This is a genomic window from Micromonospora sp. CPCC 205554 (assembly GCF_036902745.1).
Taxonomy (GTDB): domain Bacteria; phylum Actinomycetota; class Actinomycetes; order Mycobacteriales; family Micromonosporaceae; genus Micromonospora; species Micromonospora tulbaghiae.
In genome coordinates this window covers 57672-100375 of the sequence record NZ_JBAKHP010000024.1, presented here as the reverse complement: position 1 = coordinate 100375, position 42704 = coordinate 57672, and the positions used below count along the sequence as shown (strand labels likewise).

49 protein-coding genes (1 of these 49 only partly in view) are annotated in these 42704 nt (G+C 73.3%); 22 read left to right on the top strand and 27 right to left on the bottom strand.

Annotation, left to right across the window (positions count from 1 at the left end):
* Positions 1–2277, bottom strand: a 2277-nt coding sequence (locus tag V6U82_RS24475) for an AAA family ATPase (RefSeq protein ID WP_334464882.1), incomplete at its 3' end; no start/stop codon positions are given.
* A 155-nt stretch (positions 2278–2432) separates the two neighbouring features.
* Between V6U82_RS24475 and V6U82_RS24470 the strand changes: the two genes are divergently transcribed.
* From V6U82_RS24470 to serS, 5 genes are all read left to right on the top strand, one after another.
* Positions 2433–2876 (top strand): hypothetical protein, encoded by a 444-nt coding sequence (locus V6U82_RS24470; RefSeq protein WP_334464880.1) that lies wholly within the window; start codon positions 2433–2435, stop codon positions 2874–2876.
* Positions 2873–4009 carry an alcohol dehydrogenase catalytic domain-containing protein gene (locus V6U82_RS24465; protein ID WP_334464879.1) on the top strand — a complete coding sequence of 379 codons (1137 nt, stop codon included), beginning with the start codon at positions 2873–2875 and terminating at the stop codon, positions 4007–4009. The genes V6U82_RS24470 and V6U82_RS24465 overlap by 4 nt, the downstream gene beginning before the upstream one ends.
* Positions 4010–4040: 31 nt before the next feature.
* Positions 4041–5216, top strand: a complete 1176-nt coding sequence (locus V6U82_RS24460; RefSeq protein WP_334464877.1) for a saccharopine dehydrogenase family protein — start codon at positions 4041–4043, stop codon at positions 5214–5216.
* A gap of 31 nt (positions 5217–5247) precedes the next feature.
* Complete coding sequence (locus tag V6U82_RS24455; RefSeq protein WP_334464875.1) at positions 5248–6420, top strand: DNA polymerase III subunit beta family protein; 1173 nt, start codon at positions 5248–5250, stop codon at positions 6418–6420.
* Between the two features lie 442 nt (positions 6421–6862).
* On the top strand, positions 6863–8146 hold the full coding sequence (gene serS, locus V6U82_RS24450; protein WP_120568601.1) for a serine--tRNA ligase: 1284 nt from the start codon (positions 6863–6865) through the stop codon (positions 8144–8146).
* Here the strand turns inward: serS and V6U82_RS24445 are convergent.
* From V6U82_RS24445 to V6U82_RS24430, 4 genes are read right to left on the bottom strand one after another with little or no spacing between them, the layout of a single operon-like run.
* The gene (locus V6U82_RS24445; RefSeq protein WP_334464873.1) at positions 8133–9128 is read right to left on the bottom strand and encodes a cytochrome c biogenesis CcdA family protein; all 996 of its coding nucleotides are present in this window, start codon (positions 9126–9128) and stop codon (positions 8133–8135) included. The genes serS and V6U82_RS24445 overlap by 14 nt on opposite strands.
* On the bottom strand, positions 9125–9712 hold the full coding sequence (locus V6U82_RS24440; protein WP_334464871.1) for a TlpA family protein disulfide reductase: 588 nt from the start codon (positions 9710–9712) through the stop codon (positions 9125–9127). Before V6U82_RS24440 ends, V6U82_RS24445 begins: the two co-directional genes overlap by 4 nt.
* A gap of 16 nt (positions 9713–9728) precedes the next feature.
* Positions 9729–11195: an NADH-quinone oxidoreductase subunit NuoF family protein gene (locus V6U82_RS24435; protein WP_128138956.1), complete on the bottom strand. Its 1467-nt coding sequence runs from the start codon at positions 11193–11195 to the stop codon at positions 9729–9731.
* The gene (locus V6U82_RS24430) at positions 11192–12946 is read right to left on the bottom strand and encodes a hypothetical protein (RefSeq protein ID WP_334464869.1); all 1755 of its coding nucleotides are present in this window, start codon (positions 12944–12946) and stop codon (positions 11192–11194) included. The genes V6U82_RS24435 and V6U82_RS24430 overlap by 4 nt, the downstream gene beginning before the upstream one ends.
* A gap of 237 nt (positions 12947–13183) precedes the next feature.
* On the opposite strand from V6U82_RS24430, the gene V6U82_RS24425 reads away from it, so the two are divergent.
* Both V6U82_RS24425 and V6U82_RS24420 read left to right on the top strand, forming a co-directional pair.
* A complete protein-coding gene (locus tag V6U82_RS24425; RefSeq protein WP_334464868.1) occupies positions 13184–14626 on the top strand; it encodes an alpha-amylase in 1443 nt (480 codons plus the stop codon).
* Between the two features lie 73 nt (positions 14627–14699).
* The gene (locus V6U82_RS24420) at positions 14700–15590 is read left to right on the top strand and encodes a L,D-transpeptidase (protein ID WP_334464866.1); all 891 of its coding nucleotides are present in this window, start codon (positions 14700–14702) and stop codon (positions 15588–15590) included.
* A gap of 41 nt (positions 15591–15631) precedes the next feature.
* Here the strand turns inward: V6U82_RS24420 and V6U82_RS24415 are convergent, their stop codons facing one another.
* Complete coding sequence (locus V6U82_RS24415) at positions 15632–16375, bottom strand: SDR family NAD(P)-dependent oxidoreductase (RefSeq protein WP_128136657.1); 744 nt, start codon at positions 16373–16375, stop codon at positions 15632–15634.
* Positions 16376–16514: 139 nt separating this feature from the next.
* Between V6U82_RS24415 and V6U82_RS24410 the strand changes: the two genes are divergently transcribed.
* Complete coding sequence (locus tag V6U82_RS24410; RefSeq protein WP_334464863.1) at positions 16515–17366, top strand: alpha/beta hydrolase; 852 nt, start codon at positions 16515–16517, stop codon at positions 17364–17366.
* 13 nt (positions 17367–17379) lie between these two features.
* Here the strand turns inward: V6U82_RS24410 and V6U82_RS24405 are convergent, their stop codons facing one another.
* Both V6U82_RS24405 and V6U82_RS24400 read right to left on the bottom strand, forming a co-directional pair.
* A complete protein-coding gene (locus V6U82_RS24405; RefSeq protein ID WP_013287870.1) occupies positions 17380–17634 on the bottom strand; it encodes a hypothetical protein in 255 nt (84 codons plus the stop codon).
* Complete coding sequence (locus tag V6U82_RS24400) at positions 17631–17945, bottom strand: DivIVA domain-containing protein (RefSeq protein ID WP_334464860.1); 315 nt, start codon at positions 17943–17945, stop codon at positions 17631–17633. Before V6U82_RS24400 ends, V6U82_RS24405 begins: the two co-directional genes overlap by 4 nt.
* A 270-nt stretch (positions 17946–18215) precedes the next feature.
* On the opposite strand from V6U82_RS24400, the gene V6U82_RS24395 reads away from it, so the two are divergent.
* The 3 genes from V6U82_RS24395 (at position 18216) to V6U82_RS24385 (ending at position 20495) form a co-directional block, all read left to right on the top strand.
* Complete coding sequence (locus V6U82_RS24395; protein WP_334464858.1) at positions 18216–19052, top strand: helix-turn-helix domain-containing protein; 837 nt, start codon at positions 18216–18218, stop codon at positions 19050–19052.
* Positions 19053–19065: 13 nt separating this feature from the next.
* Positions 19066–19272, top strand: a complete 207-nt coding sequence (locus tag V6U82_RS24390) for a DUF397 domain-containing protein (RefSeq protein WP_334464856.1) — start codon at positions 19066–19068, stop codon at positions 19270–19272.
* A gap of 83 nt (positions 19273–19355) precedes the next feature.
* Positions 19356–20495: a site-2 protease family protein gene (locus tag V6U82_RS24385; protein WP_128138764.1), complete on the top strand. Its 1140-nt coding sequence runs from the start codon at positions 19356–19358 to the stop codon at positions 20493–20495.
* Between the two features lies 1 nt (position 20496).
* On the opposite strand, the gene V6U82_RS24380 is transcribed toward V6U82_RS24385, so the two are convergent.
* Complete coding sequence (locus V6U82_RS24380) at positions 20497–21723, bottom strand: FAD-binding protein (protein WP_334464853.1); 1227 nt, start codon at positions 21721–21723, stop codon at positions 20497–20499.
* A 67-nt stretch (positions 21724–21790) separates the two neighbouring features.
* On the opposite strand from V6U82_RS24380, the gene V6U82_RS24375 reads away from it, so the two are divergent.
* A complete protein-coding gene (locus V6U82_RS24375; RefSeq protein ID WP_334464851.1) occupies positions 21791–22225 on the top strand; it encodes a hypothetical protein in 435 nt (144 codons plus the stop codon).
* 258 nt (positions 22226–22483) lie between these two features.
* On the opposite strand, the gene V6U82_RS24370 is transcribed toward V6U82_RS24375, so the two are convergent.
* On the bottom strand, positions 22484–23413 hold the full coding sequence (locus tag V6U82_RS24370; protein WP_334464849.1) for an LLM class F420-dependent oxidoreductase: 930 nt from the start codon (positions 23411–23413) through the stop codon (positions 22484–22486).
* 87 nt (positions 23414–23500) lie between these two features.
* Here V6U82_RS24370 and V6U82_RS24365 point away from each other — a divergent pair, with 87 nt between their 5' ends.
* Positions 23501–23809: an ArsR/SmtB family transcription factor gene (locus tag V6U82_RS24365; RefSeq protein WP_334464847.1), complete on the top strand. Its 309-nt coding sequence runs from the start codon at positions 23501–23503 to the stop codon at positions 23807–23809.
* A 3-nt stretch (positions 23810–23812) separates the two neighbouring features.
* Positions 23813–24334 carry an SRPBCC family protein gene (locus V6U82_RS24360; protein WP_334464846.1) on the top strand — a complete coding sequence of 174 codons (522 nt, stop codon included), beginning with the start codon at positions 23813–23815 and terminating at the stop codon, positions 24332–24334.
* 9 nt (positions 24335–24343) lie between these two features.
* Here V6U82_RS24360 and V6U82_RS24355 read toward each other — a convergent pair whose 3' ends face one another.
* Positions 24344–24727, bottom strand: a complete 384-nt coding sequence (locus tag V6U82_RS24355; protein ID WP_128136967.1) for a hypothetical protein — start codon at positions 24725–24727, stop codon at positions 24344–24346.
* A gap of 83 nt (positions 24728–24810) precedes the next feature.
* On the opposite strand from V6U82_RS24355, the gene V6U82_RS24350 reads away from it, so the two are divergent.
* A complete protein-coding gene (locus V6U82_RS24350) occupies positions 24811–25503 on the top strand; it encodes a hypothetical protein (RefSeq protein ID WP_334464845.1) in 693 nt (230 codons plus the stop codon).
* 22 nt (positions 25504–25525) lie between these two features.
* Here the strand turns inward: V6U82_RS24350 and V6U82_RS24345 are convergent, their stop codons facing one another.
* On the bottom strand, positions 25526–26287 hold the full coding sequence (locus tag V6U82_RS24345) for a GNAT family N-acetyltransferase (RefSeq protein ID WP_334464843.1): 762 nt from the start codon (positions 26285–26287) through the stop codon (positions 25526–25528).
* 158 nt (positions 26288–26445) lie between these two features.
* Here V6U82_RS24345 and V6U82_RS24340 point away from each other — a divergent pair, with 158 nt between their 5' ends.
* Positions 26446–26913 carry an SRPBCC family protein gene (locus V6U82_RS24340; protein ID WP_334464841.1) on the top strand — a complete coding sequence of 156 codons (468 nt, stop codon included), beginning with the start codon at positions 26446–26448 and terminating at the stop codon, positions 26911–26913.
* Between the two features lie 50 nt (positions 26914–26963).
* A complete protein-coding gene (locus V6U82_RS24335; RefSeq protein WP_334464839.1) occupies positions 26964–28151 on the top strand; it encodes an FUSC family protein in 1188 nt (395 codons plus the stop codon).
* A gap of 6 nt (positions 28152–28157) precedes the next feature.
* Here V6U82_RS24335 and V6U82_RS24330 read toward each other — a convergent pair whose 3' ends face one another.
* Positions 28158–28742 (bottom strand): GNAT family N-acetyltransferase, encoded by a 585-nt coding sequence (locus V6U82_RS24330; RefSeq protein WP_334464837.1) that lies wholly within the window; start codon positions 28740–28742, stop codon positions 28158–28160.
* Between the two features lie 100 nt (positions 28743–28842).
* Here V6U82_RS24330 and V6U82_RS24325 point away from each other — a divergent pair, with 100 nt between their 5' ends.
* A complete protein-coding gene (locus tag V6U82_RS24325) occupies positions 28843–29277 on the top strand; it encodes a hypothetical protein (RefSeq protein ID WP_334464835.1) in 435 nt (144 codons plus the stop codon).
* Between the two features lie 96 nt (positions 29278–29373).
* Here V6U82_RS24325 and V6U82_RS24320 read toward each other — a convergent pair whose 3' ends face one another.
* The gene (locus V6U82_RS24320; protein WP_258544780.1) at positions 29374–29874 is read right to left on the bottom strand and encodes a hypothetical protein; all 501 of its coding nucleotides are present in this window, start codon (positions 29872–29874) and stop codon (positions 29374–29376) included.
* Positions 29871–30377 (bottom strand): SigE family RNA polymerase sigma factor, encoded by a 507-nt coding sequence (locus tag V6U82_RS24315; RefSeq protein ID WP_128136973.1) that lies wholly within the window; start codon positions 30375–30377, stop codon positions 29871–29873. Before V6U82_RS24315 ends, V6U82_RS24320 begins: the two co-directional genes overlap by 4 nt.
* Before the next feature lie 109 nt (positions 30378–30486).
* Here V6U82_RS24315 and V6U82_RS24310 point away from each other — a divergent pair, with 109 nt between their 5' ends.
* Positions 30487–31278, top strand: coding sequence for an aminoglycoside N(3)-acetyltransferase (locus V6U82_RS24310; protein ID WP_334464834.1), 792 nt, complete (start codon positions 30487–30489; stop codon positions 31276–31278).
* A 47-nt stretch (positions 31279–31325) separates the two neighbouring features.
* Here the strand turns inward: V6U82_RS24310 and V6U82_RS24305 are convergent, their stop codons facing one another.
* A complete protein-coding gene (locus tag V6U82_RS24305) occupies positions 31326–31766 on the bottom strand; it encodes a hypothetical protein (protein ID WP_334464832.1) in 441 nt (146 codons plus the stop codon).
* Positions 31767–31839: 73 nt separating this feature from the next.
* Between V6U82_RS24305 and V6U82_RS24300 the strand changes: the two genes are divergently transcribed.
* Entirely contained in the window at positions 31840–32310 is a 471-nt protein-coding gene (locus V6U82_RS24300; protein ID WP_258544777.1) for a hypothetical protein, read from the top strand.
* Between the two features lie 409 nt (positions 32311–32719).
* Here V6U82_RS24300 and V6U82_RS24295 read toward each other — a convergent pair whose 3' ends face one another.
* On the bottom strand, positions 32720–32974 hold the full coding sequence (locus V6U82_RS24295) for a hypothetical protein (RefSeq protein ID WP_258544778.1): 255 nt from the start codon (positions 32972–32974) through the stop codon (positions 32720–32722).
* 4 nt (positions 32975–32978) lie between these two features.
* On the opposite strand from V6U82_RS24295, the gene V6U82_RS24290 reads away from it, so the two are divergent.
* A complete protein-coding gene (locus V6U82_RS24290; RefSeq protein ID WP_258544779.1) occupies positions 32979–33359 on the top strand; it encodes a hypothetical protein in 381 nt (126 codons plus the stop codon).
* 640 nt (positions 33360–33999) lie between these two features.
* Here V6U82_RS24290 and V6U82_RS24285 read toward each other — a convergent pair.
* From V6U82_RS24285 to V6U82_RS24275, 3 genes are all read right to left on the bottom strand, one after another.
* Complete coding sequence (locus tag V6U82_RS24285; RefSeq protein WP_128136976.1) at positions 34000–34254, bottom strand: hypothetical protein; 255 nt, start codon at positions 34252–34254, stop codon at positions 34000–34002.
* A 105-nt stretch (positions 34255–34359) separates the two neighbouring features.
* Positions 34360–34947, bottom strand: coding sequence for a hypothetical protein (locus tag V6U82_RS24280; RefSeq protein ID WP_334464829.1), 588 nt, complete (start codon positions 34945–34947; stop codon positions 34360–34362).
* 419 nt (positions 34948–35366) lie between these two features.
* On the bottom strand, positions 35367–35888 hold the full coding sequence (locus tag V6U82_RS24275) for a SigE family RNA polymerase sigma factor (protein WP_334464827.1): 522 nt from the start codon (positions 35886–35888) through the stop codon (positions 35367–35369).
* Between the two features lie 498 nt (positions 35889–36386).
* Between V6U82_RS24275 and V6U82_RS24270 the strand changes: the two genes are divergently transcribed.
* Positions 36387–36593, top strand: coding sequence for a hypothetical protein (locus V6U82_RS24270; RefSeq protein WP_334464825.1), 207 nt, complete (start codon positions 36387–36389; stop codon positions 36591–36593).
* Between the two features lie 80 nt (positions 36594–36673).
* Here the strand turns inward: V6U82_RS24270 and V6U82_RS24265 are convergent, their stop codons facing one another.
* The 7 genes from V6U82_RS24265 to V6U82_RS24235 all read right to left on the bottom strand — a co-directional run.
* Entirely contained in the window at positions 36674–38629 is a 1956-nt protein-coding gene (locus V6U82_RS24265; protein ID WP_334464823.1) for a DUF3987 domain-containing protein, read from the bottom strand.
* 36 nt (positions 38630–38665) lie between these two features.
* Positions 38666–38968 carry a hypothetical protein gene (locus tag V6U82_RS24260; RefSeq protein ID WP_334464821.1) on the bottom strand — a complete coding sequence of 101 codons (303 nt, stop codon included), beginning with the start codon at positions 38966–38968 and terminating at the stop codon, positions 38666–38668.
* Entirely contained in the window at positions 38965–39204 is a 240-nt protein-coding gene (locus V6U82_RS24255) for a hypothetical protein (RefSeq protein WP_334464819.1), read from the bottom strand. Before V6U82_RS24255 ends, V6U82_RS24260 begins: the two co-directional genes overlap by 4 nt.
* 147 nt (positions 39205–39351) lie before the next feature.
* Complete coding sequence (locus V6U82_RS24250) at positions 39352–41529, bottom strand: cell division protein FtsK (RefSeq protein ID WP_334464817.1); 2178 nt, start codon at positions 41527–41529, stop codon at positions 39352–39354.
* 92 nt (positions 41530–41621) lie between these two features.
* Complete coding sequence (locus tag V6U82_RS24245; RefSeq protein WP_334464815.1) at positions 41622–42413, bottom strand: ABC transporter permease; 792 nt, start codon at positions 42411–42413, stop codon at positions 41622–41624.
* Entirely contained in the window at positions 42410–42619 is a 210-nt protein-coding gene (locus tag V6U82_RS24240; protein ID WP_334464814.1) for a hypothetical protein, read from the bottom strand. The genes V6U82_RS24245 and V6U82_RS24240 overlap by 4 nt, the downstream gene beginning before the upstream one ends.
* 12 nt (positions 42620–42631) lie before the next feature.
* Positions 42632–42704, bottom strand: the 3' end of a protein-coding gene (locus V6U82_RS24235) for a DUF6284 family protein (RefSeq protein ID WP_334464813.1). Its footprint extends 158 nt past the window's final position; only the last 73 of its 231 coding nucleotides appear in the window; the start codon falls outside the window, past its right edge; the stop codon is at positions 42632–42634.

The following is a 42704-nucleotide window of genomic DNA, read 5'->3' as shown; positions in this document are numbered from 1 at the left end:
CCTCCGCCCGGCGGCCCGGGCGCCACGGGCGCGCAGCCGCGGCCGCGCGGCCGCCAGCGCCGGCGCCGGGCCGTCGCCCGCCGCGTCGAGCAGTGCCCGGGCGCCGTCGACGTCACCGACGACGGCGCGTAGCTGCGCCTCCTCGGCGGCGAGCCACTCGGCCAGCTCCGGGCCGGGCGCGGCGGTCCGCGCCTCGGCGAGCATGCGCAGCGCACCGCCCGGGTCGCCGCCGTCGGCGAGCAGCCCGGCCCGGCACAGCGCGGTGAGCGCGGCGCCGCCCGGCTCCGCGGCGGCCGGCCCGGCGAGCGCCAGGTGGGCCGCGGCCTCCGCCGGCCGGTCCCGCTGCCAGTCCACGAACGCCAGCGCCAGGTACGCGTAGCCGCAGTCGGACCGGGACGACCAGCCCTGGCAGGGCGGCATCGCCAGCGCCTCCCGGGCCAGCTCCTCGGCGGCCCGCAGCGCGCCCCGGGCCGCCTCCAGCAGGGCCGAGCGGCTGACGCAGAGCAGCTCGGTACGCGGCCGCCCGGCCCGCCGCGCCGCCTCCCGCGCGGCGGCGAAGTGGTCCCGGGCGGTGGACAGCTCCCCCTCGGCGAGCGCGGCCAGCCCGTGCGCGGCACCGGCCACCGCGCGCACGTCGTCCCGCTCGGCCGTCCCGGCGCGCGGATCACCGGCGACGGCACTGCCGGCGTCCGGGCCGCTCGGGGACTCCTCCGCCGTGATCGTGGCCAGCAGGCGGTCGGCGGTCCGGCGTACCTCCTCGTGGTCGCCGCCGAGCCGGGCGAGGCTCAGTTCCACGGCGACGGCCAGCCGGCCGAACCGGTCACGGCGCGGCGCGGGCAGGTCCGCGGCGTCGGCCGGCGCGCGCCGCAGCTGCGCGTCGGCGGCGGCCCGATCCCCGGCGTACGCCCGCTCGGCGGCCGCGGCCAGCGCCAGCTCCGGATCCCGGCGGACCGCCTCGGCGGGCGGCTCGGGTGGGGCCGGAACGGCGGCCGGTTCGTCCGGCGCCAGCTCGGGCCAGCGGGTGACGAGCAGCTCGGTGGCGCCGGCCCACTCACCGGCGAGAAGCGCGTGCCGCAGCGCGTCGGCCGGACGGTCGTGGCCGGCGTACCAGCCGGCGGCCCGCCGGTGCAGCTCGCGCACCTCGTCGGCGGGCAGCCGGTCCAGTTCGTCGCGCAGCACGTCGGCCAGGAGCGGGTGCGGCCGGTACCACTGCGGGCTGCCGCCGTCCTGGTGGAGGAAACCGCCCTCCCGGGCCGCCTCGGCGAGCAGGTGCCCGGCGTCGGGCCGCCCGGTCAGCGCGGCCGCCAGGTCGGCGTGGACCGCGACGGCCACCGCCACCCGGCGCAGGACGTCGCGGGTCGCCGGTTCCAGCGGGGCGAGCACCTCGTCCCGCAGGTACGCGGCGACGTCCGGCTGGTCACCGGCGAACCGTTCCACGGCGCGCGCCGGGTCGGCGCCGTCGCCGAGCGCGAGCGCGGCGAAGCGCAGCCCGGCGGGCCAGCCGGTGGTGCGCTCGGCCAGCCGGGCCACCGCCGGGGCGGGCACCGACACGCCGTGCGCGACGAGCAGGTCGGCCACCTCGTCGGCGGTGAACGCCAGGTCGTCGGCGCCGATCACAGTCAGCTCGCCGGCCAGCCGCCAGCGGTGCAGCGCCAGCGGTGGTTCGCTGCGCGCGCCGGCCACCAGCCGCAGCCGGCCGTCGGAGTGCCGGAGCAGGAACTCCAGCCCGGTCAGGGCGGCCGGGTCGGTGACCCGGTGCAGGTCGTCCAGGACCAGCAGCACGTGCCGTTCCCGTGCGGCGAGCGCGGCGGCGAGCGTTTCGAGCTGCTCGGGCCGGGGCGGTCCGTCCGGCACCGGTGGCGGGCCGTCGTCCGGGTCGTCGGCGGCGGCGGTACGCAGGGCCGCCGCGAGGTAGCCCCAGAACCGCCGGGTGGTCTCCCCCTCGGCCACCGTCAGCCAGGCCGGCGCCGGCCCGTCCCGCTCCCCCCGCGCCCAGGTCGACAGCAGCGTCGTCTTGCCCCAGCCGGCCGGTGCGCAGACGAGCGTCACCGGCCCCGACGCGCCCTGATCGAGCCGGTCCAGCAGGCGGGGACGCAGCAGGACCGGCTCGGGCGGCACGGGCGGCGTCAACCGGGACGCCAGCAACGGCGGGCCGCCCGGCAGGGCACCACCGGCGACATCGGGTGAATCGAGGCCAGTGGTGAGCAGATCGGGCGTACCGGTGATGTCGCGTGTGCCGCTCGGCGCGGTGACGACCTGGTCGGCCTCCTCCGGCATGCGTCCCTCCCCCCGTCGGTGCGGGCAGCGGTTACCCGGACCGCGCCGGTTCACCCCTTCCGGGCGAACCCCGCTCACCCGGGCGTCGCGCACCCTGTAGGCACGCGGGGCGGCCGGCCGGAGCGCCGGCCGCCCGGGGAACGGCGGGAGGTCGGGTGGCGCGGAGCAGACGGCTGGCGGCCGGCGCGCTGGCGCTGGCGGGGGCACGGGTGCTCGCTCCGGCGGGCGCACGGGTGCTGGCCCGCCGCCGCGCGCGGCGAACCGGCGCCGATCCGCGGCCGGGCCGGTGGCAGGTGGTGACGGTGGCCGCGGCGCCCGAACAGGTGCTCCCGGCGGGGCGGTGGCCCGAGCCGCTGCGGCGCCTCGACGGCGCGGTCGAGGTGTGGGCCCGTCCGGCCCCCGGCGGGCGCGGCACCGAGCTGGCGGTCCGCCCGCTGGGCGGGGAGTGCACGCTCCCGGGGTTCGCCGCGCACCTGGTCGGCGACGACCCGGGCCGGTTCCTGCGCCAGGTGCTACGGCAGACCAAACAACTCCTGGAGACCGGCGAGGTGCTGCGGGCGGACCGTTCACCGCTGGACCGGCCGGGGACGCCGACGTGAGGGCGCTGTGCTGGGCCGGGGCCGGTTTCGTGGAGGTGCGCCGTGTCCCGGACCCCGAGCTGCGCAACGCCCAGGACATGATCGTCCGGGTCCGGCGCAGCACGACCTGCGGCGCGGACCTGCCGCTGCTGGCCGGGCAGGTGCCCGAGGCGTCCGCCGGGGAGGTGCTCGGACGCGAGTTCCTCGGCGACGTGGTCGAGGTCGGTCCGGAGGTACGCCGGCACCGGGTCGCGGACCGGGTGGTGGTGGGCGCGACGGTCGCGTGCGGGGCGTGCTGGTTCTGCCGGCAAGGGCTGCCGGCCTGCTGCGACAACGGCACGAGCGGCGTGGCGGCCGAGCCGGAGTGGGGGCAGCCGCCCGCCGGTGGTTACGGCCGTCCGGCCCGGCTGGGCGGCTTCGCCGGTGGTCACGCCGAGTACGTGCGGGTGCCGTACGCCGACGTGGGCGCGTTCGCCGTACCGGAGTCGGTGAGCGACGAGCGGGCGGTGTTCGCGGCCGACGCCGCGCCGGTCGGCTGGTACGGCGCCGAGCTGGGCGAGGTCGCCCCCGGGGACGTGGTGGCGGTGTGGGGCGCGGGCGCGGTCGGTCAGCTCACCGCCGGCGCGGCGGTGGCCCGGGGCGCGGACCGGGTGGTGGTGGTCGACGACCGGGACGACCGGCTGCGGATGGTCACCGGACACGACGGCGTGGAGGCGCTCAACCACAGGTACGTCGACGTGCTCGCCGAACTGCGCGAACGCAGCGGCGGCCGGGGGCCGGACGTGTGCGTCGACGCCTCCGGGGTGCCGGCCGCGCCGGTGCGGTGGCCGGCGGCCGAGCCGGACGGCGGGGCGGCGCTGCGCGAGGCGGTGCACGCCTGCCGCAAGGGCGGCGTGGTGGTGGTGCTCGACGCCCGGCCCGGATTCGTGGACCGGTTCCCGCTCGGCGCGCTCGCGGACAAGGGGCTCGCGGTCCGCGCCGCCCGGCGCCGGGGCGGTGCCGCGATCCCGGCGCTGCTGGAGCGGATGGCCCGCGACGAGCTGGTCACCGAGCATCTGGCCACGCACCGGATGCCGCTGGAGCACGGCGCCGAGGGGTACGCGTTGTTCCGGGACCGGGCCGACGGCTGCGTCCGGGTGGTCTTCACACCGTGAAGGTGAGCGCCGTGGATGGCACACTCGGCGGATGCGCGCAGACCGTCCGTACGACCTCGTCCTGTTCGGCGCCACCGGCTTCACCGGCGGGCTGACCGCCGAGTACCTGGCCCGGCACGCGCCGGACCGGCTGCGCTGGGCACTCGCCGGGCGCAACCCGGACAAGCTGGCCGCGGTGCGGGACCGGCTGGCCGCGATCGACCCGGCCCTGGCCGACCTCCCGCTGCTCACCGCCGACGTGACCGACCCGGCGTCGCTGCGCGCGGTGGCGGAGTGCGCCCGGGTGGTGGCGACCACGGTCGGCCCGTACGTGCACCACGGCGAGCCGCTGGTGGCCGCCTGCGCCGCGGCCGGCACCGACTACCTCGACATCACCGGCGAGCCGGAGTTCGTCGACCGGATGTACGTGCGGCACCACGCCGAGGCGGTGCGCACCGGGGCACGCCTGGTGCACGCCTGCGGCTTCGACTCGATCCCGCACGACCTGGGCGTCTGGTACACGGTCAAGCAACTGCCGGCCGACGGGCCGATCGCCGTGGACGGGTACGTCCGGGCCGGTGGCCGGTTCTCCGCCGGGACGTACCACTCGGCGCTCACCGCGTTCTCCCGTACCGGTGAGACGAGCCGCGCGGCGCGGGCCCGCCGGGCGATGGAGCCCGGCCCGGACGGACGCCGGGTCCGCGCGGTGCCGGGCAAGGTCGGCCGGGTACGCGAGTTCGGCCAGTGGGCGGTGCCGCTGCCCACCATCGACCCGCAGGTGGTCCGCCGGTCCGCGGCGGCCCGCCCGGAGTACGGCCCGGACTTCCGCTACCGGCACTTCGCGGCGATGAAGCGGCTGCCCACGGTGCTCGTCGCCGGGGTGGGGCTGGCCGGTGTGGTGGGGCTGGTGAAGGTGGCGCCGACGCGGCGCTGGCTGCTCGGGCGGCTCGCCTCCGGCCAGGGCCCGACGGCCGAGCAGCGGGCCAGGTCGTGGTTCCGGGTGCGGTTCGTGGGCACCGGCGGCGGGCGGCGGGTGGTGACCGAGGTGGCCGGTGGCGACCCGGGCTACGACGAGACGGCCAAGATGCTCGCCGAGTCGGCGCTCTGCCTGGCCTTCGACGACCTGCCGGAGACCGCCGGGCAGGTCACGCCCGTCGCGGCGATGGGTGACGCGCTGCTGGACCGGCTGGTACGCGCCGGCATCACGTTCCGCACCCTGCCGGCGTGAGGTTGACCCTCGACCCGCTTGAGGTCACAGGATGACGGCCGTGGAGAGCGAGCTTCGCAGCATCGGCGAACTGGCCCGGGCCAGCGGGTTGACGGTCAGCGCACTGCGGTTCTACGACCGTTCCGGGGTGCTGGCCCCGGCCCGGGTGGACCCGGTGACCGGCTACCGCTGGTACACCGAGGAGCAGGTGGACCCGGCCCGGCTGGTGGCCGGGCTGCGCCGGGTGGGGATGCCGCTGGCCGGCATCGCCGAGGCGCTGCGGCACCGGCACCGGCCGGCCGAGGTGCACCGGCTGCTGGACGCGCACCTGCGCCGCCTGGAGGACGGCCTGGCCGACGCCCGTCGCGAACTTTCCCGGATCCGCAGCCTGATCGACCCGGAGGAGACCGTCGTGACCACCCGCCTCGTGCTGTCCCGCACCGACCTCGCCGCCGCCGTGGACGCCGTACGCTTCGCCGTCGGCGCCGACCCCGACCTGCCGGTCCTGTCCGGCGTGCTGGTGGAGGTCGAGCCGGACGGTGTCCGGCTGGTCGCCACCGACCGGCACCGGCTGGCGGTGGCCCGGGTCGCCGGGACCGTCGGCGGCCCGCCGGTGAGCGCGCTGCTGCCGGTGGCATCGGTGGACGAACTCCGCGCGCTGCTGGGCGCCGAAAGTGCGGGGACCGCCGAGGTGGTCGTCGCCGCCGACCGGGTGACGGTCACGGTGGCGGGCCGCCCGGTGACCGCCGACCCGCTGCCGTACGACTTCCCTGACTACCGGCGGCTGCTGCGGGCGCAACTCGGCGACGTGCCCGCGTACCGGATCCCGTTCGACGGCGCGGCGCTGCGCGCGGCGCTCACCGCCGACGGCGTCCCGGTCTGCCACCGCGCGCACGAGGGCGTCGAGCACGAGGTGGTGGCGCTCGGCCTGGACGGCCGGGGCGAGCTGCGCCTGGTCGACCCGAACGCTGTGACCGACGGCGACGGCGTGGGCGGCGCGGCGGGCGTGGGCGGCGGGGCGGGCGTGGGCGGCGGGGCGGGCGTGGGCGGCCCGGGTGGCCCGGATGCGCTTCGGGTGGCGGTGAACCGGGAGTACCTGCTGGACGCGCTGGGGACCGGCGACGGCCAGCTCGTGCTGGAACTGGACGGCCCGATCGCCCCGCTGGCCGTGCGACGGGCCGACGACGCGCACGCCTTCTCGGTCCTGATGCCGGTACGCCTCTGACGCTCCGGTCTTGGGCCCGCGTTCGCAGGTCCCGGCCCCGCACCACACGCGACAGGAATCAGTGACCGTGCGTGACCACGCCGCCGCCCCCACCCTTCACCCCTCGCGCACTTTGCTCTGCAGCCATCCGCGCAACGCTGACGCTCCGTCGAACGCCGCGTCGGTGGCTGCAGAGCAAAGTCGCCGAAGGGCCATGTCGGCCGGAGAGCGGATCCGCGAGATTGACCAGGTCAACGGGCCGGCAAGCGGAAGGGGGCCAGCGCGGGCATCAGCGCACCATCACAGAGTGTGAGCACACCCTGTCAACGGCTCAACCACCACGCACCGTCATCGGGAAGGGCACCGCGGCGGCGGGCTGCGCGGGCCGGGCCGGGGCGGCGGGGGCGCGACGGTAGCATCTGGAGGTCCCACCTGACTGCCTGGACGGAGGCGTACGAGCAGCATGCTCGACATGGAGTTGATCCGGAAGGATCGCGAGGCGGTGGCGACCGCGCTGGCGAAGCGACTGGATCCCGCCGAGGTCACCCGGGCGCTGGACGACATCCAGCGGCTCGACCAGGAGCGGCGCGCCCTGATCACGGAGATCGACGCCGAGCGGCAGCGCCGCAAGGCCGAGGCGCGCGCGTACGCGGAGGCGAAACGGTCCGGCGGCACGCCGCAGCCGGTCGCCCCGGAGGCCGAGCGCAAGCAGCTCGCGGAGCTGGAGTCCCAGCTCGACGAGGTGCAGTCCCGGCTGCGCTCGGCGATGAGCGAGCTGCCGAACCTGCCCGCCGACGACGTGGTCGCCGGGGGCAAGGAGGCCAACCGGGTGGTGCGCACGTTCGGCGAGGCGCCGGCCATCGAGAAGGTACGCGACCACGTGGAGCTGAGCCGTGCGCTCGGCCTGGTCGACCACGAGCGGGGCGTCAAGCTCGGCGGCTCGGGCTTCTGGATGTACACCGGTCTCGGCGCCCGGCTGGAGTGGGCGCTGGTGAACTGGCTGATCGAGCAGAACATCCAGGCCGGCTACGAGTTCCTGCTCCCGCCGCACCTGCTGCTGGAGAGCGCCGGTTTCGCCGCCGGGCAGTTCCCGAAGTTCCACGACGACGTCTACCACATCGACAAGCAGTCGTCCTCACGCGGCCAGTTCCTGCTGCCCACCGCGGAGACGGCGATTCTCGGCGCGTACCAGGACGAGATCCTGGAGACGCCGAAGCTGCCGTTGAAGGCGTTCGCGTACACGCCGTGCTACCGGCGCGAGGCGGCCGGTTCGCACTCCGACGAGCGCGGCACCGTGCGCGGCCACCAGTTCAACAAGGTGGAGATCTTCCAGTTCACGCTGCCGGAGCAGGCGGGCGAGGCGCTGGAGGCGATGGTCGGGCACGTCGAGGGTCTGGTCGGCAAGCTCGGTCTGCACTTCCAGACCAGCCTGCTCGCCGCCGGCGACGCGAGCGCCTCGATGAAGAAGACGCTCGACGTCGAGGTGTGGATGCCGAGCACCGGCAAGTACAAGGAGGTGTCGTCGGTCTCCTGGGCCGGTGACTACCAGGCCCGCCGGGCGGCGATCCGCTACCGCGAGCCGGGCGCGAAGCAGACCCGTTTCGTGCACACGCTCAACGGCTCGGCGCTCGCCACCAGCCGCCTGTTCCCGGCCATCCTGGAGCAGCACCAGCAGCCCGACGGCTCGGTGGTGGTCCCGGAGGTCCTCCGCGACAAGCTGGGCACCGACCGCCTCACCCCGCGCTGACCCACTCCTCCGCCTCCGTCCCCGCCGCACCCGCCACACCCGCCACTCCCCCGCGATCTTGCACTTCCGGCCCGCGAGAAGTCCGCTTCACCCCTTCCGCCCGGGCACCAACTGCAAGATGGCGGGAGAGGGAGCGGGGGCGGGGGCGGGTGCGGGGGCGGGGGCGGGTGAGGGTGAGGGCGGCTAGGAGGAGCGCGGCCAGGAGGGCCGCCAGGGCGGCGGGGCCCACCGTGTCGACGGCGTTCACCACGGTCTGCTGGACGGCGGTGGCGGTGCGGACGACCGGGTCGGTGAAGGCGTCGTAGCGGCCCTGGGCGAGGCGTACCTCGTACCAGCCGTACCAGGCGACGTAGCCGCCCGCGACCAGCAGCACCAGGCCGCTCAGTCGCGGCACCCACGCGCCGGCACCGCGCAACCGGGCCACGACCCGCCCGCGCAGCAGCGCCACGGCGAGCGCGGCCACCCCGACCACGAGCGCCATCCCGAGCGCGTACGCCCCGAACAGCGCCAGCCCGCGCAGCGGCGACCCGGCCCGCAGGCTGGTCACCACGATCGCCAGGAACGGCGCGATCGCGCAGGTCAGCGACGTGAGCGCGTACGCCGCGCCGAACAGCGCCATGGACGGCCAGGTGCGGGTGAGCCGGGGCGCGACGCGCAACGGGCGCGGCGCGGGCAGCCGCTTGCCGGCGAGCAGCCAGCACCCGGCCAGCGCCAGCAGCACGCCGAGCGTCACTGTGAGCCACGGCAGCCGGGGCCGCAGCCAGTCCGCCGCCGGTGCCAGGGCCAGCCCGAACGCGCCGAACACCAGCACGTACCCGAGGGTCAGCCCGGCCGTCGCGGTGAGCGCGCGGCCGACCGCGCCGCGCCCGCCGTCGGGGCCGGCGACGAGCAACGAGAGGTACGCGGGCAGCATCGCGAAGCCGCACGGGTTGACCGCGCCGAGCATGCCGGCGGTCAGGGCGAGCAGCAGCGCGCCGGTCATCCCCGGGCCAGCGTCTCGACCTGCCGGGTCAGCGCCTCGCCGTCCAGGAATCCCTGGTGGACGACCCGGCCGGTGCGGTCCAGGACGACGAACGTGCTCTGTTCGGCCACCTTGAACCGGCGCCACAGCGCGCCCGCCCGGTCGTCGATCTGTGTCGTGCCGCCCAGGTCGAACTCGGTGACGAACGACTTCATCGCCTTCTGCTCGCCGAGCCCGGCGACGCCGACGATCGGGACCGTGTCGCGGTAGGCGGGGGCGATCTCGGCCACCGTCCACGCCTGGCTGGCGCAGGTGGCGCACCAGGGCGCCCAGAACCACAGCACGACCGGCCGCCCGGCCAGGGCGGCGGCGTCGAACGCCGTACCGTCGAGGGTCTTGCCGGTGAACGACAGCGTGGCCGGCACCGGGGCGGGTGACGCGGACGCCGGCGCGGCGGCCGGAGACACGGCGGCCGGAGACGCAGGAGCCGGGGACGCGGTGGCCACCGCGCCCGCCGGTGCACCGCCCTCGGGCCCGGCCGCGCAGGCGGTCGCGGCGAAGAGGGCCAGCAGGGCGGCGACGGTGACACGAACGGCGGTACGCATCGGCGGCTCCTGGGATCTACTCGGCCCGGACCAGGCGGAGCGCGAGTTCGGGACAGACCTTGACCGCCTTGAGCGCGCCCTCGCGCAGCCACGTCGGCACCGGTGTGGGCGGGAACGCCGGGTAGCCGTTGCCGTCGAGCCGGATGAAGTCGGGCACCACGTGCGCGCACAGCCCGTGCCCGTCGCAGCGCGACCAGTCCAGAGTGAGCTTCTGCGGGTTGGCGTCCGGCGCGCCGGGCAGGCCCATCATGCCCTTGACCCGCTTGCCGCAGCCCTCGCCGGTGGCGTGCAGCCGCAGGTCGTCGGCGAACACCTCCATGGCGGACAGTGCGAACCGGGCGGTGCCGTCCGGGTGGCTGCACGCGCCGCGTCCCTTGACGTCGCCGGCCGCGGCCCGGACCAGCTCGACCGGTGCGCTGCCGGAGACCGCGAGGTCGACCGAGCGGGCCAGGTCGGGCAGGCCCATCTTGCACGGGCCGCACTGCCCGGCGGACTCGCCCGCCAGGTACCGCACCACCTGCGCGGCCTCTCCGAGCGGGCAGGTGTCGGCGCCGAGCGGCACGATGATGCCGGCGCCGAGCGTGCCGCCCACGGCGGTGAGCCCCTTGCGGGACACCTCGGCCCGCTCGGCGGCAGCCGCGGTGATCCACTTGCCGTGGTAGCCGCCCATCAGGATGCCCGGCCCGGGCGGCACCTCGCACAGGTCGAGGATCTCGCGCAGCGGGGTGCCGGCGGCGCACTCCACCACGGCGGGGCGCTTGGCGGACCCGGTGACGGTGAGCAGCACGGTGCCCGGCTCGTCGTCGGTGCCGAGCGCGGCGTACTCGTACGGGCCGATCCGGGCGGCGACGGCGAGCTGGGCGTACGTCTCGGCGTTGGACAGCAGCGTGGGCAGCCCGCCCACGCCGGAGTCGCTGGAGCGCTTCTTCGTGCCGGGCGGGATGTGCGGCAGGCCGTTGATGCCGTTGACGAGCGCGCCGCCCTCACCGGAGATGAACCGGTGCGGCACCGTGACGATGGTGGTGGGCACCGGCATCCGCCGTTCCTGCAACGCCTCGGTCAGCGAGGGCCGGCCCACGTCGTCGTCGGCCACCCCGATCACGATCTCCTCGGCGTCGAGCGCGAACGCGGCGAGCGCGGCACCGTCCAGGATGAGGTGCGGGGCGCGGGTGAGCAGCACCTTGTCCTTCCAGCTCGCCGGCTCCCCCTCGGTGGCGTTGACCACCACCACGGCGGCCAGGTCCTGCCGCTCGCAGGACTCCAGCACCGCACGCAGCTTGCGGGCGAACGGGAAACCCGCGCCGCCCTTGCCCTTGAGGTCGATCGCCTCGGCGAGCCGCAGCAGCGCCGCCGGTTCCATCGGGCCGATCGGGCCGTGCACCTCCTCGTGGGCCAGCAGGTCGAGCCGGCCGAACTCGGCGAACCCGGCGGTCAGGCGGGGCTCGCCGACGCAGGCGACCGGCGGGACCGTCGTGCGTTTCACCGGGCCTCACCCCGCAGACCGGCCCAGTACGCGCCGTCGACCGCGTCCGCGTCGGCCCGCTTGCGACGGCCGGACCGGCTCTCCTTGCCCGCGCGCATCGCCCGGCGGGAGGCGAGGTCGACGAGCGTCGGGGTGTCGTCGACGAACGCCTCGTCGGCGGCGTAGCGGGCCGGCGGGCGCCAGTAGTCCGGCTCCTCCGGCACGTCCTCCTCGTCCCGGTAGCGGCGGCCGGATCCGCTGAGCGGTTCAGCCGAGAGGGGGGTGCCGGAGATCGGGCCGGCCGAGATCGGCTCACCGGAGATCGGGTTGGTCTCCCAGCGGCGCGGGCTGTCCCACGGCTCCTCCGGCTCGTCGGTCGCGCGCGGCGGCGCGGAGTAGCGGGCCACCTCGGCCGCGGTGGCGTACCGGCCGCTGTCCGGGGGTGCGGAGTGCCGACCACCGGTGTCCGGGGGCGCGGAGTGCCGGCCGCCGCTCTCCGGCGGCGCTGAGTACCGGGCGACCAGGTCCTCGTCGTCGCGGGCCCGGCGGCTCACTCGCTCCTCGGTCCGGGACCGGCGGGTCACGCGATCCTCGTCGTCGCGGCGACGGCGGCGGGACCGCTCGCCGTCGGTCCGGCGTGCGGGCGCCGCCTCCTCGTCCCGGGCGCGGACGACGGGCTCGCGCTCCTCGTCGCGCCGCCGGGCGGGCGCCTCCTGGGTCCGGGCACGCCGGGCGGGCGCGTCCGGCTCGGCGTCGCGCCGCCGGGCGGCGGCGGCGCGGACCGGCTCGCGCAACGATCCGGGTTCCGGCACCACGGGTACGGCGAACCGCTCCGGATCGCGTCGCCGGGCGGTGCCGGCCGGGGCGGTCCAGGTGGCGGTCGCCTCGGCCCAGCGGCCCCGGCCGGCGCCGCTGTCCTCCTTGTCGCCGGCCTTCTTGCGGGTGAGCGCGGCGAACACGCCGGTACGCTCCTCGGCCTTGCCGGCCATCGCCTTGTTGAGCGCGACCGCCTGGTGCTGCTCGCGGCTGCGCTTGCCGAGGTGGACCGAGACGCGCACCATCAGCGCCATCACCACGAGCACCACGCAGGCGAGGTAGCTCAGCACCACCCAGCCGGCCGCCGGGCGGCCGGCGTTGAGGCCGTGCACCAGCGCGAACGGCCAGGACACGTACGCCATCGAGTGCAGTGCGCGCCAGAACCACTTCGGGCCGACGCCGGCGAACCGGACCCGGACGATGCCGGTCCAGAGCACGCCCACCATCAGCAGCGCGGCGACGGTGCCCAGCCCGACGTAGAGGCCGCTGCCGCTGAGGAACGGCACCACCGCGTCGGTCGGCCCGGCCCGGCCGATCGCGACCTTGGTGATGACGTGGAAGACCAGCCCGGCCACGCCGAGCACGCCGGTGGCGCGGTGCGCCGACTGGAGCAGCACGCGGTGCCGGATGAGCAGCACCAGGCGGTCGGTGGCGAGCAGGCCCAGCATCACTGTGATGCTGAGCGAGACCAGGGCGACCACCCCGGCGAAGAACTCGGTGAAGAAGAATCCGTACGAGTACATGACGCCGCCGGCGCCGGCCAGCTCCACACCCGCCCACGCGAGGCCGAGTGCGGAGGCGGTCAGCGCCACCATCGCGGACTTCGACATCGTCCGGGCACCACGGCTGGTGGTGGTGGTCCGGACGGTCGTCGCCTTCTCGTTCTGCTGTGCCCGGGCCATCTGCTCCTCGATCGTCTCGCGGCGGCGCCCCCACCGGCCGACCCTGCTCCCCACTCAGGTACGGAGGGACGGCGCGGACGGATCACCTTCGGTGGCGAATTTCTCGGCCGGATTCTCGAACCGTCCGGACCGGACGCGCGTGTAGCGCCTGACGCAACGACGGATGCCCATACGTTGACAGACTTTGCAACAGGCTCGTAACCTTGCCGCAAAATTTCAGTCTGGCTTGCAAGAAGCCAGCACTGATCCAGGCTCCACTCCCCCGCATCCCCGCACCCCGCAGGAGTCCTGATGCATCGACGCCGATGCCGCGCCGCCGCGCTCGCCCTGAGTCTGGCCGCGAGCCTGCTCGTCCCCGTCACCGCGGCGGCACCCCCGGCCGCCGCCGCCCCCGGCACCAAGAAGGTGATCGTCCAGCTCTTCGAGTGGAACTGGACCTCGGTGGCCGCCGAGTGCACCAGCACGCTGGGCCCGAAGGGCTACGGCTACGTGCAGGTGTCCCCGCCGCAGGAGCACGTCAACAGCAGCCCATGGTGGGTGTCGTACCAGCCGGTCAGCTACCGGATCGAGTCCCGCAAGGGCACCCGCGCGCAGTTCCAGTCCATGGTGAACACGTGCCACGCCGCGGGCGTCAAGGTGATCGTCGACGCCGTGGTCAACCACATGTCCGGCCAGGACAACGGCGGCACCGGCTGGGCCGGGTCGTCGTACGGCCACTACAACTACCCGGGCGTCTACTCCGCACAGGACTTCCACTACTGCGGCCGCAACGGCAACAACGACATCGCCAACTACAACGACCGGTACGAGGTGCAGAACTGCGAGCTGGTCAACCTCGCCGACCTCAAGACCGAGTCGGAGTACGTGCGCGGCCGGCTGGCCGCCTACCTCAACGACCTGCTCTCGCTCGGCGTCGACGGTTTCCGGCTGGACGGCAGCAAGCACATGCCGGCCGCCGACATCGCCGCGATCAAGGCGAAACTGTCCCGCAGCGCGTACCTGGTGCAGGAGGTCATCTACGGCGCGGGCGAGCCGGTCCAGCCGACCGAGTACACCGGCAACGGTGACGTGCACGAGTTCCGGTACGGCAAGGACCTGGCCCGGATGTTCAACAACGAGCGGCTCGCGTACCTGAAGAACTTCGGCGAGTCCTGGGGCTACCTGTCGAGCGCGAAGGCGGTGGTCTTCACCGACAACCACGACACGCAGCGCGAGGGCGGAGTGCTGACCTACCGCAACCGGGGCACGTACGCGCTCGCCAACGCGTTCATGCTCGCCTGGCCGTACGGCACCCCGGCGGTCATGTCGAGCTTCACGTACAGCGGCCGGGACCAGGGCCCGCCCGCCGACGGCAGCAACCGGATCACCAACGTCACCTGCTACTCGGGCTGGGAGTGCGAGCACCGCTGGCCGGTCATCGCCAACATGGTCGGCTTCCGCAACGCCACCGAGGGCGCCGGGGTCTCCAACTGGTACGACAACGGCTACCAGCACATCGCGTTCAGCCGTACCGGCAAGGGCTACCTGACGCTCAACGACGAGGACACCGCCGTGAACGGCCGGTCGTACTACACCGGGCTGCCGGCGGGCCGCTACTGCGACGTCGTCCACGGCACGTTCAGCAACGGCTCGTGCAGTGGCCCGGTGATCACGGTGGACTCGTCCGGCTGGTTCGCCGCGAACGTCCCCGCGCACGACGCGATCGCCATCCACATCGGCGCGAAGCTGAGCTGATCCATCCGGGCCGCGAAGCCCTCGTACCCGCAGTATCGGGTACGGGGGCTTCCGGTCGGTTACAGTCGGTTTCGTGCTGTTCGACCGGTTCGTTACACGTCGGCCTCCCGGCTGGCTGATCGCCGCGCTCGCCGTACCGCTGCTGCTCGTCACCGCGCTGCTGGTCGGCCGCGCGCTCACCGTCACGCCCGCGCGCCCGTCCGCGCCGCCCGCCGCCGCTCCACCGGCCACGACCGCCGCGCCGAGCCCGTCCCCGCAGGAGTCGGTGCCGCCCGCCGCGCCGCCGCCGGACGACCTGCCGGTGGTCACCTACGACCCTGCGCCGCGCGGCTTCCCGCCCGACCCGGACCCGGCCGACACCCGCCCGCTGAGCGAGGGGCTGCGCCCGAACCGGAACGTGGCCGCGTACGACGCGCCGGGCGGCCGTCCGCTGGCGTTCCTCGCGCCGACCATCAGCGGCGTACGGCTCACCGTGCCGATCGTCGACCGCCGCTCCGGCTGGACGGCGGTGCTGCTGCCGTCGGCCAACCGCACCATCGCCTGGCTGCCGTCCGGTGGCTGGACCACGGTGGTGCTGCGCGACCAGATCGTGGTGGAACGGCGCACCCACCGCCTCACCTGGAGCCGGGACGGGCGCGCGATGCGCACCTGGCCGGTCAGCCTCGGCATGTCCGGGCAGCTCACCCCGCTGGGCCGCACGTTCGTGCTGGGCCGCACCCCGCCGCCGGAGGCCGTCTACGGCGGCGTCGACATCTTCGCCCTCGGCGCGATCCCCGACGACCCGGACGCGGTGCCGACCGGGCTGCGTGGCGCCCACATCGGACTGCACAGCTGGTACAACGACGACACGCTCGGCAAGAACGTCACCAACGGCTGCATCCGGCTGACCCGCAGCGCCCAGCGCCTGCTCCTGACCGAGGTGGAGCCGGGCACCGCCTTCGTGGTGGTCGACCGCCTGCCCTGACGGGTCTCAGCCCAGCCGCCCGGCCGTCGGCCTGGATCGGCTCAGGCCGTCGCGCCACCGTCGACCGCGATCGACGCGCCGGTGATGTGCCGTCCGCCGACGCCCACCAGGTGACTGACAGTCGCCGCCACGTCTTCCGGAGCCGCGTACCGGCCGAGGGCGATGTGCGACCGCTGCCCGTCCGCGCCCGCGCTGTCCGCCGGGTTCATGTCGGTGTCGGTCGAGCCGGGCAGGATCAGGTTGACGGTGATCCCACGCGGACCGAGCTCGCGGGCGAGCGCCCGGGTCAGCCCGTTCACGGCGCTCTTGGTCATCGCGTACGCGCTCACCCCCGGAGCCGGGACACGGCTGGCGAAGCTGCTACCGATGTTGACGATCCGCCCGCCGGCACCCATGTGGCGCACCGCCGCCTGGGTGGCGAGGTAGACCCCGCGCACGTTCACCGCGATCGCCCGGTCCAGGGCGTCGAGGCTGACCGACTCGATCGGCCCACCCGCGAACACCCCGGCGTTGTTGACCAGGATGTCCAACCGCCCCAACTCGGCGACGGTCCGCTCCACGGCGCCGACCACGGCCGTCGCGTCGGTGCTGTCCGCATTGATGGCCAGGCCGGTCCGGCCGTACGCCTCGATCTCGGCCACCACGGACTTCGCGCTGTCCTCCGCGGTGCGGTAGGTGAACGCGACGTGGATGCCGTCCTCGGCCAGTCGGCGCGCGACGGCGGCACCGATGCCCCGGCTCCCGCCCGTCACCAGGGCAACCCTGTCGGCAAGTCTGACCGCCATGCCGCCATCCTGACAGTCGACTCAGGACGCTGATCATCCGGGTCACCCGCCCATTTCCTGTCCGGCCGATCAGACAGGATTGCCGGCACCCAGTCCGGGTACGCGCGGGCCGTCCAGCGGCGAAACGGGGAGACCAGACATGAGCGCACCGACCGGACGGGTCGACACGATCGTTCTCATCCACGGCCTCTGGATGACCTCACGAAGCTGGGAGCACTGGGCGCAGCGGTACGCCGCGCGCGGCTTCCAGGTGCTCACGCCCGCCTGGCCCGGCATGGACCGGGAGGTCGAGGAGCTGCGGGCCGACCCGGCGCCGATCGCCGCGCAGCGCATCGCCGACATCGCGGACCACTACGAGGCGATCATCAGGGACCTGCCGCGCCCGCCGATCATCATGGGCCACTCGTTCGGCGGCCTGATCGCCCAGTTGCTGCTGGACCGGCGCCTCGGCGCCGCGGTGGTCGCCGTGCACCCCGCGCCGGTACGGGGCGTGCTCAAGCTGCCGCCCAGCACGCTGCGCTCCGGGTACTCGATCCTGCACAACCCGGCCAACCGGCACCGGGCCGTGCCGTTCACCCCGGAGGACTTCCGGTACGCCTTCGGCAACACGATCAGCCAGGAGCAGTCCGACGCCGCCTGGGAGCGGTACGCCGTACCGGGCGCCGGGCACGTGCTGTTCGAGGCCGCGTTCGCCAACCTGGACCCGAACTCGGCCACCGAGATCGACAAGAAGCGCAGCGACCGCGCCCCGCTGCTGATCACCGCGGGCGGCGAGGACCACGTGGTGCCCGCGTCACTCGCGAGCAGCATCGCGAACCTCTACCGGAGTTCCACGGCGCTCACCGGCTACCGGGAGTTCCCCGGCCGGTCGCACTTCGTCGGCGGCGAACCGGGCTGGGAGGAGGAGGCGGACTACGCGCTGGAGTGGGCGGTCGAGGCGGCGAACGAGTTCTCCCCGACGGTGGTCGCCGAGGCCCCTCGACGGCGCTGACCACGGCGGGCGCTCATCGCGGCCGGAACCGCCGGGAGCACTCACCGTCGTGTCCGGGCCGGAGCAGACACCGCTGCCCACCGGGCAGCAACCGGTCGCAGAACACCCAGTGCCGGACGTTCTGGTCGTCCTCCGCCGAGACCGTGGTGCCGCCGGGCTCGGTCTGTGGCAGGACGTGGGTCCAGTGCGCCACCACCCGGGCCAGCCGCTGAGCAGAGAGCAGGTCGTTGACGACGACCGGCAGGTGGATCACCCAGCGCTCGGTCACCTGTCGTATCCCCGTTCGTTTCGGGCCTGGGCCTGCTCCGACTGCCAGCGACGCAGCGCGTTCTTGATCCGGTCGGTCTCCCGGCGGCTCTGGGCCAGCGCGTCGTAGACCGCGGCCAGGTCACCGGCGACCCGGTCGAGGAACTCCCGCACCTCCTGCGGGTCGAGCCCGCGCCGGCCCAGCGGGGTCGTCCGGAAGTTCCGCTCGCGGACCTGCCAGGGACGCAGCGGGTGGTAGGCCGACGAGCGGTAGCAGGTCGATCCGAGGACCGACCGACCGCGACGCCGGACACGCCGAAGGAAGACGCGCATGAGACCTGCCCCTCACCGTCGAGATCGAACCGTGGAAGGGGTGGGCCCGTCGGCCCGCCCCGCACCGGCGGACCCACCCCGGCACCTGCCACCGCAGCCTTCGACCAGCAGTACGTCAGCAGGGCACAGCGCGTGGCCCAGGTCGACAAGCTCGCTAACCGAACCGATCCGGCCACTCACTCATCGTGCAGTGAACCGCACCCTTTGCGCAACTCCCGATTCGGGAGTGTGTCATTGCGAAGCTCGTCCGGTTCCGCCACACTGACGGGCATGACTGGAAGCCCGACCGTCCGACGTCGACGCCTGGCCGCTGCCCTCCGTCGCCTCCGCGAGCAGACCGGCATGACCGCCGACCAGGCCGCCAAGGAGGTGGGGATCTCGAAGTCGGCGATCAGCCGCATCGAGAACGCGCAGGTGTCCGTCATGCCGCCGGTCGCACGTGGACTTCTTGAGCTGTACGGCGTGGAAGGCGACGAGGTGGACGCACTCGTCCAGGTCGCCCGCGACGCCCGCAAGCGGGGCTGGTGGCAGGCGTACGACGACGTGCTGCCGGACTGGTTCGAGGTCTACGTCGGGCTGGAAGCCGAGGCGTCCGAGATCCGCGCCTTCGAGCCGCAACTGGTTCCGGGTCTACTCCAGACCGCCGACTACGCCCGCGCGGTCATCCGCGCCGAGCACCCGGACGCCCCGAACGACGAGGTGGACCGGCGGGTGGAGTTGCGCATGCGCCGACAGGACACCGAGACTCCGCCGAAGCTCTGGGTGGTGCTGGACGAAGCCGCACTACGGCGGCCGGTCGGCGGCACGGAGCTGTTCGCAGCGCAGTTGCGGCGACTGGCCGAGGAGGCCGACCGGCCCGGCCGCACCATTCAGATCCTGACCTTCGGCGCGGGCGAGTACGGGTCGATGGGCAGCGCCTTCAGCGTGCTGGCCTTCCCCGAGCCGGCCGATCCGGGGGTCGTCTACGTCGAGACCCGCGCGGGTAGCCTCTATCTCGAAGGCCAACAGGTCAGGGAGTACAGCCGCGTCTTCGAGCACCTGGTCGCCACGGCGGCCGGCGCCCGGGAGTCGCGCGACCTGATCCTGGGGGCGATCGACGAGCTGTGAGAGGACGGCGCGGGTGGAAGAGGTCAACCAGGCGACAGTGACCTGGCGCAAGAGCACCCGCAGCAACGGCTCTGGAAACTGCGTCGAGGTCGCCGACAACCTGCCCGGCGTGGTCGGGCTACGCGACAGCAAGGACCCCGCCGGTCCGGCCCTCGCCTTCGACCAGGCAGCCTGGTCGACCTTCGTCGCGAGCGTGAAACAGCGGTCGTTCCGCCGCTGACGCCCTGATGGCTCTGCCCTGGTGCCCTGTGAGATGCCACCCGGCCCTGGTGTGCGGGTGGGTGCGCCGGGTATGACGGGAACATGAGGGCGAGTTTCCGTCTGGGTCGAATCGCCGGCGTACCGGTCGGCGTCAACTGGAGTGTCCTGGTCATCTTCGTGCTGATCGCGTGGGCGCTGTCGGCGAGCCTGTTCCCCGCCTCGTACCCCGGTCACTCTCCCGTCGCCTACGTCGCGGCCGGCCTGGCCGCCGCTGTGGTCTTCTTCCTCGGCCTGCTCGCCCACGAGGTGGCGCACGCGGTGGTCGCCAAGCGCAACGGCATCGAGGTCGAGGGGATCACGCTCTGGCTGTTCGGCGGCGTCGCCGAGCTGAAGGGCGAGGCGAAGAACCCGGGCGCCGAGCTGCGGATTGCCGGGGTCGGGCCGCTGGTCAGTCTGATCATCGGCGTGTTCTTCGCCGCGATCGCGGTGGCGGTCGCCGTGACGGCCGGGGACGGCCTGCTGCTCGGCGCGCTGTCCTGGTTGGCAGGCATCAACGTGCTGCTGGCGGTCTTCAACGTGCTGCCCGCCGCCCCGCTGGACGGCGGACGGCTGCTGCGCGCGGCGGTCTGGAAGTTCACCGGCGACCGGACCAAGGCGTCGGTGGTGGCGGCGCGCGCGGGCTGGGTGCTCGGCGTGGTGCTGATCGGGCTGGGACTGTGGCGGTTCCTCACCGGTGCCGGGTTCGGCGGACTGTGGCTGGCGCTGATCGGCTGGTTCCTGCTGGGCGCAGCCGCCCAGGAGGAACGCGCCGCCCGGATGGGTGACGCGCTGCGCGGCATCCGGGTGGGCGACGTGATGACGCCGCAGCCGCAGACCGCGTCCGGCGACCTCACGGTGGCCGACTTCGTCGACCACTACCTCTTCGCGTACCGGCACTCCGCGCTGCCACTGACCGACGCCGGCAGGCCGGTCGGTCTGGTCACGCTCGATCGGGTACGCGGCATCGCGGCGGACCGCCGCGCGTCGACCACGCTGGCCGAGGTGTCCTGCCGGGCCGACGAACTGGTGCTCGCCCGCCCGGAGGAGCAGCTCACCGACCTGCTGCCCCGGCTCAACGAGTGCACCGACGGCCGGGCGCTCGTGGTGGTCGGCGACCAGTTGGTCGGCATCGTCTCGCCCAGCGACATCAGCCGTGCGGTGCAGCGTGGCAGCCTGCGCCAGCAGGTGCCGGCCGGACGTTGACTCAATCTCGGGGGAAGTAGCGGTCCATCTCGGCGGTGCGGAACTTCCCCTTCGGGTCGAACTCGCGCAGCAGCGCGGCGAAGTCGCCGTGCCGGGGGTACGCGGCGGCGGGATCACGGTCGAACAGCTTGCCCCAGTGCGGGCGCGGCGCGAACGGGGCGAGCCGCTCCTCCACCTCGGCCAGCACCGGCGCCACCGCCACCGGGTCGCCGATCCAGGTGAAGTGCAGCGCCAGCGAGTCGCGCCGGTGGTTCGGGCTCAGCCACAGCTCGTCGGCGGCGACCGTACGCAGCTCGCAGATCTGGAGCACGGCGGCGATCCGGTCGGCGACCGGGTCGAGCGCGGCGAGCGCCGCCGACGCGTCGCTGCGGGCCACGTGCCACTCCGACTGCAACTCGTCGCCGCTGCTGGGGGTGAAGCCGAGCCGGAAGTGCGGGAGCCGCTCGTGCCACGGCCCCGGCTCGCCGAGCTGGGCGGTGCAGTGCTCCGGCGACATGCCGGGCACCGGATGCCGGGGCGAGTCGGCGGCCACCGTGTCCAGCCAGTCGGCGGGCGGCGGGGCCTCGTCCGCGTACTGCTTCACCCACACCTGGTCGAAGCGCTCCGAGCGCCACGAGGTGAAGACGCTGACGCTGTACGCGGCGTCGAGCGCCTCGTCCAGCGCCGGGCGGGGCAGGCCGAGACGGACGTACTGCCGGATCTCGTACGTGGGCACCACGTCGAGCGTGAGCCGGGTGACCACGCCCAGCGCGCCCAGGTTCACCACCAGCCCGGCGAACCGCGGGTCACTGCGGTCGACGGTGATCAGGTCGCCGTCGGCGGTGACCAGTTCCAGCGCGGCGACGGCGGCGGCGAGGTTGCGGTTCCGCGCGCCGGAGCCGTGGGTGGCGGTGGCGACCGAGCCGGCCACCGAGATGTGCGGCAGCGAGGCGAGGTTCGCCAGCGCGTACCCCTGAGCTTGGAGCGCGGTGGCCAGGTCGCCGTAGCGGACGCCGGCCGCGACGGTGACGGTGCCGCGGTCGGGGTCGAGCGCGACGGCAGGTGGCAGGCCGTCGAGCGCGATCTGGGTGCCTGTGGTGTCGCCGAGCCGGTTGAACGAGTGGCCGGTGCCGACGGCCCGGACCAGGTCGGCCTCCGCGACCAGCCGGCGCAGCTCGTCGGTCGAGGTCGGCCGCGATCGGGTACGCGCCGACCAGCTGACGTTTCCGGCCCAGTTGGTGTCCGTCATGCGCTGCATCATGCGCCATCATGCGCCGGCAGGGTTGCCCCGGCCACTCGGCGGGAATCCTGGCGGGATGAGCAGCTACCGCGACCCGAGCCTCCGCGGCGACGTGTACCCGTCGGAGGAGGAGATCGACCCGACCGGCGTGGACCCTGACGCTGCGGAGATGCCGCCCGCCGCTGCGGAGATGTCGCCCGCCGCTGTGGGGGTGGCGCCCGCCGCTGTGGGGGTGGCGCCCGCCGCGACCGCGCCGGTGCCGGGGCCCACGCCGGAGCCCGAGCCGGACCCGGTGCCCCATCCGGGGCCGCCGCCGCGCCAGGTGTCGGGCCGGTCGATCGTGACCCGGCACCTGGACGGTTCCGTCGAGGTGGTGACGGACCTGGACGGCGACGGCGTGGCCGACGTAGTGCAGGTCGACCTGGACGGCGACGGTGTGCCCGACGTGACGTACCTGGACAGCGACCGCGACGGCCGCCTCGACACCGTCCGCCGCGCAACCCCCCGCTGACCCACCGGGCGCCTCACGCGACCCGCCGACGATCTTGAAGTTCTGCCCCCGAATTGTCGCGTGCGCGAGGCTTGGCTCCACGATCTCCGGGCGCCCACACCGTTGATCATGCAGTTACTGCCCCGACAAGAGCCGTAAATCCGGCACCGGAAGGGCCGCAACTGCAAGATCGCGGGGTTGGTGGGGGTGGTGCGGGAGGGCACCTTCCGTAACGCGAGATTGTTGTTCCGCGAGGTGGGCGGCGGGACGGGAGGCGGGTCAGATCTGGGGCATCACCTCGGCGGCTACCAGCTCCAGGTGGTCCAGGTCGGCCAGGTCGAGCACCTGGAGGTAGACGCGCGAGCTGCCCGCCTCGGCGTACCGGCCGAGCGTCTCGACCACCTCGGCGGGCGTGCCGGCCGCGCCGTTCGCGCGCAGCTCGTCGGGGTCACGGCCGATCGCCTCGGCGCGGCGCTTCACCTCGGCCTCGTTCCGGCCGCAGCAGAGCACGAGCGCGTTGGACCAGGTCATCGTGGACGGGTCGCGGTCGATCTCGGCGCAGGCGTCGCGTACCCGCCCGAACTGCGCGACGGTGTCCTCGACCGAGGCGAACGGCAGGTTGAACTCGTCGGCGTACCGGGCGGCCAGGCGGGGCGTGCGCTTCGGCCCCATGCCGCCGAGCAGGATCGGCGGGCGGGGGCGCTGCACCGGCTTGGGCAGCGCGGGCGAGTCGCTGACCGGGTAGTACGTGCCGGGGAAGTCGAACGTGGAGCCGGCCGGGGTGGACCAGAGCCCGGTGATGACGGCGAGTTGCTCCTCCAGCCGGTCGAACCGCTCCCCCAGCGCCGGGAACGGGATGCCGTACGCGGTGTGCTCCTCGGCGTACCAGCCGGTGCCGATGCCCAGCTCGACCCGGCCGCCGCTCATCTGGTCGACCTGCGCCACGGTGATCGCCAGCGGGCCCGGCAGCCGGAACGTGGCGGCGGTCATCAGCGTGCCGAGCCGGATCCGGGTGGTGTCGCGGGCCAGGCCGGCGAGCGTGGTCCACGCGTCGGTCGGGCCGGGATCGCCGCTCACCGAACCCATCTTCAGGTAGTGGTCGGAGCGGAAGAACGCGGCGAAGCCGGTCTCCTCCGCGCGGCGGGCCACGGCGAGGAGCTGGTCGTACGTGGCGCCCTGCTGGGGCTCGGTGAAGATCCGCAGTTCCATCCCCCGAGCATATGGAGCCCGCCGGGCCGGGGCAGCGCGACCTGTCATTCCTTGCCAGGCATATAACCGATGAGGCATATTGTCTGGGTGACCGTCGACGCCTTCACCGTGCTGGCCGAGCCCTCCCGGCGCCGCATCCTCGACCGGCTCCGCCGGTCAGAGAGCAGCGTCGGTGAGCTGGTGGACGCGCTGGGCATGAGCCAGCCGGCGGTCTCCAAGCACCTGCGGGTGCTCCGCGACGCCGGCCTGGTCACCTGCCGCACGGCCGCGCAGCGGCGGATCTACCGGGTCGACGTGGCACCGCTACGGGCAGTGGACGACTGGCTCGGGCCGTACCGGTCGATGTGGACCGCGCATCTCGACGCCCTGGAACGCCATCTCGACAGTCAGGAGTGACCGATGGACCGCGACACGTTCCGCCCCGGCCCGCTCGCCCGGGTAGAGCTGACACCCGAGAACGAACTGGTGTTCGTCCGCGAGCTGCGGCACCCGCCGGAGACCGTATGGGCCGCGCTCACCGAACCGGATCGGCTCGCCGCGTGGGCGCCGTTCCTGGCCGACCGCGACCTGGGCCGTCCCGGTGACGCCGTGCTCAGCGCCGTCGACGGCGACCAGAGCTACCCGGCGCCGGCCCGGGTGCTGCGCGCGGACCGGCCGCACCTGCTGGAGTACACCTGGGGCGACGACCTGCTCCGCTGGGAGCTGACCGCGAACGGCGACGGGACCACGCTCACGCTGCGGCACCGGGTCGACCGGCCCGGCCTCGCCCCGATGACGGCCGCCGGCTGGCACATCTGCCTCGACGTCGCCGCGCACCTGCTCGACGACGACCCGGTCGGCCCGATCCGGGGCGCGCAGGCGAAGGACTTCGGCTGGGCGGAGCTGCGCGACGCGTACGCCGAACGCCTGAACCGCGACTGACACCGGCCGTCACGCGGTCCGGCGGCGCAGCCAGCCGGCGGCGCCGCCGACCAGCGTCGTCCCGATGGTCGTGCCGATCGCCACCAGCGCCGCACCGACCGCCCACAGGCCGGTGTCGTCGGTCGAGGCGGCGTGAACCGCCCACGGGACGGTGAACGCCACAGTCATCACGGGCGCCACCAGCCAGATGTTCAGCCACCAGCCGCCGACGGCGGCGAGCGCGGCCAGGCTCAGCACCGCGGCGGCGACCTGCCAGACCGCGTACGGCCCGCTCATGTCGCCGGTCTCCGGGTCCACGGTCCAGCCGGACTCCCAGCTCAGCCAGGCCACCCAGGCGCCGGCCGTGGCCAGCGCCAGGAGCAGACCGCCGAGCAGCGTACGTCTCGTCGTCACACCGGAAATCCTTCCCGGCCGCGGCCGGTGGATGCCTGAGCATCCGTACTCGATTTCCGGCCCGGGGTGGCAAGATCGCGGGCGTGACGAGTGTGTCCCGCCCGCTGCCACGGCTCGTACCGGCGGAGGCGTTCGCGGACGTCCCCCCGGACCGGCTCCTGGGGGTGCTGGAGGCGGTCACTATGGTCCTCACGCTCCCCCACCGCGCCGCCGAGCGGGTGGACGCGCTCGTGGTGCCCACCGGCCAGGGTGAGGACTGGCGTCTCACCGAGGCGATCCGCGCCTGGGAGACCGGCCCGGCACTGCGGCACCTGCTGGTGGCGAACACCGACCCGGCCGAGCGGACGTACCGCCCGCTCACGCTCGACCGGCTGCGCGGGCTCGGTCTGCGCCGGACCGACGGGGTCGTGCTCCAGGCCGAGCCGGTCACCGGCACCGGCCGGCAGGCCGCGTGGATCGTGGAGCAGGTGCGGGCGCTGGACGTCGGCAGCGTCGCGCTCGTCGTCTCGCCGTACCACCTGGTCCGGGTCTACCTCACCGTGCTGCGGGCCTGCGACGACGCCGGTCTGCGGATCCCGATGGTCCCGCTACCCGTGGCGGTCGCACCGGACGCCCCGGTGCCGGAGACCGGCGTGGCCGGGTACGACCTGGTGGCCGGTGAGGTCAGCCGGTTGCTCCGCTATCCCGGCCAGGGTTGGATCGCCACCCCGGAACGGCTGCGCGACTACCTGCGCTGGCTCTGGTCCGAGCACCGCCCCCTGCTCACCGGCGCCTGACGGTTCGCCGCCCGGTCCCGGGCTACGCGTCCGGGATGCGGACCGTGAGCACCCGGGTGAGGACGCGGAAGCCTGCCGCGTCGTACATCCGGCGGGCCGGGTTGCCGTCGACCACCGACAGGCCGACGGACGGCAGGCCCGCCTCACGCGCGCCGCGCAGTGCGTGGACGAGCAGCGCCCGGCCGAACCCGCGGCGCTGCGCGCGGGGCGCCACACCCAGATTGAGGATCCAGACGCAGTCGTCGTCGGTCCACGGCACCGGTCCGGCGCACAGCACGTGCCCGGCGCTGCGGCCGTCCGGGTCGATCAGCCGGGCCGAGGCGGGCACCAGGGGCGGCACCGGTTCGCCGGTGTCGAACATCGCCCGCACCTCGTCGGTGTCGCTGCGCTGCCAGCGGCCGTCCGGGTGGTCCGGGCCGTACGCCGCGTCCAGCCCTGCGGCGAGGTCGTCGTCCCAGCCGGGGGCGCCGAGCGACCAGCCGTCCGGCAGAGCCACCGGTTCCGGTACGCCGGTCAGGTCGTGCCGCATGTCGGTGGCGGCCCGGCTCAGCTCCAGCCCGTCGGCCACCAGTGCCGCCGCCAGCGCCTCGTCCGGCGTCTCCAGCCGGTGCCCGGCGAGATCCCGCCGTACCTGCGCGACGAGCCGCGTGAGCGCCACCCCGGGCAGTGGCCGCACGTCGGCCGCGACCGCCGTCCCGTCGTCGTCCCGCAGCCGCATCCGGGCCAGCGGAGTGTCGTCGTCACCGAGCAGCAGCGAGTCGTGGAGGTGCAGTCGTACCGGCATTCGCGGCAGCGTACCGGCCACGCTTCCCTCCCGCTCCCCGTCGATCTTGGAGTTGTGGCGCCTGAATCGCCCAACTCGGTGGCATTTGTCAACCGCCACAACTCCAAGATCGACGAGTGCGCCCACGGGCGGGGTGGGCGCGGGCCTAGGGTTGGGGGGTGAGCAGGGTCGATCGGGGCAGCAGGACGATCGGTGCCACTCCGGCGGCCGTCTATGACGCGCTCGTCGACCGGGGCGCCCTGGAGTCTTGGTTGCCGCCGGACGGGATGCGGGGGCGGATCGAGCGGTGGGATCCCCGGCCCGGGGGCGGGTTCCGGATGGTGCTCACCTATCTCGACCCGGCGGGCAGCCCGGGCAAGACGTCGGACGCCACCGACGTGGTCGACGTCGGGTTCGCCGAACTCGTACCGGCGCTCCGGGTCGTGCAGACCCCCGTGTTCCAGGCCGACGACCCGGCGTACGCGGGCACCATGACCATGATCTGGCACCTCGCGGCGGCCGGCGACGGCACCGAGGTGACAGTCAGCGCCACCGGCGTGCCGCCGGGCATCGACCAGGCGGTGCACGAGGAGGGCATCGCGTCCTCGCTGGCGCACCTGGCCGCGTACCTCGAATCGGACGGCTGACCACGACGGGCGCCGGGATTGGCGGCGGGTTTTGCGGGTAGCCGCCGGCGGTGACCGGGCAGCGGGAGGGTCGCGGCGGCCGGCGGGGGCCGTCGCGGCGCGCCGGCCTGGACGCGGAACGGTTCGACGAGGCGTGGGAACGCGTGAACGAGCGCGGCCGCGCCGCCGGGCGGGACCGGATGCAACAGCTGCGGATCAAGTCCGTACTCGCCGTGCAGGCCGGACTGGCGGCGGCGCTGGCCTGGGCCGTCGCGCGCTGGCTCACCGGCATGCCGAGCCCGATCTTCGCCCCCGCCGCCGCCGTCGCGGTGATCACCTCGTCGTTCGGACGGCGTCTCTCCAACACCGTCGAACTGCTCGCCGGGGTGACACTCGGCATCATCGTGTCGGACCTGCTGATCGGCGCCGTCGGCGCCGGGGTGTGGCAGACCGGCGTCATCGTCGCGGCGTCCGTCCTGGTCGCACTGGCACTGAGTACGCGGGGCGGGATCGTGGGCAACGCCAGCGGTACGGCAGTGCTGCTCGGCGCGCTCTCGTCCTCCCGGCACACGCTGGAGTTCCCCCGCTTCGTCGACGCGCTGATCGGCGGCGGCGTGGGACTGGTGGTGACACTGCTGCTGGTGCCGATCAACCCGCTGCGGGTCGTGCGGCGGGTGGCCGCGCCGACGCTGCGGCAGCTCGCCGGCCAGCTCGCGGCGACCGCCGCCGCGCTGCGGCGACGCGACCACGACCTGGCCGGCCGGGCGTTGAGCCGGTCGCAGGCGATCGGCACGGACCTGGGCCGGTTCTGGGACGTCTTCGGCGGCGCGAAGGAGACCGTCGACCTCGCCCCGGCGCGCTGGCCGAGGCGGCGTTCGGTCCGGCACTACCAGCTCGGCGCGCCGGACGTGGACCAGGCGGTCTGGAACACGCGCGTGCTGGCCCGGCGGGCCGTCGTGCTGATCGAGGACGGGGAGCCGATCCCGGAGAGCCTGCCGGACGCCGTGGAGGCGCTCAGTGCGGCAGTGAACGCCGTACAGGAGGAGGTTCTCGCGGACCAGGGCCCGGAGGACGCCCGCCGTCACGCGCTGCGTGCCGTGGCGGCGGCGACGCGGGCTGAGCTGGCCGGGACCGGGCTGTCCGGAACGGTGATCGTGGGGCAGGTCCGGACCGCCGCGAGCGACATCCTCCAGGCGACCGGGATGGACCGGGATGAGGCGCTGCGGCGCATCCGGGAGGTGGCCGCCGCGCAGTCGTGACCCGGTTCAGTCGTCCCCGCGGACGCGGGCGTGCAGGTGCATGTCGTGCCGCCCGTCGTCGTGCACGGCCGCGCTGCGTTTGGTGCCCTCCAGCCGGAACCCGGCCTTGACCGCCACCCGGCACGACGCGACGTTGCCGGTCGAGTGGTCCAGCCAGAGCCGGTGCAGCCGGCCCTCGCCGAGCGCCCACGCGCTCACCGCCCGCAACGCCCCGGAGGCCACACCCGCGCCGCGGGCGGCCGGAACCACCCAGTACGCGCACCCGGCCTCGCCGTCGTCGAGGTTGAAGCCGCCCAGCGCCATGCGGCCCACCACCGCGCCGTCGCGCGTCACCGCCCAACTCGCGCCCGTCTCCTCCTGCCACGAACAACGGGAGTGGGCGAACCACTGGAGGACCTGCTCCGGCGACGCGGGCCGGCGGGTGTGCCAGCGGCGGATCTCCGGATCCCGGTACGCGGCCAGCACAGCCGGTGCGTCCCCGTCCTCCCAGGGACGCAGGACCAGGCCGTCGGCCGTGGACAGCGTGGGTTGCGGACCGGTGGTGAGCGTGCCGGCGGGAACGGCGGATGGCGTCGACAGCGGAAAGCTCATGCCCGACTCTCCCCCGCGGACCGCCCCGCGTGTCAATCCGGTTCGGATCGGCACGCGCGAGGGTCCACGCGTCACGTGGCCGCTCCGCTAGGGTGCGCCTGTGGCAGTGACGGCAGCGGGTGTCTTCCGGCGTACGCCGCAGGAACGGGCCGACCAGCGACTCGCCTGGGAACGCGCCGACCAGCCGTTCTTCGCCGCCGGGGCCTGCCACATCCTGGCCTGGGTGTGCCGGGACACCTATCCCGAGCGGCCGATCGGGCTCGCGGGGTTGCGGTTCGCGGGTCAGCGCCAGGTCTTCCACGTGTACGCGACCTGGGCGGGCCGGGCGTTCGACCACGCCGGCTGGAACCCGGAGGCGGATCTGCTCGCGGCCAACCGGGAGTTCGAACGGCGTCCCCTGGACCGGATCGCGATCGTCGACGACCTCGCCACGTTCTGCCGGGAGCACTTCTCCCGCATGCCGCACCAGTACTGGGGTGATCCGCTCCCCCGCGCCCGCGGCTACGTGAAGCGGCACGCCCCACCGTGGGAGTGACGCCGTCCTCCCCGGGATCCCGGTCGGTGCGCAGGCAGGCTGGGCTCACCGTCAGGGCGGGCCCAGCCCACGTACCGGGGTGCCGGTGCGCGTCGATCAGCGCCCGACGGGACTCGGCGACGGGCCGACGGGGTCGTTCGACCGTACGTCCGGCGGAGCCGGGACCGGACTGGCCGACATGCTCGGGCCCTCCGGCCCAGCCGGGACGGGCGACGCCACACCCGGCTCCGCCGGCACCGGCGATGCCACGCCCGGCGGTGCCGGGACCGCACTGTCCGGCCTGGTCGGGTCCTCCGGAATGACCGGGACGGGCGACGCCACGCCCGGCGGCGCCGGAACCGGCTCGGTCCGGTCCGGCTGCGGGGCGCTCGTGCCCGGCTGCGGCGAGATCACCGGGTCGTCGCCCCGGCTGGCGTAGGCGAACGGCGCCCCGATCACCAGCACCGCCAGGAGGCCCGCCGCACCTGCCGCCACCTTGTTGCGTCGACGGTTACGCACGCGCCGTTCCGCCCTGGTCAATGAGTCCTGCACAGTCGGTGCCTCCTCGGCGATGTCGGTGAGGGTGGAGCGGAGCAGACCTTCGAACGGATCACTCATCGCCGCATCTCCAGAAGCTCGCTGTCCGGCAGGATCTGACGCAGTCGGGTGACCGCCCGGTGGGTCCGGCTGCGCACCGTTCCGACCGAGCAGCCCAGCATCTCGGCGACCTGGGCCTCCGGCAGGTCCTCGTAGTAACGCAGGACCACGACGGTGCGCTGCGCCGGCGGCAACTGCCACAGCACCGCCCGCAACGCCAGCCGCAGATCCGTACCGCCGGCCGGGTCGGTCACCACCGGCTCGTGCACCCCGACCGGGGACTCCCGGCGACGGCGCAACCGACGCCACCAGCTCACCTGCTCCCGGTACATGACGGCACGGAGGTAGCCCTCCGGGTCGGCGTGCCGGATGCTCCGCCACTTCGGGATGACCTTCGACAGCGCCGACTGGAACAGATCCTCGGCGCTGCTGCGATCACCGGTGAGCAGGTAGGCGACCCGTATCAGCGCCGGGGCACGGCTCGCCACGAACTCGGCCAGCACCGCCCGCTCGTCCTCGTCCACCCGCACCACCCTCGTTTGCTCGTTCACCAGTGACAGACGCCGGTGGGCACCGCCGCTATCCCGGGATCGGCGAGAATGCTGTGCGGCGGTTCCGCCTAGACTGCGCCGCGTGGACCAGGCCGCACCACACACCGTCAGCTCGATCGCGTACGACCTGCGCACGCTCGGTGTGACCCCGGGCGACGTCCTGCTGCTGCACTCGTCGTACCGGAGTCTCGGGTTCGTCGCCGGCGGCACCGAGGCGGTGGTGCGGGCGCTGCTCGACGCGCTCGGACCGGGGGGCACCCTCGTCGTGCCGACGCACACGCCGGACAACACGGACCCGGCCGGGTGGCGGCATCCGCCCGTACCCGAGGTGTGGTGGCCCGTCATCCGCGATCAGACGCCCGGCTTCGACCCCGCCCGCACGCCGAGCCGGTGGATGGGCGTGATCGCCGAGACGGTACGCACCTGGCCGGGCGCCCGCCGCAGCGACCATCCGCAGGTGTCCTTCGCCGCGCTCGGCGCGCACGCCGCCGACATCGTGGCGGGCCACCGGCTCGACGACGCGCTGGGCGAGCACTCCCCGCTGGGCGCGGTGTACCGGCTCGACGGCAAGGTGCTGCTGCTCGGCTGCGACCACAGCTCGAACACCTCGCTGCACCTGGCGGAATGGCGGCAGGCGGCGGCGCCGCGGGCGGTGACGGGCTCGGCGGTACGGCTGCCGGACGGCACGAGCCGGTGGACCGAGTGGACAGACGTCGTCACCGACGAGGACGACTTCGACCGGCTGGGCGCCGACTTCGAGGCGACAGGTGCCGCGACCATCGGCCGGGTCGCCAGCGCGACGGCCCGGCTGATGCGCCAGCGCGCACTGGTCGACTTCGCCACCGCCTGGATGGCCGCGAACCGCGAGCACTGACGCCCACGTTGGGCTTTTCGTGACGCCGGGAACGACGGGCCGCGCGATCAGTCCGGCGGTTTGGGGGCGAAGGGATTGCGGCGGGGCTGGCGTAGTTCCCACTCCGCCGGGCAGAGGTGGGTCCACGCGGCTCCCGTCACCGATCTGCGATCGGGCAGCTCGTCGCCCCAGGCCGGCAAGCGGTTCTCGACCTCCCGGACGTAGCGCTCGTAGACGACCAGCTCGCGGTACTCCGGATCGTGCCGCCACAGCGCGTACGGCTGCTCACGCAACCAGTCGCACGCCGCGTCGCCCTCGGCGACCAGATCCGTGGTCGGCGGCAACGTCGCCAGCGGCCTGTCGTTCTGCCGGTCGCCGTACTGCTTGAGGTGTGCCAGGTATCCGCTCTCGTCCCGCGGGTGGGTCACGTGCACGCCGAGGACCGTCACCGGTACGGCGAGCAGCGCGGTCGCGGCCAGTGCCGACACCGCCCACAGGCGTCTGTTCACGCGGCAACCATAGGCCGCTGTGCATTTCTTCGCAGGCCCCCGGGAGCGGCGAGCCACGCCTACGATCCTGCGCATGAACTCGCCGCGCCTCCGCCTCCTCGGCTGCCTCGCCGTTCCGCTGCTGGCAGCCTGCGGCACCGAACCGTCCGAGGTGGTGCCGGCGCCGCCGCCGACGTACGCCTGCTGCGAGGACCTGGACGTCGACAAGCCGTACCAGCCGGGCCAGGCCCTTACCGTGCGGTGGACTGTCGAGTCCCCGGACGAGCCGGGCTCCACCTCGCCGCAGGTCGAGTTGGCCGCGCGGCTGACGGGTCCGTTCGGCACGGTGGACGACCTCAAGGCCGCTACGGCGGTCCCCGGGCTGGTCACCTTCACGGCCGCACCGGTCCGGCCGACCGGCACACCCGGGGAACGCCCCGTCAGCACGATCGTGATCGGCCCCGACGCCCAGCCGGGCTTCTACGACCTGACGACCTCAGTGATCGGCGAAGGCAACACGACCACCAGTGGCAGCAGCATCGTCGAGGTCGCGCCCAAGCCCTGAGCGCCGGAGAACCACTCGTCTTCTACCACCGCTCGTACGCCAGGTTCGGCACCCACGGCGAACCGGCGACGATGCGCCCGATCGCCGAAGCGGCAAAGCGGTCCGGCGTCGACGGTTTTGACTTCAAGGGTCGGTGCTCCCGAAGGCCGACAAGATGGACATGCAGCGGGGCGGTTCAGCGGCCCGGCTGGCCGAGTTCCACTCGCACCGCAGCCGACTGACCGGGACGGACGGCGTACTGCTACAGCGAAGCGACCTCTCGTAGCGCTCCCCAGCCATTCGTCGGCAAGTGATTGCCTCGGGCGGCCGGTCCAGCCGGTTGATGGTCACCACTGCGTCCGCCATGTATCGTCACGCTTCCGCAAGATCGCGAGACGGGATACGACGTGACGGTACGACGGTTAGGGCTCTATGCAGCGGTGGCTGCGATGCTGCTCACCGCCTCGGCGTGTGGCCGCGCCGACGAGATGCCGGGCACGCCCACCGCCGTGGCGGCGAGCGCTTCCACGGAGTCACCCAGCGCCACGGCATCGCCCGTCCCCACGCCCACGACGCCGACGGCCACACCGACCCGTGCACCCGAAACCTCGCCGACCCCCCGGTCCTCGGGCAGCCCGCGATCCTCGACGGCCCCCGCAGCTCCGACCACGACCAAGAAGGCCACGCAAGTGGCCACCGCCAGCAACAAGGCGGCCTGCACCGCCGTCAAGGGACCGTTGGAGAAGGCCATCGCCGGCCTGATCATCCTGGTCGGGGTCGCCTCCAGTTCGACAGTGGAGGCCGAGCTCGTCAACGCCCGGGCGGAGGCGTCCACCCGATTGGTCAACCTCGAGGCGGTGGCGAACAGGGTGGCCGGCGAGCAGACCGACCGCACGCTGGGGAAGAAGTTCCAGGTGCTCACCATGGCCGCAGGCCGGAAGGACGTCGAGGTCCGCTCGATCAAGCCCAAGCTCGAATATGCGGAAGCGATCGTGAAGGTGGCGAGCGACACGGGCGACCTGGAGAGCGCGGTCGACAAGCTCGAGCCGACCTGCGGCAGGTACTGGTAGCTCGGCTGAGCAGGGTGGGGCGGGCGGGATCACGCTGGTCCGTGACGGCGACGGGCAAGCCAGCCGACGCAACTGCCCTGGTCTAGCAGTGTTGTGGGGCGAGGGTTCGTTCGAGAGCGACGGGGCCGCGGACTTCCTGGACTCGCTTGAGGAGTTGACGCCGCAAGCCCGTCTCGTGGTGGTATCCCGCTTCTCCGATTCGCCGCCTTTCCGCTGTCCAGGTGGCCTCGCGATCTCTGGGACACCGAGGTCATCGCGGCCGCAGCCGTCCTGGCCGTCAACGTCTCCGGCGACGATCCGTCGACGCAGAGCAGGAAGTGACGGAGTGGCTTCCGAAACCGCTGCCGGCAGAGCTACGGAGCCTTGGGCTGCACGCGCTCGATGAAGCGACCGCCCTGGGTGGCTCCTGGGCGCGGAGTTGGACGACTGACCAAAGCCGCGCGGACGCCCTGGTCGCCACCGCGCATCCGCGATGTCCATGCCGGCGCGATACGGAGGCCGGGTAGCCAAGTACCCACCGGGCTGGAGGCTCGCCGGCCCGCTGAACTGGTAGACGGATGGTAGAGGGCGGGGTTCGAACCCGTGACCGAGGGATGACGAGGTCAAGATCGGCGGCCCGGCGACCTGCCCGGATGGACTCCTAGCAGCGGAAATGCTTCTCCGGGTCATCAGCCCAATCCATGCTGGGGTCCTCGTCGTCGGGCGATGTTGCGATCACCTCCTCCCATGCCTTGACGATGGCTGCGGCCTGCCGCTCGCTACAGGCCAGGCCACTGAGTAGGACACTGTTCTGGTAGTCGAGGATCTCGAAGCGCCATCGATCGAGTTCGGGCCGGTGTTCGAGCGTTGCCCAGAAGTGGCCGGAGAGATCGCTGGGGAATACCTCGTCTGGCATGTGCCGCCCCTCCCCCTCAAGCCCATCTCTGTCGAAGATCTCCGCCGGAGGCAATCGGATCCAGTCCGTGCCTCGGTCTGCAATCGGTCGGCGCGACGGGTTCGGTCAATCCTTGGTGGTGGCACGCTCGGTCGCGGCGCGGTCGCTCGCCACAATGAGGTCGAGCAGATCCTTGCCCAGCCCGGCCGGGACCCGGACGCGACCGCCGCCGGTCGAGATCGCCTGCGGGCATGTCGCGTCACCCAGCATCACGGTGACTTCGCCGAGGCTGATTCCAACCGCACCGGGCTTCTGCAGTGTGCACTCCTCGCCGGCGGGCACGGGGTCGCGCAGCTCGGCGAGGGCTGTCCGGATCTGGGTCAGCGTCTTGGCGTCCGTCGCGACGACCATGCCGTTGGTGGGCGGCACGTCGGTGGTGGCGCTGGCGATACGGTCGGGCAACACCAGGCCGCCGGAGGCCGGGGCCGCCGGGCCGGCGGGCCAGGTGACGCGCTTGAGCAGCTGCTCGCGGCCCTTCTCGTCCCCGGAGATGAAGGCCGTCGTCGCCTGAATCTCGTCGGTGAAAGCGCGGTAGGTCCACATGGACGGGATCATGTACTGGTCACGCTGCTCGACTAGGAGCAGCTGCCCGTCCTTGACCACCAGCCGGTTCGGGCTGACGGGCGCGGCGACGCCCTTCTGCACGACAGCCATCCACGCCTGACCATCTGACTTGCACCTGAAGGGTGCGGCCCCGGGCGGGCCAGACGTCGGTCGCGTGGCCCGTGGATCCCACTGCGCGGCGAGGTAGACGGTGTGCGGCTCGGCGGTGCAGGGGTCGAAGGTTGTGACCTCGCTCGTCCGCCAGCCCTCCGGAACGGCGACCGACAGGCCACCCAGACTCACCGTGGTCCCGGCGGCCTCAGACCGGTCCGGGGGCGCACTCACCTGGGGCAGGGCCACGACGGCCGCGACGGCCGCCGCGACGGCGACGGAGCCGGCAGTTCCGAAGGCACGGCGACGGCGCCGCACGCTACGCCGTCCGAGGCTGACCAGCCGGGAGGCGGGATCGGTCTCGGACGGCGTCACGGAGGCGGCCGCACGGTCGAGCAGTTCGCTGACGTGGGTGGGATTCACGGCGTCTCCTTGAAAGATTCGACGAACAGACCGCTGGCGCGCAACGCCGCCAGGGCACGGGACGTGCGGCTCTTGACCGTTCCCACCGCAACGCCGAGGGTCTGCGCCACCTCGGCCTCGGAGGCATCGGCCCAGAACCGCAACACCAGCACCACCCTCTGATCGGCGGGCAACCGCCGCAGACTGGCGAGCACCTGCACGCTGAGATCCGACTGATCCGCGAACCCGCCACGGGACGCATCCGGCAGCTCCCCGGTCGGTACCTCGTCGCGCCAACGCCGACGCCTGGCCCGCATCGCGGTACGGACCATCACCTGCCGCACGTACGCCTCCGGCCGCCCCTCCGGCACGCCCAACCGATGCCACGACCGATAGGCCGCGATCAGACCCTCCTGGGCGAGGTCTTCGCCCAGCCGGCCGTCACCGGTCAGCAGCGCGCCGAAGCGAACGATCTCGCGGTACCGGCTGGCGACGAAGTCCTCGTAGCCGGCGGGTTCCGCTCTGCGAAGCAAGCCCATACCTAATTAAGGGACCTGGACCTGCCCGATGGTTCCCCCTGCCTGGCCGGCGGCGACGGCAGAAGTCCCCTCCAAGGCGGTGCAGCCGCACGTCAGGTCCCGGGTGCCCGGCAGCACTCAGAGCGTCGGACCGGACCTCGACGCGATCGATCCGGGTCGCCGGCAGCATGGTTGACCAGGGAGAACAACTGGTGGGGCGGGCGGGGTTCGAACCCGCGACCGAGGGATTATGAGTGGCACCCACGATTGCGACCCACTCCCCTGGCTGCGACTCTGGTTGCAGTCGCCGTGACTCTGGTTGACCGAATCAACTTCGACTGACCGCACTTCGCACCACACGACGCACCACGAATGGATCGTTGGCAGCTACCACGGCGAGTCGCCCCAGATCGCCCAGCCGGTCACGCTCCGTTGCTTGATCACTATCCGTCGGGCGGGCCGGAGTCGCAGCCAGTACCGAAAGCGACAGCGGCGCTTCGCTTCGTTACCCTCGCGACCATGAACGTAGAGACGTACCTCGCCCTGCGCAACTATGACTGGTTAGTCCGCCACCGGGGACTCGATGACGTGGCACTGGCGTGGGACTCCGACACCCTGGTCCACGGGGACACCGGGGTGTCGATCGATACCTTGTGCGAACCGGGCTTCACCCCTGCGACCGAAGACTACTGGCGCGACCGGATGCAGGCAGAACGCGACGCGTAGTCTGCTGGCCCAAATGGCGAGAATGGCAGAAACCCCGGCTGGTCGGGGTTTCTGCCATTGCGGCCATTTAGGCCAGCGGGTTACGCGGTTCTGCGGCCTGCCGTTGCGGGTAGGGCGTGAACGGTGCCGGTGGTCTCGTGTACGTCGGGGTGGACAAGGAACGCGGGCGACGGTGGGCGTCCGGCACCAGTGCGGGCCGGTGGGTCGAGTTGGCGCAGGTACCCGTGGATTTCCAGTAGGGATAGCACGGGGTCGAGGTCGGCGGCGGTGGGGATCTGGCTGCGGACGGCGCGGTAGAGCTCCTTCTTGGTGAAGGTGGTGGAGCCGGTGCGTTCGATCCAGGCGAGTACGAGCCGGGCGTAGCGGGTGCTCTTGTCGGCGCCCATGTCGTCGAAGGCGGCTAGGGCGTGGGCGGCGAAGTATTCGCCGAGCAGTGCGGCCCGTTCGACCGTCTCGGCGGTGACCGGCTTGCCCCAGCCGTCGCGGAGGTGTTCGGCGAGGTGGATCAGCCCGGCGATGCGGACCACTGCGCCGGTGTATTTGCTGCCCCAGTCCACGACGTGTCCCCACGCCCCGCCGGGTGCGAGACGTGGCTCAACGGCCCGTTCGATGTCCAACACCCGATTGTTGGCTTCGGGGGTGAGCGGCAGCACTGCCGGGTCGGTCCATTCGGCGAGGCTGGCGACGAGGGCACCGAGGTTGGCGGCGTAGGCGGTGGCGATGGGTTCGGGTACCGGGTCGGCACCGATCTTCCGGCGGCCGACGGTGTTTTCGGGCAGGCTGAACAGAATTCGGGCCAGGAGTCCTTTGCCTCGGAAGCCTGGCATGTCGGCGATGTCGCGTAGCACGTCGGGTTGTACGGCCAGGCCGAGGGTGAGCGCGGGGTGTTCGACGTGTTCGGGGGCGCGGGAGCGGCGGTTGACGCGCAGCATGTCTCCGGCGTGGCCTTTGAGGAACACCTCCAGGTTGGGGGTGCCGGAGTAGCGGCCGGCGATGGTGGCGAAGATTCCGCCTTCGGGGGAGAGCACGGCGAGGCGTCCGCCCTGCTCGGCGAGCAGGGATGCGGCTTCCTCGCTGGTGACGTCGTCGGCGACCAACTGGGGTAGGACAGGGACGGTGACGGCGTCGGCGTTCATCGCGGCAGCGGTCGCTTCGGCAAGCAGGGTGTCTCGGCCCGCCGTGTCGGCGTTCGCGGCGGCGATGGCGGCTTTCTCGGCCGTCTTCCCGGCGACGCGGGCGGCAAGTTCGGCTTCTACGATCGCCGGTTTGGTGCGCTCGACAAGGACCTTCTCCGCAGCGAGCAGCGGCCCGGTCATGGCGGCGAACACGGCCGACTTGCGGGAGCCGGGCGGTAGGACGACGACGGTGAACAGGTTCGTCGGTTCGCGCCAGGAACCGCGCACCTCCACTTCGGCGCGGCCTCCGGCGGCGGTCGAGAGGGCGGCCAGGGCGATGCAGCCGGCGAGGTCGACGGGGGTTTGGGTGAACTCGGCGACGGCGTAGACGTGCTCGGCGACCCATTCGGGCAGCACGTAGGCCGGGAATTCGGGGAGGTGTCGGCGGTCGCCGAGCGGGACCAGCGGTGTCCACTGGGTGCCGGTGACGGCGTGGTCGAGCATGGCGCGGCCGGTGGCGAGGATGTCGGTGACGTCTGCACCTTGGTCGGCTTTCTCGGCGAAGTAGGCACCGAGGTCGGCGACCTGGCGGCGGCGGGCGTGATCGGCCACGATTCGGGCGTAGTGGCCGGCGTTCGCGGTGGTGGGGACGGCGGCGATGAGGGTGTGTAGGTAGGGGGCACCGCCGACCTTGGCGAGGTCGCCGGTTGCGGCGAGTCGGGCGGCCAGGGCGATCGGGTCGACGGGTTCGCCGGTGGCGTGCATCGCGCAGAGCGTTTCCCACAGCCGGCCGTGCGCCGGCCGGTGGAAGTCGGCCGGGGCGAGCGTCGGGGCGAGGTCGGCGACGACGGACGGGTTGAGTAGCGCTGCGCCGATGATGGCCTGTTCGGCGGCGTGGTCGTGCGCGGGTGGTCGGGTCACGATGGCGTGCTCCTGTCGTGAGTCGGGGAGGGAAAGTCAGGCGGCGGGGCGGCCGGGTCGCGGCCGGCGGATCGCGGCGGCGCGGGTCATCAGGTCGCGCAGGCCGGCGAGGAGGGTGCCGAGCTGGCGGCGGGCGGCCGGGTCGACGTCGGCCAGGGCGACGCGTACGCGGATCTCGGCGTGCTCGCGGCCGTCGTTGGCGCGGACGCGGACGAGGACGGCCCGTGCGTGGCCGGGCAGGTCGACCATGATCTCTGCCGAGCGGTGCTCGGCGAGGTTGCAGCGGTGATCCTGGGCGCACCACCCGGTGTGCTGAGCGGTGCCGGTGCGGCGGTTCACTGGTTGCCGGCCCGGTACTCGGCGCGGATGTACTCGGCGAGGCGGCGGCCGATACGGACGCGGCGGCCGGTGCCGTCGCAGCGGCGGCAGTCGCGTCGGGTGCCGATGGCGGTGCGGTGGTAGCGGCGGCCGTGGCATCGGCGGCAGCGGCCCCAGGGGGACACCACGCACAGGATCAGGTACCACGCTGCGTAACTGAGAGGAAGAAGGCTAGCGAGCAGGGCGATGGTGGTCACGGAATGCCTCCACAGGCCGTTCTGAGGGCGCAAACAGCCGCCGCCGCTAGTAGCTAGGGCGCTGGCCAGGATTGGGATGGGGTGCTAGCGGGGGTGCTAGGTCTAGCGGGGGCTGCCGCTAGACCTAGCACCCACACGCTGTCCGGGTTAGGCGGCTTTGTCGCCGCGCCGCTTGTTACGCTCCGCTACCGCGTCGGTGATGTCGGCGCGGTCGATGCCGCGCCGGTTGGCGCCCTTGCCGGTGGCCGGGTCGGTGCCCCACACCTGCCCCGTGGTGATCCCGTGGGGCTTGAGCGCGGCCGTGAGCTGATCGCGGGTCAGGTCCCCGTACGCATCGGGGTTCAGCTCGGCCAGGCGCTCGGTCAGCGTCTCGGCCCACACCTTCGCCTCGGTCGCCGGGACGACGGTGAGGATGTCGTCGAGCAGGGTGTCTCGCCGGGCCGCCGGGGTCGGCGTGGCCTGGCCAATGGCGTGGCCGGTCAGGGTGCCGGCGGCTTCCCGCAGGGCGCGCGCCCGGTCGGTGATCTTCTCGGCGGTCGGGCCATCGACGTAGAAGGTGCGAACGATCTGGGCGTCGTCGGCCGCGCCGACGAGGTAGCCGACGCCCTTGTCCTTCTTGGCGAACATCGTCGCCCGGATGCCGTTCTTGTAGGCCGAGGTGCCCAGGATCATGTCGTTCTCGATCTGGCCCATAACCCGCAGACAGAACCGCGTGCCCGCGTTCGCGCTCACGCCCGTGGGCAGGCTCTTGGCGTCCGGCCGCTGCGTGGCCACGACCAGGATGACGCCCAGGGCGCGGCCGAGCTTGATGACCTTCTCGGCCAGCTCGCCGGCTTCCTTGCCGAACTCCGGGTGGCTGAACAGTTCCTGCACCTCGTCCAGGGCGACCACGAGCCAGTGCAGGCCGAGCTTGCGGCGGCGGGCCAGTTCCGGGGTGACCTTGTTGTCCGGGCACACCGCCTTCGGTAGGCCCTTGATGACGGCGGCACGGCGCTGGCACTCCTTGCGCAGCTCCCGCAACGCCAACAGGCCCTCTTCGGCGGTGTCGTCGTCCTGCCCCGACGCGTACCGGGCGGACACCTTCTCCAAGGGGTCGAGTCCGCCGGTGCCCTTGAAGTCGAAGCACCACAACTCCGCGTACGGGTCCAGGGCTGCGGCGAGCATCGGCACCTGCGTTGCGGCGGTCTTGCCGTAGCCGGGAATCGACCCGATCAGCAGGTTCGTGTACGGCAGGTCGAAGGAGATGATCCGGCCGCGCGGGTCGGTGCCGAACGGCACCGGCTTGGCGAGGTCGAAACCGCCCGACGCCTTGAGCAGCGGCCACGCGGCCGGCTTCGCGGCGGCCATGTCCTGATCGCCCACCCACAGCAGCAACCGGCCGGGATGCACCTCCGGCTGTCCCTCCGGCCACACACAGCCCAGCGGGCGGGTGAGGCCGGCGGCGAGCCGGTCCCGGCGCTCGATCACGTCCCCAGCGGTCACACCGGGTGGCAGGTCGATGTCGGCCCGCCATCCCGGCCCGTCGCGGGTGATCGGAGCAGTGAACGCGATAGCGCGGTTGCCCTGCTTGGCGATGGCCTGGCTGATGCCGGAGATGCCGAGCACGGCCAGGGCGCGGACCACCACATCGGAGGTGAGCCGGGCTACGCGGGGCACGACCACAGCGGTGTCGAGTAGCGGCTTGTCGGCCGGCTGACCGACCATCCCGCACAGCGTCACCAGCAGCGCCAGCACGGCCCACCGCGCCCACTCCGGGGCCAGGGCGACCGCCACGCCACCGGCCAGGGCGACGGCCAGGGTGAAGGTGGCGACGATGCCGCGCCACCGCACCCTGCGGTCACGCTGGCGGGACAGCTTGAGGTAGTCCTCGGCGCTCTCCCGCCGCACCGTGGCCTGCCGGACCGGCTCGCCTTCCCAGTCGAACAACCACCGGGTTGCCCCGGACAGCATGCGCCACGCCCCGGCAGGGGACCGGAAGGCGAGCTTGCCGGCGTACTTGGGCAGGCGGGTGGCGTGGTAGGCGGTGGTGTGCAGGAGATGCCCCACCGCCCAGCGCATCGTGTCGCGCAGCTCAGTGCGCGAGCGCAGCCAGGCCGGCAGAATCGGGCGACGCTGACCGGCGCGTACGCCGTCGAGGGTGAACCGCGGCGCGCGCTGCGCGGCCGGCGAGTCGACCAGCACCGGCCCACCGGCGTCGGAGTCGGTGTTGCTGCGGGCGGTGCGGGCGGCGTCCAGGTCGACCACGTTGGTGTCGGGGGCATCCTCGGTGAGGTCGCGCTCGGCGGCCCGCCAGTCGAAACGGTCGCCGTCTTCGGGGGACGTCATGATGGGTGTTCCTCCATGGGTCTACGGATCAGTAGGGGGACCGGCGGCGCGGCACTGGTTCCTAGGCCGAGAGGCCGCGCCGCCGGGCGGGACTAGTCGTGCGTGCGGACGAGGTGTGCGAGGGCGGCGCCCATGCCGAGCACCGCCACCGGCAGGCAGGCGACGGCGGTGGTGATCCACCACGGAGCCGACGTGACTCCGGCCGCGACGAGCAGGTGATAGGCGACCTGGCCGAGTGCGCCGACCAGCAGTGACGCGATGGCGGACCACTTGGCGAAGCGGCGGGCCAGGTCTGGCACCCGGCCGGACAGCCAGACGTAGAGCGCGTACGCGCCGTAGGTCTCGACGCCGATCGGCAGGGTGATGGCCGAGTTGATGGAGAAGCTGTCCCAGATGCCCGGCAGCGGGTGGACCTGGCCGAATCCGGTGAGTCCGCCGAGTCCGACCCACCCGGACCAGATCGCGACGAATGCCGGCAAGGCGAGCAGCACCACCGGCCACGCCACCGCCCGCCGGTTGCCCGTCGAGTCGGTCGAGATCGCCTCGGTGGCGATGTTGGTGCCCAGGTCTGCGACGGGTGCTGCCTGCGCCAACACAACGGGCGGGGTGTCGTCGCCGACCGGCAGCAGGTCCAGCGCCGGGGCGGGATCGGCGATCGGGTCCGGGGTGATGTCGGCCGGGTCGGTGGTGGGCTCGGTGGTCGGTGGGGTGTCGGTGCGGGTGAGGGCGGCGAGGATCGCGTCTGCCTTCGGACCGCCCACCCGCAGTTCCTTCTTGATGCGGTTACGTGACGGGATCTGGCCGAGTTGGTCGGCCAGGTCGCGGGCGGCGGGGATCAGGTCTTCGACCGGCCGAGGGAAGGCCGAGAGCGTGGGGGCGGTCATGACGGGTGTCCCTCCGATACGTCAGTGCCGTAGTTGAGTGAGAACAGGGCTTGTTGCAGGGCCAGCAGGTCCGCGCCGCGCCCGTCGTATGGCTCGGTCATCGACGGGTAGCCGTGCGCGGTGAGCACCTGGGCTACGTCCAGTGCCAGAGCGAAGGTGAAGCGGGGGTCATCAGCGGAGCGGGGGATCGGGAATCGACGGCTCACGGGGGCCACCGACTACGCGGCCCGGCCGGCGGCCGAGCGAACGGCGAGCAGAGCCCGCGCTTCCCGCAGCACCCGGCGCTGCGCC

Coding starts and splice junctions, on each gene's coding strand:
- V6U82_RS24460 (WP_334464877.1), top strand. CDS start 4,041: ATGCGCGCAGACCGTCCGTACGACCTCGTCCTGTTCGGCGCCACCGGC.
- V6U82_RS24455 (WP_334464875.1), top strand. CDS start 5,248: ATGACGGCCGTGGAGAGCGAGCTTCGCAGCATCGGCGAACTGGCCCGG.
- serS (WP_120568601.1), top strand. CDS start 6,863: ATGCTCGACATGGAGTTGATCCGGAAGGATCGCGAGGCGGTGGCGACC.
- V6U82_RS24445 (WP_334464873.1), bottom strand. CDS start 9,128: ATGACCGGCGCGCTGCTGCTCGCCCTGACCGCCGGCATGCTCGGCGCG.
- V6U82_RS24440 (WP_334464871.1), bottom strand. CDS start 9,712: ATGCGTACCGCCGTTCGTGTCACCGTCGCCGCCCTGCTGGCCCTCTTC.
- V6U82_RS24425 (WP_334464868.1), top strand. CDS start 13,184: ATGCATCGACGCCGATGCCGCGCCGCCGCGCTCGCCCTGAGTCTGGCC.
- V6U82_RS24415 (WP_128136657.1), bottom strand. CDS start 16,375: ATGGCGGTCAGACTTGCCGACAGGGTTGCCCTGGTGACGGGCGGGAGC.
- V6U82_RS24410 (WP_334464863.1), top strand. CDS start 16,515: ATGAGCGCACCGACCGGACGGGTCGACACGATCGTTCTCATCCACGGC.
- V6U82_RS24400 (WP_334464860.1), bottom strand. CDS start 17,945: ATGCGCGTCTTCCTTCGGCGTGTCCGGCGTCGCGGTCGGTCGGTCCTC.
- V6U82_RS24395 (WP_334464858.1), top strand. CDS start 18,216: ATGACTGGAAGCCCGACCGTCCGACGTCGACGCCTGGCCGCTGCCCTC.
- V6U82_RS24385 (WP_128138764.1), top strand. CDS start 19,356: ATGAGGGCGAGTTTCCGTCTGGGTCGAATCGCCGGCGTACCGGTCGGC.
- V6U82_RS24380 (WP_334464853.1), bottom strand. CDS start 21,723: ATGACGGACACCAACTGGGCCGGAAACGTCAGCTGGTCGGCGCGTACC.
- V6U82_RS24375 (WP_334464851.1), top strand. CDS start 21,791: ATGAGCAGCTACCGCGACCCGAGCCTCCGCGGCGACGTGTACCCGTCG.
- V6U82_RS24370 (WP_334464849.1), bottom strand. CDS start 23,413: ATGGAACTGCGGATCTTCACCGAGCCCCAGCAGGGCGCCACGTACGAC.
- V6U82_RS24360 (WP_334464846.1), top strand. CDS start 23,813: ATGGACCGCGACACGTTCCGCCCCGGCCCGCTCGCCCGGGTAGAGCTG.
- V6U82_RS24345 (WP_334464843.1), bottom strand. CDS start 26,287: ATGCCGGTACGACTGCACCTCCACGACTCGCTGCTGCTCGGTGACGAC.
- V6U82_RS24330 (WP_334464837.1), bottom strand. CDS start 28,742: ATGAGCTTTCCGCTGTCGACGCCATCCGCCGTTCCCGCCGGCACGCTC.
- V6U82_RS24320 (WP_258544780.1), bottom strand. CDS start 29,874: ATGAGTGATCCGTTCGAAGGTCTGCTCCGCTCCACCCTCACCGACATC.
- V6U82_RS24300 (WP_258544777.1), top strand. CDS start 31,840: ATGAACTCGCCGCGCCTCCGCCTCCTCGGCTGCCTCGCCGTTCCGCTG.
- V6U82_RS24285 (WP_128136976.1), bottom strand. CDS start 34,254: ATGCCAGACGAGGTATTCCCCAGCGATCTCTCCGGCCACTTCTGGGCA.
- V6U82_RS24280 (WP_334464829.1), bottom strand. CDS start 34,947: ATGGCTGTCGTGCAGAAGGGCGTCGCCGCGCCCGTCAGCCCGAACCGG.
- V6U82_RS24275 (WP_334464827.1), bottom strand. CDS start 35,888: ATGGGCTTGCTTCGCAGAGCGGAACCCGCCGGCTACGAGGACTTCGTC.
- V6U82_RS24270 (WP_334464825.1), top strand. CDS start 36,387: ATGAACGTAGAGACGTACCTCGCCCTGCGCAACTATGACTGGTTAGTC.
- V6U82_RS24250 (WP_334464817.1), bottom strand. CDS start 41,529: ATGACGTCCCCCGAAGACGGCGACCGTTTCGACTGGCGGGCCGCCGAG.
- V6U82_RS24245 (WP_334464815.1), bottom strand. CDS start 42,413: ATGACCGCCCCCACGCTCTCGGCCTTCCCTCGGCCGGTCGAAGACCTG.